Annotated in this window: 50 protein-coding genes, 1 tRNA gene and 5 pseudogenes (2 of these 56 only partly in view); 29 read left to right on the top strand and 27 right to left on the bottom strand. The window is 68.1% G+C overall.

Going from position 1 to position 55596, the window contains the following annotated elements; genetic code table 11:
- Positions 1 to 30 carry the 5' portion of a VOC family protein gene (locus tag TSH58p_RS24135; protein ID WP_109469506.1) on the bottom strand. 363 nt of this gene lie to the left of the window's left edge, so the window shows 30 of its 393 coding nt (coding positions 1–30); the start codon lies at positions 28 to 30; its stop codon lies off the left edge, out of view.
- Positions 31 to 248: 218 nt separating this feature from the next.
- Between TSH58p_RS24135 and TSH58p_RS33355 the strand changes: the two genes are divergently transcribed.
- A complete protein-coding gene (locus TSH58p_RS33355; protein ID WP_158282675.1) occupies positions 249 to 410 on the top strand; it encodes a hypothetical protein in 162 nt (53 codons plus the stop codon).
- 73 nt (positions 411 to 483) lie between these two features.
- Here the strand turns inward: TSH58p_RS33355 and TSH58p_RS24130 are convergent, their stop codons facing one another.
- The 7 genes and pseudogenes from TSH58p_RS24130 to TSH58p_RS24100 form a co-directional block, all read right to left on the bottom strand.
- A complete protein-coding gene (locus TSH58p_RS24130; protein WP_109469505.1) occupies positions 484 to 1827 on the bottom strand; it encodes a globin-coupled sensor protein in 1344 nt (447 codons plus the stop codon).
- Positions 1828 to 2277: 450 nt separating this feature from the next.
- Positions 2278 to 2747, bottom strand: a pseudogene (locus tag TSH58p_RS24125) (transposase); the annotation flags it as partial.
- A gap of 273 nt (positions 2748 to 3020) precedes the next feature.
- Positions 3021 to 3095 (bottom strand) — tRNA-Gln (locus TSH58p_RS24120).
- A gap of 79 nt (positions 3096 to 3174) precedes the next feature.
- Positions 3175 to 5274, bottom strand: coding sequence for a glutamine amidotransferase (locus TSH58p_RS24115; RefSeq protein WP_109469503.1), 2100 nt, complete (start codon positions 5272 to 5274; stop codon positions 3175 to 3177).
- A complete protein-coding gene (locus tag TSH58p_RS24110; RefSeq protein WP_109469502.1) occupies positions 5271 to 8051 on the bottom strand; it encodes a DUF4159 domain-containing protein in 2781 nt (926 codons plus the stop codon). The genes TSH58p_RS24115 and TSH58p_RS24110 overlap by 4 nt, the downstream gene beginning before the upstream one ends.
- Positions 8052 to 8213: 162 nt before the next feature.
- A complete protein-coding gene (locus TSH58p_RS24105) occupies positions 8214 to 9113 on the bottom strand; it encodes a DUF58 domain-containing protein (RefSeq protein WP_109469501.1) in 900 nt (299 codons plus the stop codon).
- 10 nt (positions 9114 to 9123) lie between these two features.
- The gene (locus TSH58p_RS24100) at positions 9124 to 10089 is read right to left on the bottom strand and encodes a MoxR family ATPase (protein WP_109469612.1); all 966 of its coding nucleotides are present in this window, start codon (positions 10087 to 10089) and stop codon (positions 9124 to 9126) included.
- A gap of 282 nt (positions 10090 to 10371) precedes the next feature.
- On the opposite strand from TSH58p_RS24100, the gene TSH58p_RS24095 reads away from it, so the two are divergent.
- From TSH58p_RS24095 to TSH58p_RS24080, 4 genes are read left to right on the top strand one after another with little or no spacing between them, the layout of a single operon-like run.
- Complete coding sequence (locus TSH58p_RS24095; RefSeq protein ID WP_109469500.1) at positions 10372 to 10968, top strand: DUF1285 domain-containing protein; 597 nt, start codon at positions 10372 to 10374, stop codon at positions 10966 to 10968.
- Positions 10965 to 11651 (top strand): CoA pyrophosphatase, encoded by a 687-nt coding sequence (locus TSH58p_RS24090; protein WP_247874338.1) that lies wholly within the window; start codon positions 10965 to 10967, stop codon positions 11649 to 11651. Before TSH58p_RS24095 ends, TSH58p_RS24090 begins: the two co-directional genes overlap by 4 nt.
- Before the next feature lie 12 nt (positions 11652 to 11663).
- Positions 11664 to 11999, top strand: a complete 336-nt coding sequence (locus tag TSH58p_RS24085) for a DUF6111 family protein (RefSeq protein WP_109469498.1) — start codon at positions 11664 to 11666, stop codon at positions 11997 to 11999.
- Positions 12000 to 12024: 25 nt separating this feature from the next.
- On the top strand, positions 12025 to 13278 hold the full coding sequence (locus TSH58p_RS24080) for a CCA tRNA nucleotidyltransferase (RefSeq protein ID WP_109469497.1): 1254 nt from the start codon (positions 12025 to 12027) through the stop codon (positions 13276 to 13278).
- Positions 13279 to 13288: 10 nt separating this feature from the next.
- On the opposite strand, the gene hemF is transcribed toward TSH58p_RS24080, so the two are convergent.
- Both hemF and TSH58p_RS24070 read right to left on the bottom strand, forming a co-directional pair.
- The gene (gene hemF / locus TSH58p_RS24075; protein WP_247874337.1) at positions 13289 to 14176 is read right to left on the bottom strand and encodes an oxygen-dependent coproporphyrinogen oxidase; all 888 of its coding nucleotides are present in this window, start codon (positions 14174 to 14176) and stop codon (positions 13289 to 13291) included.
- A 20-nt stretch (positions 14177 to 14196) separates the two neighbouring features.
- Positions 14197 to 14670, bottom strand: a complete 474-nt coding sequence (locus TSH58p_RS24070) for a tRNA (cytidine(34)-2'-O)-methyltransferase (RefSeq protein WP_109469496.1) — start codon at positions 14668 to 14670, stop codon at positions 14197 to 14199.
- 256 nt (positions 14671 to 14926) lie between these two features.
- Here TSH58p_RS24070 and petA point away from each other — a divergent pair, with 256 nt between their 5' ends.
- The 4 genes from petA to TSH58p_RS24050 all read left to right on the top strand — a co-directional run bounded on the left by petA (position 14927) and on the right by TSH58p_RS24050 (position 18243).
- On the top strand, positions 14927 to 15496 hold the full coding sequence (gene petA, locus TSH58p_RS24065; protein WP_109469495.1) for a ubiquinol-cytochrome c reductase iron-sulfur subunit: 570 nt from the start codon (positions 14927 to 14929) through the stop codon (positions 15494 to 15496).
- A gap of 29 nt (positions 15497 to 15525) precedes the next feature.
- A complete protein-coding gene (locus TSH58p_RS24060; protein ID WP_109469494.1) occupies positions 15526 to 16794 on the top strand; it encodes a cytochrome b/b6 in 1269 nt (422 codons plus the stop codon).
- Entirely contained in the window at positions 16794 to 17558 is a 765-nt protein-coding gene (locus TSH58p_RS24055; RefSeq protein WP_109469493.1) for a cytochrome c1, read from the top strand. Before TSH58p_RS24060 ends, TSH58p_RS24055 begins: the two co-directional genes overlap by 1 nt.
- A 133-nt stretch (positions 17559 to 17691) precedes the next feature.
- Positions 17692 to 18243, top strand: coding sequence for a DUF924 family protein (locus TSH58p_RS24050; RefSeq protein WP_109469492.1), 552 nt, complete (start codon positions 17692 to 17694; stop codon positions 18241 to 18243).
- On the opposite strand, the gene TSH58p_RS24045 is transcribed toward TSH58p_RS24050, so the two are convergent.
- On the bottom strand, positions 18218 to 18688 hold the full coding sequence (locus TSH58p_RS24045; protein ID WP_109469491.1) for a response regulator: 471 nt from the start codon (positions 18686 to 18688) through the stop codon (positions 18218 to 18220). The genes TSH58p_RS24050 and TSH58p_RS24045 overlap by 26 nt on opposite strands.
- 268 nt (positions 18689 to 18956) lie before the next feature.
- On the opposite strand from TSH58p_RS24045, the gene TSH58p_RS24040 reads away from it, so the two are divergent.
- The gene (locus tag TSH58p_RS24040; protein WP_109469490.1) at positions 18957 to 19361 is read left to right on the top strand and encodes a DUF423 domain-containing protein; all 405 of its coding nucleotides are present in this window, start codon (positions 18957 to 18959) and stop codon (positions 19359 to 19361) included.
- A gap of 20 nt (positions 19362 to 19381) precedes the next feature.
- Here the strand turns inward: TSH58p_RS24040 and TSH58p_RS24035 are convergent, their stop codons facing one another.
- Complete coding sequence (locus tag TSH58p_RS24035; protein WP_109469489.1) at positions 19382 to 19741, bottom strand: helix-turn-helix transcriptional regulator; 360 nt, start codon at positions 19739 to 19741, stop codon at positions 19382 to 19384.
- 257 nt (positions 19742 to 19998) lie between these two features.
- Here TSH58p_RS24035 and TSH58p_RS24025 point away from each other — a divergent pair, with 257 nt between their 5' ends.
- The 7 genes from TSH58p_RS24025 (at position 19999) to TSH58p_RS23995 (ending at position 26551) form a co-directional block, all read left to right on the top strand.
- Positions 19999 to 20226, top strand: a complete 228-nt coding sequence (locus TSH58p_RS24025; RefSeq protein WP_109469487.1) for a sulfurtransferase TusA family protein — start codon at positions 19999 to 20001, stop codon at positions 20224 to 20226.
- Positions 20227 to 20394: 168 nt separating this feature from the next.
- The gene (locus TSH58p_RS24020) at positions 20395 to 21324 is read left to right on the top strand and encodes a histone deacetylase family protein (RefSeq protein ID WP_109469486.1); all 930 of its coding nucleotides are present in this window, start codon (positions 20395 to 20397) and stop codon (positions 21322 to 21324) included.
- A gap of 156 nt (positions 21325 to 21480) precedes the next feature.
- On the top strand, positions 21481 to 21735 hold the full coding sequence (locus tag TSH58p_RS24015; RefSeq protein ID WP_035676881.1) for an exodeoxyribonuclease VII small subunit: 255 nt from the start codon (positions 21481 to 21483) through the stop codon (positions 21733 to 21735).
- Between the two features lie 25 nt (positions 21736 to 21760).
- The gene (locus TSH58p_RS24010; RefSeq protein WP_109469610.1) at positions 21761 to 22627 is read left to right on the top strand and encodes a polyprenyl synthetase family protein; all 867 of its coding nucleotides are present in this window, start codon (positions 21761 to 21763) and stop codon (positions 22625 to 22627) included.
- Positions 22628 to 22645: 18 nt separating this feature from the next.
- Positions 22646 to 24562: a 1-deoxy-D-xylulose-5-phosphate synthase gene (gene dxs / locus TSH58p_RS24005; RefSeq protein ID WP_109469485.1), complete on the top strand. Its 1917-nt coding sequence runs from the start codon at positions 22646 to 22648 to the stop codon at positions 24560 to 24562.
- A 250-nt stretch (positions 24563 to 24812) separates the two neighbouring features.
- Positions 24813 to 25721 (top strand): histidine kinase dimerization/phosphoacceptor domain -containing protein, encoded by a 909-nt coding sequence (locus tag TSH58p_RS24000; protein WP_109469484.1) that lies wholly within the window; start codon positions 24813 to 24815, stop codon positions 25719 to 25721.
- A gap of 89 nt (positions 25722 to 25810) precedes the next feature.
- Positions 25811 to 26551, top strand: coding sequence for a TlyA family RNA methyltransferase (locus TSH58p_RS23995; protein WP_109469483.1), 741 nt, complete (start codon positions 25811 to 25813; stop codon positions 26549 to 26551).
- Between the two features lie 257 nt (positions 26552 to 26808).
- Here the strand turns inward: TSH58p_RS23995 and TSH58p_RS23990 are convergent, their stop codons facing one another.
- The 4 genes and pseudogenes from TSH58p_RS23990 to TSH58p_RS23980 all read right to left on the bottom strand — a co-directional run bounded on the left by TSH58p_RS23990 (position 26809) and on the right by TSH58p_RS23980 (position 28747).
- Positions 26809 to 27015 carry a transposase gene (locus tag TSH58p_RS23990; RefSeq protein WP_371732455.1) on the bottom strand — a complete coding sequence of 69 codons (207 nt, stop codon included), beginning with the start codon at positions 27013 to 27015 and terminating at the stop codon, positions 26809 to 26811.
- 64 nt (positions 27016 to 27079) lie between these two features.
- Positions 27080 to 27888 (bottom strand): annotated as a pseudogene (locus tag TSH58p_RS23985) (IS5 family transposase).
- 50 nt (positions 27889 to 27938) lie between these two features.
- Entirely contained in the window at positions 27939 to 28172 is a 234-nt protein-coding gene (locus TSH58p_RS34735) for a hypothetical protein (protein ID WP_371732454.1), read from the bottom strand.
- A gap of 62 nt (positions 28173 to 28234) precedes the next feature.
- Complete coding sequence (locus tag TSH58p_RS23980) at positions 28235 to 28747, bottom strand: winged helix-turn-helix domain-containing protein (protein ID WP_109469481.1); 513 nt, start codon at positions 28745 to 28747, stop codon at positions 28235 to 28237.
- 245 nt (positions 28748 to 28992) lie between these two features.
- Here TSH58p_RS23980 and TSH58p_RS23975 point away from each other — a divergent pair, with 245 nt between their 5' ends.
- Positions 28993 to 29313, top strand: coding sequence for a carboxymuconolactone decarboxylase family protein (locus TSH58p_RS23975; protein ID WP_109469480.1), 321 nt, complete (start codon positions 28993 to 28995; stop codon positions 29311 to 29313).
- 83 nt (positions 29314 to 29396) lie between these two features.
- Here the strand turns inward: TSH58p_RS23975 and TSH58p_RS23970 are convergent.
- Both TSH58p_RS23970 and TSH58p_RS23965 read right to left on the bottom strand, forming a co-directional pair.
- Positions 29397 to 30535 (bottom strand): IS3 family transposase gene (locus TSH58p_RS23970; protein ID WP_109469479.1). Its coding sequence is split into 2 segments (ribosomal slippage): positions 29397 to 29995 and positions 29995 to 30535, totalling 1140 coding nucleotides; the frame shifts between segments, so codons are not numbered across the junction.
- 357 nt (positions 30536 to 30892) lie between these two features.
- Positions 30893 to 32518, bottom strand: a complete 1626-nt coding sequence (locus tag TSH58p_RS23965) for a winged helix-turn-helix domain-containing protein (RefSeq protein ID WP_109469609.1) — start codon at positions 32516 to 32518, stop codon at positions 30893 to 30895.
- Between the two features lie 260 nt (positions 32519 to 32778).
- On the opposite strand from TSH58p_RS23965, the gene TSH58p_RS23960 reads away from it, so the two are divergent.
- The 5 genes and pseudogenes from TSH58p_RS23960 to TSH58p_RS23940 all read left to right on the top strand — a co-directional run.
- A complete protein-coding gene (locus TSH58p_RS23960; RefSeq protein WP_109469478.1) occupies positions 32779 to 33531 on the top strand; it encodes an SDR family oxidoreductase in 753 nt (250 codons plus the stop codon).
- Between the two features lie 82 nt (positions 33532 to 33613).
- Entirely contained in the window at positions 33614 to 34060 is a 447-nt protein-coding gene (locus tag TSH58p_RS34730; RefSeq protein WP_109469477.1) for a carboxymuconolactone decarboxylase family protein, read from the top strand.
- A 63-nt stretch (positions 34061 to 34123) separates the two neighbouring features.
- A complete protein-coding gene (locus TSH58p_RS23950) occupies positions 34124 to 35236 on the top strand; it encodes an HlyD family secretion protein (RefSeq protein ID WP_109469476.1) in 1113 nt (370 codons plus the stop codon).
- Complete coding sequence (locus TSH58p_RS23945) at positions 35233 to 36837, top strand: MFS transporter (protein ID WP_109469475.1); 1605 nt, start codon at positions 35233 to 35235, stop codon at positions 36835 to 36837. The genes TSH58p_RS23950 and TSH58p_RS23945 overlap by 4 nt, the downstream gene beginning before the upstream one ends.
- 319 nt (positions 36838 to 37156) lie before the next feature.
- Positions 37157 to 37765 (top strand): annotated as a pseudogene (locus TSH58p_RS23940) (transposase); the annotation flags it as partial.
- Between the two features lie 23 nt (positions 37766 to 37788).
- On the opposite strand, the pseudogene TSH58p_RS23935 reads toward TSH58p_RS23940, so the two are convergent.
- The 3 genes and pseudogenes from TSH58p_RS23935 to TSH58p_RS34255 form a co-directional block, all read right to left on the bottom strand.
- Positions 37789 to 39364: pseudogene (locus TSH58p_RS23935) on the bottom strand (IS66 family transposase).
- A gap of 18 nt (positions 39365 to 39382) precedes the next feature.
- A complete protein-coding gene (gene tnpB / locus TSH58p_RS23930; RefSeq protein WP_204165729.1) occupies positions 39383 to 39787 on the bottom strand; it encodes an IS66 family insertion sequence element accessory protein TnpB in 405 nt (134 codons plus the stop codon).
- A 197-nt stretch (positions 39788 to 39984) separates the two neighbouring features.
- Positions 39985 to 40125: pseudogene (locus TSH58p_RS34255) on the bottom strand (transposase); the annotation flags it as partial.
- Positions 40126 to 40400: 275 nt separating this feature from the next.
- On the opposite strand from TSH58p_RS34255, the gene TSH58p_RS23915 reads away from it, so the two are divergent.
- Positions 40401 to 41078, top strand: a complete 678-nt coding sequence (locus tag TSH58p_RS23915) for a transposase (protein WP_109469471.1) — start codon at positions 40401 to 40403, stop codon at positions 41076 to 41078.
- 367 nt (positions 41079 to 41445) lie between these two features.
- On the opposite strand, the gene istB is transcribed toward TSH58p_RS23915, so the two are convergent.
- The 3 genes from istB to TSH58p_RS23900 form a co-directional block, all read right to left on the bottom strand.
- Positions 41446 to 42177, bottom strand: a complete 732-nt coding sequence (gene istB / locus TSH58p_RS23910; RefSeq protein WP_109469470.1) for an IS21-like element helper ATPase IstB — start codon at positions 42175 to 42177, stop codon at positions 41446 to 41448.
- Positions 42164 to 43687 (bottom strand): IS21 family transposase, encoded by a 1524-nt coding sequence (istA, locus tag TSH58p_RS23905; protein ID WP_109469469.1) that lies wholly within the window; start codon positions 43685 to 43687, stop codon positions 42164 to 42166. The genes istB and istA overlap by 14 nt, the downstream gene beginning before the upstream one ends.
- 62 nt (positions 43688 to 43749) lie before the next feature.
- The gene (locus TSH58p_RS23900; protein WP_109469468.1) at positions 43750 to 44775 is read right to left on the bottom strand and encodes an IS110 family transposase; all 1026 of its coding nucleotides are present in this window, start codon (positions 44773 to 44775) and stop codon (positions 43750 to 43752) included.
- Positions 44776 to 45067: 292 nt separating this feature from the next.
- On the opposite strand from TSH58p_RS23900, the gene TSH58p_RS23895 reads away from it, so the two are divergent.
- The 4 genes from TSH58p_RS23895 to TSH58p_RS23880 all read left to right on the top strand — a co-directional run bounded on the left by TSH58p_RS23895 (position 45068) and on the right by TSH58p_RS23880 (position 48885).
- Entirely contained in the window at positions 45068 to 45322 is a 255-nt protein-coding gene (locus TSH58p_RS23895) for a DUF4167 domain-containing protein (protein ID WP_109469467.1), read from the top strand.
- Between the two features lie 127 nt (positions 45323 to 45449).
- Entirely contained in the window at positions 45450 to 46217 is a 768-nt protein-coding gene (locus TSH58p_RS23890) for a bifunctional 2-polyprenyl-6-hydroxyphenol methylase/3-demethylubiquinol 3-O-methyltransferase UbiG (protein ID WP_109069097.1), read from the top strand.
- Positions 46218 to 46569: 352 nt separating this feature from the next.
- Entirely contained in the window at positions 46570 to 46824 is a 255-nt protein-coding gene (locus tag TSH58p_RS34725; RefSeq protein ID WP_109069096.1) for a transposase, read from the top strand.
- 384 nt (positions 46825 to 47208) lie between these two features.
- Complete coding sequence (locus TSH58p_RS23880) at positions 47209 to 48885, top strand: Hint domain-containing protein (protein ID WP_146205840.1); 1677 nt, start codon at positions 47209 to 47211, stop codon at positions 48883 to 48885.
- Between the two features lie 22 nt (positions 48886 to 48907).
- On the opposite strand, the gene TSH58p_RS23875 is transcribed toward TSH58p_RS23880, so the two are convergent.
- From TSH58p_RS23875 to TSH58p_RS23865, 3 genes are all read right to left on the bottom strand, one after another.
- Positions 48908 to 50083, bottom strand: a complete 1176-nt coding sequence (locus tag TSH58p_RS23875) for a tryptophan 7-halogenase (RefSeq protein ID WP_162600084.1) — start codon at positions 50081 to 50083, stop codon at positions 48908 to 48910.
- A 34-nt stretch (positions 50084 to 50117) separates the two neighbouring features.
- Entirely contained in the window at positions 50118 to 51971 is a 1854-nt protein-coding gene (locus TSH58p_RS23870) for a LodA/GoxA family CTQ-dependent oxidase (RefSeq protein ID WP_109069093.1), read from the bottom strand.
- Positions 51972 to 52032: 61 nt separating this feature from the next.
- Positions 52033 to 53343 carry a ferritin-like domain-containing protein gene (locus TSH58p_RS23865; RefSeq protein ID WP_109069092.1) on the bottom strand — a complete coding sequence of 437 codons (1311 nt, stop codon included), beginning with the start codon at positions 53341 to 53343 and terminating at the stop codon, positions 52033 to 52035.
- 365 nt (positions 53344 to 53708) lie between these two features.
- On the opposite strand from TSH58p_RS23865, the gene TSH58p_RS23860 reads away from it, so the two are divergent.
- Positions 53709 to 55596, top strand: the 5' portion of a protein-coding gene (locus TSH58p_RS23860; RefSeq protein WP_109069091.1) for a di-heme oxidoredictase family protein. It continues 26 nt past the right edge of the window; 1888 of the gene's 1914 nt are visible here — the first part of the coding sequence; its start codon is at positions 53709 to 53711; the stop codon falls past the right edge of the window.

Here is a 55596-nt window from a genome sequence, read left to right as displayed (position 1 = left end):
AACGATGTGGTCGATGCGAAGAGTCTTCATTCGATGCGCCGTTCCTGTTTCTGCACCACTGCGCAGAGATCGTCTTGGCAGCGTGCTGAGCCGAGGCTCCCCCGCCACCCAACGTCCGAAACGTCTTCGCGGACTGCCCAGAGCCTACATCACCGAGGTTTCACCCACCAGCCGCCCGGCATGCCGCTCGGCGGCTTTTCCTCTCCCGGAGTCCCAGCGACCGAGATCCCTCGACCTTCAGCCCCCCGGTGAACCACACCCTGCGGCTCGCGCCGAACAGCGGGCAGACCGCGCAGGTCCGCCACGACCTCATCCGCTCGGGCCGAATCGAGGTCTGCGGCAACAGCCCGAACGCGCTCGCCGGCCTGATGATGGACCTGCCGGACATCCCGGCGGACGAGCTGGATTGACTGCATTAGCGCCAGTCCAGCCCGCCGTTCCTATCGACCATGCGCGGTGCTGATCTTTGCCGGTTTGCCGAGATCACGCGGCGCGGATGCGCTCCAGAAACGTGTCGACCCGCTGGGACATCGTGCCAGCTTGTTTATGCATGATGCCGGAGGCGGAGAGAATGCCGGCTGACAATGTGCCTGTATCCACCGAGGCTTGCGTCACCTCGCCGATGATGAGGCTGACGCTCTGCGTACCCTTCGACGCTTCCTGAATGTTGCGAGTGATCTCCAGCGTCGCCGCCGCCTGCTTTTCCACAGCAGCGGCGACCGCCGTCGCAATCCCGCTGATCCGGTTGATTGTGGCGCCGACGTCGGTGATCGCTGCCGCCGACCCGCGGGCCGCGGTCTGCATGGCGGTGATCTGGGCGACAATCTCTTCGGTGGCGCGGGCGGTCTGGTTGGCGAGGCCCTTCACCTCGTTGGCGACGACGGCGAAGCCCTTGCCGGCCTCGCCGGCGCGGGCGGCCTCGATGGTGGCGTTCAGCGCCAGCAGGTTGGTCTGCGAGGCGATATGGTGGATCAGGCCGACGACATCCCCGATACATTGCGCGGCGTCGATCAAGCCTTTGACGGTGCTGGTCGTGGCATCTGCTTGGGCCACAGCTTCCTGGGCGATCTGAGAGGAGATGCTGACCTGTCGGCTGATGTCGCCGATGGACGCGCTAACCTCCTCCGATGCGCTTGCCACCGTCTGGACATTGATCGAGGCCTGTCCAGCCGCGCTCGCGACGTCCAACGACCGTTGGGTGGTGCGGGAAGCAAGCTCCGCCATGCGCTCGGCCGCCGACTGCATTTCCAGCGACTTGGCGCCTGAATCCTGGGCGACGCCTTTGATCTCCTGCTCGAAGCTCAGAGCCAGTTCATTCAGCACTCCCAATCGGGTGCGCCGTTCCGCTTCAGCGTAGGTTTCAAGCAAAATCTCAAGACTCATCCAGGAAATCTTGTTCAGGGTGTTGCGGAGGTCCGCCTTGCGATCGGCTTCGGCGCCCCCAAAGAACCGTGACGGACTGACTTTTAATTTGAGTGTATCCGCAATTTCTTGAATGACGGTGTAGTGACAGATGGCGACTGCATAGCTTGGGACGCCGTTGTTATAGAACACCTCAGCCAGTCGCTGGGCTGATTCGGTGAAACCGTCATCGAACCGCCCAGCCGCCACCCGGACCCAGTGCGCCACCCGCAGCGTGTGGACCTCAGGCTTCATGAGGGTGGCGTGGATCTCTGGCCATTGTGCGAAGCGGTTATGCCAATCCTCCAAAAGGCGGGGCAAATCACGCTCTGCAAAAGCTTCATTGGAGCGAAGGCTATGGATGTCCGTATCGGAGATGCCAAAAGTCTTAAGGCGTCTATGCATGTCAACTTCGTTACTGCGCATTGTTCCCTCGGAATTTCTTATCTGAGCGGATCATGTATTGATCCGGCAATCGAGACTTATGCGTGATTCAGCAAGAATGATGCCGCTACCGGCGCTTGCGGATATCCAATAATACTTGATGAAAATTCGCGCGCAGTTTGTCATGTGAAGGGACGAAGCCAAGGCGTTTCGCATTTTGGGAGCCAGCCCCGCAAAGTGCGATTTGTTTAGAACAATCCCAATGAACGTGTTGCGGAAGTGAGGGGCGTCCAGACTCGAAGCGCTCGCTTCCCGCCTCAACAGGAAAGCCCGCCCCAGGATCTCTGAGGCGGGCTTCCGCAGAGCTTCGCTGGATTTCCTGGCGGGGGTCCAATCCGTCGCTGCAGGGGCAACTATATAAAATGCGTGATAAAATGCAATGCCTACTTATGATCCTGACACCTCGGTGAGGCGGCGGAATCGGCTGGTTCAGGCGAGCGTGCACTTGACCACCCAGCGGTGCCGACCGAGGCGCTTGCTGTCCTCGGCACAGCGTCGGGCGATGCGCGGAATGGCGCTGCGCTCGCGGCACTCGCGCCGGCAGCGCCGGTGGTCGTAGGCTTTGTTGGCGTGCAGTTTGGCCGGCCGCCGGCGGGGCCGCCCGCGTGGGTCTTGGAGCCGCGGTGCGGCATCCCGCATGGTTTCCACCATGATGGAATCGTGGCGGTTGGCGCCGGTCAGGCGAACGGCAAGCGGGGTGCCGTTGCGGTCGGTGAGGACATGGCGCTTGGTTCCCGGCCGCTCACGATCCGTCGGGTTCGCCCCTGTTCCCTCGCCCCCCTTTTCGCCGGCATGCTGGCGCTGTCCAGCGCGGCCCGGCTTCAGTCGATCTGCTTGGCCCAGGTCAACTCCTACAAGAACATCCGCAGCAGCCGATCCCAGACCTCGGCGGCCAGCCACTCAGCCACAGCCCACTCAACGGCCATCAATCCTTCTTTTCAGGCGCGCAAAGCTGGTGTGGACGGATGTTTTTCGAGTCCCCAGATGCCGCCGGAAGGGCGGCGTCTGGCTAAATTCGGGCTCATCGGTGTGCACATGGTGTGCACCGGAAACTCTCGTATAAAATTATAAAGTGAGTACTCTCAAGGGGTTCGATTGCCGTGTGTGCACAGCCTGATGCACACGAAAAGAAACCCCAACCAACCCGAAAAGAGAGCAAAATCAGTGGGTTAGGTTGGCTGGGGCGCCAGGATTCGAACCTGGGAATGGCGGTACCAAAAACCGCTGCCTTACCGCTTGGCGACGCCCCAACCGAACGGCGCGATCAGCGCCGGAAGGGTCGGGACCATAATCGGAAACCCGGCCCGATTGCAACAGCTTCGTTGACCCTTACCGACCCTCGCGACGCCAAGCCATCAACAGCGCGCCCAGCGCCAGGGCCAGCACCGCGCCCACCGGCAGCAACGGCACCTCCGACACCCCCGTCACTGTGAAATCGCCGTTGGCGCGCAGGCTGATCCAGTCGTCTCCGGTCTGCGTCCGGTCGGGGCGGGTGCGGCGCACGTCGATGCCGGGGCGCACGCCCCCCTCCGTGTCGGAAATCCAATGCACCCCACCGCCGGTCTCGTTGGCGACGCCCGACAGGCGGTCGCCAGTGGAGCGCACGTCGGCCAGTTCCGGCGGGTTGACGGCGCCCACCACGGCCAGAGCCGTGCGCTCACCATCGGTGATGCGGTAGATGCCCGGCTCGCCCGCAACCACCGTGGCGCTGGCGCGGCCCGTGCGGTCCTCGGTCATTTCCAACGTGCGGGTCTCGTCGGAGGGGGTGGTAAGGGTGACGCCGCGCGGGTCGGGCTCGAGGGAGCGGCGCTCCACCGTGATGCGGTTGCCGTCCACATGGGCGCGCAGGTCGTTCTCCTCCAGCTCCGGTTCCTTCATCAGCCAATGGGCGAGGCGGCGCAGAAGCTCGGCCTGGGGGCCGCCGCCCTCGAAGCCACGGCTCCACAGCCACATCTGGTCCGAGGCCAACTGCGCCACCCGGCCCTTGCCGACACGGTCGAGGATCAGCAGCGGCCGGTCGTCGGCCCCGTTCATCACCACCGCGCCATTGCCCGGCACGACCTCCACCTGATGGAACCAGCGGCCCCAGCTCGGCTCGCCGTCCGGACGGTCGCCGGGCAGGCCGGCGGTCACCGGGTGGCGGCGGCCGACCTCCGTCACGGTCGGCTTGAAGGGGCGGTCGATGGCCTGCCCGGTCGGCTCCGCCGGCATCACCTGGCCCAGCGGCGTGCGGAACAGCGACAGCGGCGTGGCGTAGCCCTGGCCGGAGGCCTCCAGCAGGGCGCCGCCCTTCTGCACGTACTCGGCGATGTTCTCCAGATACATCTGCGGCAGCACGCCGCGCCGCCGGTAGCGGTCGAAGATGATCAGGTCGAACTCGTCCAGCTTGATCTCGAACAGCTCGCGGATCGGGAAGGCGATCAGCGACAGCTCGCGGATCGGCGTGCCGTCCTGCTTCTCCGGCGGGCGCAGGATGGTGAAATGCACGAGATCGACGGACGGATCGGCCTTCAGCAGGTTGCGCCACGTCCGCTCGCCGGCGTGCGGTTCGCCGGAGACCAGCAGCACGCGCAGGCGGTCGCGCACCCCGTTCACCACCACGGCGGTGCGGTTGTTGGCCAGCGTCAGCTCCTGCCGCGCCGCCTCGACCTCCATCTCCAGCACGTTCTGGCCGCCGTGGTTGACCGGCAGTTCCAGGTGGAAATCCTGGCCCACCGGCACGCGGATGGTGAGCGGCGGCCCGCCGTCCTGGCGCAGCGTCACCGCCGCGTCGGCCGACTGGCGGCGCGGCATGTCGTCCACCCGGATGGTCAGTTCCACCGGCTTGCCGACGAGGCCGTAGGCCGGCGCCTGGACGATGGCCAGACGGCGGTCGCCCTCGTCGCGGTTGCCGGTCAGCAGCGTGTGCACCGGGCCGATCTCGGCCAGCCGGGCGAGGTTTTCCGGAACGTCGTGGACCTGCCCGTCGGTGATCAGCACCGCCCCGGCCATGCGGCGGCGCGGCACGTCGGCCATGGCGCGGTTCAGCGCGTCGAACAGGTGCGTCTCGTTGATGGCGGAGGCGCCGGATTCCGCATCCCCGGCGCGGACCACCCGCAGTTCCAGGTCGTCGAAGGCCTTCAAACGCTCGGTCAGGCGCTCCAGTTCGGCCTCGGCGCGGGCGCGGCGGTCGCCGATGTTCTGGCTGGGCGAGGCGTCGAGCACGACGACGGCCACGTCCTTGATCGGTTCCCGCTTCTCCTGCACCAGCGACGGGTTGATCAGCGCCAGCGCGAGCACCGCCACCGCCAGAGCGCGCAGCCAGACGCCGCGCGCGCGGCGGAAGACGGCCAGAGCCAGGATCGCCAGCGCCACCACGAACAGCGGCACCAGGAAGACCCAGGGCAGCAGCGGCGCCAGAGCGATGGAGGTTCCGTCAAGCAGGGTCACTGGCCGAGCCTCTCGAGGATCGCGGGCACATGGACCTGATCGGCCTTGTAGTTGCCGGTCAGCGCGTACATGACGAGGTTGACGCCGAAGCGGTAGGCCATCTCCCGCTGCCGCTCCCCGCCGGGGACGACGGCGTAGAGGGGCTGGCCGTTGCGGTTCGCCGCCCAGGCGGCGGCCCAGTCGTTGCCGCCGATCAGCACGGGGGAGACGCCGTCGTTGGCGCGGCCTTCGCGCGCCTCGATCCACAGATTGCCGCCGTTGTAGCGGCCGGGGAAATCGTTCAGCAGGTAGAAGGACTTGGTCAGCACATGGTCGGGCGGGACCAGAGCCAGCGGCGGGATGTCCAGCCCCTGCACCATGCCCTGGAGCGCCTGGTTGCCGCCGACCGCGCCCGCCGACTGGTCGCGCGTGTCGAACAGGATGGTGCCGCCGTTGCGCATGTACTCGTTCAGCCGGGCGCGGGCGTGATCGCTCAGCGCGCGCTGGCCGCCGGACACCGGCCAGTAGAGCAGGGGATAGAAGGCCAGCTCGTCGGTTTCCGGATCGACGCCCACCGCCCCGGCGGCCTCCACCGCCGTGCGGCGGGTCAGCACGTCCACGAGGCTTTCCAGACCGGCGCGCGAGGTGTCGTCCACCGCCCCGTTCCCGGTGCGCACATAGGCGAGGTAGGTCTCCGCCGTCACTTTGGTCGACTGAGCGTCGTCGGCGCGGGCGGGGTTCCAGGGCGCCGCGGCCATGGGGAGGGCTGCGCCCAGCGTCAGCAGGACCGCGGCGGCGGCCCCGGCGCGGTGGCGCTTGCCGCCAAACCCCTTGCCGCCAAACCCCTTGCCGCCCCCCCCTTTGCCGCCGAACCGCCAGCCGCCGAGCAGGCCGCGCAGCGCCAGGGCGATCAGCAGGTCGATCATGGCGAGCGACAGCGCGATGCCGAGCAGCGCCGGCTTCAGCGCCACCTCGCCCCGCGTGCCGTAGGGGCCGCGGGCGACCCCGCCGGGCATGGCGCCCAGCGGCTCGATCCGCGTCAGCGTGGCGGTCAGGTTGAGGGCGCGGCGGGCCTCCTCCGTGCCGTAGAAGCCCGGCGGGTGGCGCGGGCCGAGCACGTCGGCCCCGGCGTCCCCGGCGATGGAGAAGGCGGCGGCCGGCGGCGGCACCAGCCGGCCGAAGCCGTCCAGCACCTCCAGCGGCTCCAGCGTGCCGCCATGGGCGCCCCCGGCGACGCCGCCGCTCAGCGTCACCAGGCGGCGCAGCATGTCGACGAACAGACCGGACATCGGCAGGTTCGACCATTCCGGGCTGGCGGTGGTGTGGACGAGCACGATGTAGCCGTCTCCGCGCTTTTCCGAGGTGACCAGGGGCGTGCCGTCCTGAAGCCGCGCCCAGGTGCGGTCGGCGAGGTCCAGCGCCGGCTCGGCCAGCACCTGCCGCGAGACGGCGACGTCGTCGGGAATGTGCAGGCCGGCGAAGGGGCTGCGTCCGTCGAAGGGCTGGAGCTTCGCCGGCTCCGACCAGGACAGCGCGCCGCCCAGCGCGCGGTCGCCCAGGCGCAGCCGCACCGGCACCAGACGGTCGGGATTCTGGGCCAGCCGCGGCCCGGCGAAGCGCAGCAGCACGCCGCCCTTGCGCACCCAATCCTCGATGGTCTGGGCCTCCTGCCCGGTCAGGGCGCCGATGTCCGACAGGACCAGCACCGCGAGATCGCGCTTGAGAAGCTCGTCCGGCTCGCCGCGGCGCACCTCGTTGTAGGGGGCCAGCGCCCGTTCCAGATAGTGCAGGTCGGAAAGCAGCGGCTGGTTCTCGCCGCTCGCGCGGCCCGAGGCCAGCCCGACCGGGCGGCGGCGCCAGCGCTCGTCGAGCAGGACGGTGGCCCCGGCGGTGGTGTCGTTCTCCACGCGCAGGCTGGCGGCGTCGTTGCGCAACTCCGCCGGCACCTCGAAGCGCACCTCGCGGGTGAGCTGCCCGGCGTCGAAGGCGACTGGCTGGCGGGTCAGCAGCCGACCGTCGGCGCCGGACAGGCGCACGGTGACGCTTTCCGGACGGGAAGCGTCGGCGCGCACCACGCGGGCGGACAGGCCGGCGCCCTCCGACGACGGGGGTAGCAGCAGGTGGGGCGGCTTCTCCGCGGAATCGTCCAGGATCTCAAGGGAGCCCATGCGCTGCAGCGTCTCGGCGAGGCCGCGGGCGGTGCGGTCGCCGATGCCGTCCGACAGCCAGACGGTGTGGGCGGAGCCCCGCGCGGCAAGGCCGCGCACCGCCTCCAGCGCGCCGGCGCGGTCGGTCGGCCAGGGGTGCGGCTCCAGCGCCTGGATCAGGCGGCGGGCTTCCGAGGCGGGCAGGGGCGGGCTGGCCTTCACCGCCTCGCCCCCGGCGGGCCGGGCGGTCGGCAGCAGGACGACCGGGCGGTTCTGCCGCTCCGCCTGCGACACCAGCTCCTCCATGGCGGCGCGGCGGCTCGTCCAGTCGCGGCCCGACGCCCAGCCGTTGTCGACCAGCAGCAGCAGCGGCCCGCTGCCCGGCAGGGCGGCGCGCGGGTTCAGCAGCGGCCCGGCCAGCGCCAGGATCAGCAGCGCGGCGACGATCAGGCGCAGGATCAGCAGCCACAGCGGGGTGCGGGCGGGAGTCTCCTCCCGCGCCGTCAGGTCGCGCAGCAGCCGGATGGCGGGAAAGCGCACCACCCGCGGGGCCGGCGGCGTGACGCGCAGCAGCCACCACAGCACCGGCAGGACGGCCAGGGCGGCCAGCACCCACGGGACGGCAAAGGCGATCGGTCCGAAACCCAGCATCGGCGTCTACGCTGTTGGAGGGTGAGGAGTGGAGGGCGAGGCGATTGCCCCCACCCCGGCCCTCCCCCGCTTCGCAGGGGAGGGAGATTTGGCCCTCCCCTGCGTGAGCGGGGGAGGGAGGGACCCGCGAAGCGGGAGGGTGGGGGCAACGCGCCGCCCCACCTAAACCGCCTCCCGCGCCAGGGCGCCCCACAGCCCGAGCAGGGCGGTCTGGGGCGGCCGGTCGGTGCGGTGGACGGCGTAGGTCCAGCCGGCGGTGCGGGCGAGCGCGTCCAAACCGTCCTGGTGGGCGCGCAGGCGCTCCAGGTAGGTCTCGCGCACCGCTTCCACCCGCGGCACCAGCAGTTCCTCCTCACCCTCGAAGCCTTCGAACTCGACGCGGCCTTCGTAGGGCAGGGTCTCCTCCGCCGGGTCGAGGATCTGCAGCAGATGGCCGCGCACGCCCCGCCCGGTGAGCGCCGACACGGTGGCGTGGATCTCCGGCAGCGGCGACAGCAGATCGCCCACCAGGACCACCTGGGCGTGGCGGGGCAGCGGTTCGGGCTGCGGCAGGGCGTCGGGGGAATGGGCGTTGCGCGGGTCGGTCATCTGCCCGGCCATGCGGTTCAGGGCGAACTTGCCATGGTCCGGGCGCTGGCCGGAGTTGAGCAGGCCGACCCGCTCGCCGCCGCGCACCAGCAGCACCGCGGTGGCGAGGGTCAGCAGGTCGGCGCGCTCCCGCTTGGTCGGCAGGCTGTTGGCGGAGCGGTAATCCATGGAGGGCGAACGGTCGCGCCACAGCCAGACGGTCTGGGCGGCCTCCCACTCGTTCTCGCGCACATAGACGGGCTGGGTCTTGCCGGACTGCCGCCAGTCGATCATCTGCGGCGAGTCGCCGGGCTGATAGCGGCGGAACTGCCAGAAGGTCTCGCCCAGCCCGACGCGGCGCCGCCCGTGCACGCCCTGCGCCACCGTGGAGGCGACGCGCTCCGCCGCGACCAACAGCGGCGGCAGGGTGGCGGCCAGCCCCTCCGCGCGCTGCTGCGCCCGCAGGGTGGTGGCGCCGAGGGTTGGAGAGGCCATCAGCGGGTCCTTACGACAGCGGTGCGCAGAGGCGGTTGATGATGTCGTCCAGCGTGATCCCGTCCGCCCGCGCCGCGAAGTTCAGCGCCATGCGGTGGCGCAGCACGGGCTTCGCCAGGGCCACGACGTCGTCCAGCGACGGCGCCAGCCGCCCGTCCAGCACGGCGCGGGCGCGGGCGGCGAGCATCAGCGCCTGGCTGGCGCGCGGGCCGGGACCCCAGGCGACGTGGCGCTGCACCTCGGGCAGGTCGGTCGCCTCCGGGCGGCCCCGCCGCACGAGGTCGAGGATGCCGTCCACCACGCCCTCGCCGACCGGCACGCGGCGGACCAGACGTTGGGCGGCCTGGAGGTCGGCGGGGGAGAGCACCGTCACCGCCTGCTCGTCCAGTGAGCCAGTGGTGGCGATCATCATCCGCCGCTCGGCGTCGCGGTCGGGGTAATCGACGTCGATCTGCATCAGGAAGCGGTCGAGCTGGGCTTCCGGCAGCGGGTAGGTGCCTTCCTGCTCCAGCGGGTTCTGGGTGGCCAGCACGTGGAAGGGCTGGGGCAGGGCGTGGTAGTGGCCGGCGACCGACACGCGCCGTTCCTGCATCGCCTGGAGCAGGGCGGACTGGGTGCGCGGGCTGGCGCGGTTGATCTCGTCCGCCATCAGGAGCTGGCTGAACACCGGCCCGGGAATGAAGCGGAAGGAGCGGCGGCCCTGCTCGTTCTCCTCCAGCACCTCCGACCCCAGGATGTCGGCGGGCATCAGGTCGGGCGTGCACTGGATGCGCTTCTCGGCGAGGCCCAGCACGGTGCCCAGCGTCTCGACCAGCCGCGTCTTGGCGAGGCCGGGGACACCGATCAGCAGCACGTGGCCGCCGGCCAGGAGCGTGATCAGCGTGAGGTCGATGACCTCCTGCTGGCCGAAGATGATCCGCCCGATGCGGTCGCGCACATGGGTCAGCCGGCCGCCCAGCGCCTCGATCTCCGCCATGAGCTGGTGCGGGTTCTCGCCGGCGGGAAAGCCCTGGCCTGGATTGGTGCCCGGATTGACGGCGTCGGTTGCGCTCACGTCTCTGCTCCCGTTTAAGACCATGCACTCGGTGGGCAATCATGACCGCCCAATCATGACCGCCCAATCATGACCGCTGGGGGTCGAAACGGCCATCGTGGCAAATCCGCCAGTCCGGACCTATGTGACGAGTATGGCGAAATTACGTTGCGCGGCCAGTTCCCTCTGTGCCCCTCATGCCAGAAAAAGACGAGAAGGCTAGCGATGAAAGTCGGCAATGAACCGGCGAATGACAAGCGCCCAAATGAAACGCGCCCAGGTGGGATGACCGGTGGGGAGAGCGGCGAAAGCCCGCCCCCCGCTCTGCCGCTGACCGCGCGGGAGCAGCGGTTCGACATCCGCATCGCCCGCGACGGCACCTGGTTCCACGAAGGCGACCCGATCCGGCGGATCGAGCTGGTCAAGCTGTTCGCCACCGTCCTGCGGCGCGACGGGGCGGGCGACTTCTGGCTGGTCACCCCGGTCGAGCGCGGGCGGATCGTGGTCGAGGACACGCCGTTCGTCGCCGTGGAAATGGCGGCAAGCGGAGATGGCGACGAACAGGTGGTGTCATTCCGTACAAATTTAGACGAATGGGTCGAATGCGGGCCGGATCATCCGATCAGAGTTGTCCACAATCCTGAAAATGGCGAACCGACGCCCTATATCCTCATAAGAAACGGGCTCGAAGCGCGAATTCTTCGTTCGGTCTACTACGAATTGGTGGACCGGGCCGACACGCGCGGCCATGATGGTGAGGCTGAGGTGGGGGTATGGAGCAAGAAGGTCTTCTTCGTGCTGGGCAGGCTGCCTGGCGGGTGAGTCTCGACGAGATCCGCAAGCGCTTTCCGGGAAGCGCCGCCGCTGGCCTGCGCCCGGTCAAGGTGCGCGGCGACCATGATCTGAATCCCGGTTTCGAGCCTTCCCAGGCCAAGCTGCGGGAGGCTGCCGTCCTGGTGCCGCTGGTCGACCGTCCGGAGGAGCTGACGGTCATCTTCACCCAGCGCACCGCCAACCTGACCGCCCACGCCGGGCAGATCAGCTTCCCCGGCGGGCGGATGGAGAGCGACGACCGCGATCCGGAGGACACCGCCCTGCGCGAGACCGAGGAGGAGATCGGGCTGGCGCGCGACCGCATCGAGGTGCTGGGGCGGCTCGACACCTACGTGACGCGGACCGGCTTCCGGGTGACTCCGGTGGTCGGGCTGGTGCGCCCGCCCTTCCAGGTGACACCCGACCCGACCGAGGTGGCGGAGGTCTTCGAGGTGCCGCTGGCCGCCATCCTCGACCCGACCAACCCGCAGCGCCACAGCCGCGAGTTCCAGGGCGCGCAGCGCTACTTCTACGCCTTCCCCTACCAGCAGCGCTTCATCTGGGGCGCGACGGCGGGGATGCTGGTGAATCTCTGCGATGTTCTGCGCGCCGAGGGGCTGGGCGAAGGGCTGGGGTGCGACGGCCTGGGGGCCGACCGCCTGGGCGACCGGCCCGCCGGCGGACCATCGTAAGGCGGGCGGCGCGTGCTGCGGATCTTCCTGACGGTCATCCTGCCCCTGGTCCTGCCCACGGCGGGTTATGTCCTGTACGTGTTCGTCGTCGAGCGGCGCCGCCGCGAGGCGGAGGAGGCGCACCGCCCGGCCCCCTGGTGGGCGACGGCGCCCTGGCCCTGGCTGGTCTTCGCCGGGGTGGCGGCGATGGCGGTGACGCTGGGAGCCGTTGCCATGACCAGCGGGGTGGCGCCGCACACGCCCTACACACCGGCCCATCTCGAAGACGGGCGGGTGATCGGCGGCGGCCCATCCGGCAATGGGCCATCCGGCAGCGGGCCATCCGGCAGCGGGCCATCTGGCAATTGAGCGTTCCGCGGGCTAGCCTGCCGCCATGACCGTCAACGCCCGCATCGCCCCCCAGCCCTGGATGACCGCTCCCGAAACGCGCGCCGTGTTCGACGCCCTGGCCGCCGGAGGGGCCGACGCGCGCTTCGTCGGCGGTTGCGTGCGCGACGCCTGGCTGGGCCGCAAGGTGAAGGACATCGACATCGCCACCCACGCTCCGCCGGAGCGGGTGATGGCGTTGCTGAAGGCCGCGGGCATCGGCGCCATCCCCACCGGGATCGAGCACGGCACCATCACCGCCGTGGTCGGGAAGGCGCATTACGAGATCACCACGCTGCGCCGCGACGTGGAGAGCTTCGGGCGTCACGCCCGCGTGGAGTTCACCGACGACTGGCGGGAGGACGCAGCCCGGCGCGACCTGACGATGAACGCGCTGAGCTGCACGCTGGACGGCTGCGTCTACGACCCCTTCGGGGGGCTGGCGGACATGGCCGCCGGGCGGGTGCGCTTCGTCGGCGACCCGCGCCAGCGCATCGAGGAGGATGTGCTGCGCCTGCTGCGCTTCTTCCGCTTCCACGCCCATTACGGGCGCGGCGCCCCGGACGCGGCGGCGCTGGCCGCCTGCGCCGAGATGGCCCCCCGCCTGCCCACCCTGTCCGGCGAGCGGGTGCGGGGCGAGCTGTCCCGCCTGTTGGCGGCGCTTGACCCGGCGTCGGTCTGGGAGCTGATGATCGGGCTCGGCGTGATGGCCCATCTGTTGCCGGACGCGGTGCGCACCGCCCGGCTGGATGGGCTGGTCCGGCTGGAGCACGATCTGGCCGAGCCGGCCGACGCGGTGCGCCGCTTCGCCGCCGTGCTGGACACCGACCGGGCGGGGGCGCTGGCCGTGGCCCAGACGCTGCGCCTGTCCAACGCCGACCGCGACCGGCTCGCCGCCCTGACCGAGCCGCCGATGGCAATACCATTGATGGCTGTGGCTCCCTCCGACGGGCCGGTGAAGCGGCGTCAGGCGCTCTACCGGCTGGGCGACGCCGGGCTGTACCGCGACCTCGTGCTGCTGGCGGCGGTGGACGCCCCCGGACCGGTGGCGCTCGACGCGGTGAAGGCGGCGCTGGCGACCGCCGAGGACCTGCCGTCCCTGGTCCTTCCCATCGCCGGGCGCGACCTGCTGGCCATGGGGATGCCGCGCGGCCCGGCGGTGGGCGCGCTGCTGAAGCAGGTCGAGGCGTGGTGGATCGCCGAGGACTTCCGGCCCGGCCGGGAGGCGTGCCTGGCGGAGGCGGCGAGGCGCTTGGGGTGAGGAGGGGCCGTTACGGCCACTTCACCTCGGGCGGCATGCTCATCAGGATGGCCTCGGTGTTGCCGCCGGTCTTCAGGCCGAAGGTCGTCCCGCGGTCGTAGAGCAGGTTGAACTCGACGTAGCGGCCGCGGCGGATCAGCTGGTGTTCGCGCTGCTCCGGTGTCCAGGGCCGGTTCATGTGGCGGCGGACCAGGGTGGGGAAGACCTCCAGGAAGGCCAAGCCCACATCGCGGGTGAAGGCGAAGTCGGCCTCCCAGTTCCCGGAGTCCAGATTGTCGTAGAAGATGCCGCCGACGCCGCGCGCCTCGCCCCGGTGCGGCAGGAAGAAGTAGCGGTCGCACCATTCCTTGTAGCGCGCGTAGCAGGTCGGGTCGTGGCGGTCGCAGGCGCCGCGGAAGGCGGCGTGGAAGTCGGCGGTGTCCTGCTCGTCGGGCACCATCGGGGTGAGGTCGGCGCCGCCGCCGAACCAGCCGAGGCTGGTCACGATGTGACGCGTGTTCATATGCGTGGCCGGCACCAGCGGCGAGCGCATGTGCGCGACGAGGCTGATGCCCGACGCCCAGAACCGCCCGTCCTCCGCGGCGCCGGGAATGTTGGCGCGGAACTCCGGGCTGAAGGTGCCGTGCACCGTGGAGACGTTGACCCCCACCTTCTCGAACACGCGGCCCCGCATCACCGACATCACGCCGCCGCCGCCCTCGCCGCCGCCATGGTCGGGGCGCTGCCAGGGCTTGCGCTCGAAGCGGCCCGGCGGCAGGTCGGAATGGGTGCCGGTCAGCTCGTCCTCGATCCGCTCGAACTCGGCGCAGATGCGGTCGCGCAGTTCGGCGAACCAGGCGCTGGCCTGAGCCTGACGGGCGGCTTTGATGTCCATGGCGTCGGTGGGGGAGGTGGTCATGGGCGGGCGTCCGGCGTCGGTCAGGGCAAAGGATGGGGCGATGGGCTCGGCAATGCGGCCGTCTGCCGCAGGGCTTCACCCAACACCATCGCGGCACTCAGCGCAACATTCAGCGACCGGGCGGGCGGCTTCAACGGAATGACCAGCCGGACGTCGGCGGCCTCGTGCACCTCGTCGGGCACCCCGGCGCTCTCGCGCCCGACCATGATCCGGTCGTCCGGCGCGAAGGCGAAATCGGTGTAGGGAACGGCGCCGCGGGTGGTCAGCAGCACCAGCCGCCCGGCCTGCGGCAGCGCCCGGTAGGCCGCCCAGGAGCTGTGCCGGACCAATGAGAGCTGGTCGATGTAGTCCATCCCGGCCCGCCGCAGCTTGCGGTCGTCCAGAACGAAGCCGCAGGGTTCGATCAGGTCCAGCGGCACCCCGAGTCCCGCCGCCAGACGCATCAGAGTCCCGGCGTTCTGGGGAATGTCCGGTTCGAAGAGAACGAGGCGCATGAAATTCCCTTTTGGTTCAGCGAAGTCTAATGGTGCACCGCAAAGCGCGACAAGTTGTCCCGATGACAAAACCTTTTCAAGGCGTTGCCGCGACTGTATACCGCACCCCGGATACCCGGGAGATACAACCCCGGTCGACGCGGCGCGCACCCACCCACCCAGTGAGCGGACATGCCCGTCAAGTCGTGATAAACACTGGTCCACGTGTCATAGGGCGCTTCGGCGCGCCGCGTATGCCTTGAGGAGATTAACGCTTATGGCTCAGACCACGCATCCGCCCGGGACGGGTGGCCACGCGGCCCCCGGCGGCGAGGGGGCTTCCCGCCGTGATTTTCTCTACCTCGCCACCGGGGCCGTGGGTGCCGTTGGTGTCGCATCCGCCGTCTGGCCGTTCATCGACAGCATGAACCCGGCCGCCGACACCCTCGCGCTGGCTTCGATCGACGTGGATCTGGCCCCGGTCCAGGAAGGCCAGGCGATCACCGTCACCTGGCGCGGCAAGCCGGTCTTCGTCCGCCACCGCACGGCGAAGGAGATCGAGGAGGCCCGCACCGTCAACCTCGGCGACCTGCGCGACCCGGCCGCCGACGACGCCCGCGTCAAGAAGCCGGAATGGCTGATCGTCGTCGGCATCTGTACGCACTTGGGCTGCGTGCCCCTGGGGCAGAAGCCGACCGATCCGCGCGGCGACTACGACGGCTGGTTCTGCCCGTGCCACGGCTCGCACTACGACACCGCAGGGCGCATCCGCAAGGGTCCCGCCCCGGCCAACCTCGTCGTTCCGCAGTACGCTTTCACGAGCGACACCGCGGTCCGGCTCGGCTAAGCGGCCCTTAAGGTTCTGGAGACCCCAAGATGGCTCAGGCTCACGCCCCCCAGTTCAAGAATCCCGTCGTGAAGTGGATCGACAGCCGCCTGCCGATCTTCACGATGCTGGACCATGAGTACAACCAGTATCCGATGCCCCGGAACGTCAACTATCTGTGGGCGTTCGGTGCCATCGCCGGCATCATGCTGGTCATCATGATCGCCACCGGCCTCGTGCTGGCGATGCAGTATGCGGCCAACACGCACATCGCCTTCGAGTCGGTGGAGCGCATCATGCGCGACGTCAACTACGGCTGGCTGCTGCGCTACGTCCACGCCAACGGCGCGTCGATGTTCTTCATCGCCGTCTACATCCACATGTTCCGCGGTCTCTACTACGGCTCCTACAAGGCGCCGCGCGAGATCCTGTGGATCCTCGGCGTGCTGATCCTGCTGGCCATGATGGCGACCGCCTTCATGGGCTACGTGCTGCCGTGGGGCCAGATGAGCTTCTGGGGCGCCACCGTCATCACGAACCTGTTCTCGGCCTTCCCGCTGGTCGGCGACCCGATCGTGACCTGGCTGTGGGGCGGCTTCTCGGTCGACAACCCGACGCTGAACCGCTTCTTCGCGCTGCACTTCCTGCTGCCGTTCGTGCTGCTGGGCCTGGTGATCCTCCACACCGCCGCCCTGCACGTCTCCGGCTCCAACAACCCGCTGGGCATCGACGCCAAGGGCCCGCAGGACACCGTGCCGTTCAACCCGTACGTCACGGTCAAGGACGGCTTCGCGGTCGTCGTGTTCCTGATCTTCTACGCGGCCTTCGTCTTCTTCGCCCCGAACTACCTCGGCCACCCGGACAACTACATCCCGGCCAACCCGCTGGTCACGCCGGCGCACATCGTTCCGGAATGGTACTTCCTGCCGTTCTACGCGATCCTGCGCGCGATCCCGGACAAGCTGGGCGGCGTGCTCGCCATGTTCGGCGCCATCGCGGTGCTGGCGGCCCTGCCGTGGCTCGACACCTCCAAGGTGCGCAGCTGCAAGTTCCGTCCGATCTACCGCCAGTTCTTCTGGATCCTCGCCATCGACGCCCTGGTCCTGGGCTACGCCGGCGCGATGCCCGCGGAAGGCGTGTGGCTGCTGGTCGCCCGCATCGGCACGGCCTACTACTTCTTCCACTTCCTGATCCTGCTGCCGCTGCTGGGCAAGCTGGAGCGTCCGCTGCCGCTTCCCGCCAGCATCTGCGAACCGGTTCTGAAGGGCGGTGGCCGCGTTGCCGCCGGCGCCCATGCCAAGCCCATGGAGAAGGCATAATGCGCTCTCTGAAGTCTGCCATCCTCTCCGCGGCCGTCGCCCTGGGCCTGGCCGGCGCCGCGCAGGCGTCGGAAGCGGTGCACATTCCCAAGCAGGAGTGGGCGCACAGCGGCGTGTTCGGCACCATCGACAAGGCCTCGGCGCAGCGCGGCTTCCAGATCTACAAGGAAGTCTGCTCGACCTGCCACTCGGCCAAGCTGGTCCCGATCCGCACGCTCGCCGGCATCGGCTTCAACGAGGACGAGCTGAAGGCGATCGCCGCCGGTTATGAGGTCCAGGCCGGTCCGAACGACGCGGGCGAGATGTTCATGCGTCCGGGCATCCCGGCCGACCGCTTCCCGGCGCCGTTCCCCAACGACAACGCCGCCCGCGCCGCCAACAACGGCGCCCTGCCGCCGGACCTGTCGCTGATCGCGAAGGCCCGCGTCGGCGGCGAGGACTACCTCTACGCCTTCCTGACCGGCTTCGAGGAGAACCCGCCGGAAGGCGTGACCCTGATGCCGGGCATGAACTACAACAAGTACTTCCCGGGCCATCAGGTGGGCATGCCCAACATCCTGATGCCGGACGGCGTGACCTACGCCGACGGCACCCCGGCGACGGTGCAGCAGCAGGCCCACGACATCAGCACCTTCCTGACCTTCATCGCCGAGCCGCACATGGATGCGCGCAAGCAGATGGGCGTGAAGGTGATCCTGTTCCTGATCGTGCTGGCCGGCCTGATGTACGCCACCAAGCGCAAGCTGTGGAGCACCCTGCACTGAGCCGCATCGTCGGCCCGGTGTGGATGACGTGAGACTGGACGGGGCGCCTTCGGGCGCCCTGTTCTTTTATGGCCCCTGCTCTTTGACCGACTTCATGGATCGACGACCCCATTCCCAGGCGAAGGTGGTGCAGATGACCGACAGGCTGATCGACGAGATCGTGGATTTCTGGTTCGACGAGGCGATGAAGCCCTACTGGTTCCGCCAGTCCGACAGTTTCGACCGGACGGTGCGCGACACGCTGCTTCCCCACCACGAGGCGGCGGCGGAGGGCCGGTACGATCACTGGCTGGAGGATGTGGACGGCTGTCTGGCGCTCTGCGTCCTGCTCGATCAGGTGCCGCGCAACGTCTTCCGCGGTTCGCCGCGGGCCTTCGCGACCGACGGCAAGGCGCTGGCGGTGGCCCGCCATGTCGTGGAGCAGGGCTACGACCTGGAATGCACCGAGGACGAACGGATCTTCCTCTACCTGCCGTTCGAGCATCAGGAGGACATGGACTGCCAGAATCTGTCCTGCACCCTGTTCCGGGAACGGGTCAGCGATCCGGTGGTCGTGGATTACGCCGAGCGCCACCGCGCGGTCATCGCGCGCTTTGGCCGCTTCCCCCACCGCAACGCGGTCCTCGGCCGCGAGACGACGGCGGAAGAGGCGGCGTTCCTCAAGGAGCCGGGCTCGTCCTTTTGACGGTCCCGCCCTCCGAGGCCCCGGGCTCCAGCCAGCGCCTCAGGGCGGCCAGCAGCTCGGGACGGCGGACCGGTTTGGGCACGTAATCGTTCATGCCGGCGAACACGCATCGGTCGCGGTCCTCGGCGAAGCCGTGGGCGGTGACCGCGATGATCGGCACCGCGGCGCGGGGGCCGGTCATCGCCCGGATGGACCGGGTCGCGGCGATCCCGTCCACCTCCGGCATGGCGACGTCCATCAGGACGGCGTCGTAGGGCGCCTCCGCCATGGCGACGGAGGAGATGGCCTCCGCCCCGCCGTCCGCCGTGTCCACGGTGAAGCCGACCTTGCGCATCAGCGCTGCGGTCAGCAGCCGGTTGGTCGGGCTGTCGTCCACCACCAGAAGACGCCCGCCACGCGCCTGGGCCCAGGCGATCAGCCGGTCTTCCTCCGGCGACAGGGCCATGGTCGAGGATCCCGGAGCGGCGCGCGGCACGGGCTCGGGGTGGGGAGTGTCTTGCGGCTGTCGATGCAGAATGGTGTGGTTCACGACGAGCCTTTGGCATTTTGCAAATCAATTTGCGCCGAACCGCCGCAGACACCCGGTTTCCCGAGGGGGTAAGATGGCCGGCCGATCCCTGCAAAGCAAAGGGTGGGCCAGTTGGTTACGAGATCGAACTTTTCCCGTCGCCCGCAATGGGCGGAACGCGGGAACGCCAGCGTGGAGAGGACCTATGGGATTGGTTGATCGGCTGTGGGTGGCCTTCGCGGCCCTGAACGGTGCGGTTGCGGTGGGGGCCGGGGCCTATGCCAGCCACGGGCTTGCCGGAGACCCGCGCGGGCAGGAGCTGTTCCGGCTGGCCGGGCAATACCAGATGTGGCACGCGCTGGCCCTGGTCGCCCTGGTCGCCCTGCTGCGCACCGCCGACGGCCCGGCGCGTCTGGCGCTGCGCCTGTCGGGATGGCTGTTCGTGGCCGGGATCCTGCTTTTCAGCGGAACGCTCTACGCGACCGCCACCAGCGGCCCGCTGCCCTTCGCCATGACGGCGCCGACCGGCGGCAGCGCCTTCATCCTGGGCTGGCTGGTCCTGGCCGTTGCGGTCCTTCTGTTCGGGCGGCGCTTCCTCGGAAGAGCCTGAGCCGAGAGACGAGCCGGCGTTCAGGCCGGGGCGTTGCTCGGCTCCTCGGCGGAGGCCGGCGACCCCTCGTCCTTCTTGCGGGCGACGGGCGTGCAGAACAGCTCATGGAGGGTCGTCATGATGGTCTGCGCCTCGTGCCCGTTCAGCGAGTAATAGATGTTCTGGGCGGCGCGCCGCGTCCGCACCAGCTTGTCGCGGCGCAGGCGGGCCAGATGCTGGGACAGGGCCGACTGGCTGAGGTCGACCAGTTCCTCCAACTCGCCGACCGACTTCTCGCCCTCGGTCAGGTAGCACAGGATGAGCAGGCGGCGCTCGTTGCTCATGGCTTTGAGCAGCGTGCTGGCCCGCCGTGCGTTGCTCTGCAGATCGGCAATGTTCATGAAACGACCGTTTCTGTCGGCGCCAAGCAACAGCGAACCGTTGCGCCCAACCCTTGCGCCGCAGCACCGCCGTTTATCGTTCGTGTTCAATCATATGGAAGAGTGTACCGCGCTGTCTACCCGTGGATGTCCCGTAGTCGAAAGAATGTTCCCCGGCTGATGAAACCACCGTTCAACGGGTTGAGGGGCGCGCGTCGCCGTTCTAGACTCGCCGCCTCGAATTCGTTGCGGCGGTGCCCGAAGGAGTGCAAGGAACGATGGCCGACCAGACGCTCGACGCCAAGGGGCTGCAATGCCCGCTGCCGGTGCTGCGCGCGCGCAAGGCGCTGAAGACGGTGCCGCCCGGATCGACGCTGACCGTCGAGGCGACCGACCCCAGCGCGCCCAAGGACTTCGCCGCCTTCTGCGACGCCACCGGCAACCGGCTGGCCTCCAGCGTGGAGGAGGGCGGCGTCTACCGTTTCGTGATCGAACGCTGCGCCTGACGGCGCCGCAAAACGCGATGGCTTGCACGTTCGCCGCGCAAAAGGGGTGGGGGCGGCGGTTGGGGGATGTGACGATAAGCCCCGCAATCAGCCTGTACTTTCATTAGCGATCCGGGAAGAATGGATGCAGGGAAATGCCTCGAACACGAACGAAAAAGACAGAAAAGCATGTTCACCACCCTGTTCACCCACGCCGCCTGCCTGGACCACGACACAGGGCTGGGCCATCCGGAATGCGCCGACCGGCTTCGCGCGGTGCTGGCGGCTCTTGAGACCGAAGAATTCTACATGCTCGAACGGCAGGAGGCGCCGCTCGCCACCCTCGAGCAGCTCTGCCGCGCGCACCCGCGGGAGCATGTCGAGCGCATCCTGGCCCTGGTGCCGGAGCAGGAGCACGCCGGCATCGACGCCGACACGGTGATGTCCCCCGGTTCGGGCGAGGCCGCGCTGCGCGCCGCCGGTGCGGTGGTCGCGGCGGTGGACGCGGTGGCGTCGGGCCATTCGCGCAACGCCTTCTGCGCCGTGCGCCCGCCGGGGCACCATGCCGAGCATGACAAGGCCATGGGCTTCTGCCTGTTCAACAACGCCGCGGTCGGCGCCTACCACGCGCGGGCGGCGCACGGGCTGCAGCGGGTGGCGGTGATGGATTTCGACGTCCACCACGGCAACGGCACGCAGGACATCTTCCAGCGCGACCCGGACCTTCTCTATTGCTCCACCCACCAGTCGCCGCTCTATCCCGGCACGGGCGACGCGGGGGAGAAGGGCGAGTACGGCAACTGCGTCAACGCGCCGCTCGCCGCCATGTCCGGCTCGCCGGAGTTCCGGCACGCGATGACCCACATCATCCTGCCGGCCATCGACCATTTCAAACCGGACCTGCTGATCATCTCCGCCGGCTTCGACGCCCATTCGCGCGATCCGCTGGCCGGTCTGCACCTGACCGACGACGACTTCGCCTGGGCCACCCGCAAGCTGGGCGATCTGGCCCGCACCCATTGCGGGGCGCGCATCGTGTCGGTGCTGGAGGGCGGCTACAATCTGCGCGCCCTGGCGTCGGCCACCGCGGCGCATGTGCGCGAATTGATGTATTGCTGAGCTTTCCGATTCTTCCGGCCGATTCTTCCGGCTAGGCCCGTGGTGGGAGCGTGATACGCCCGCCGCGGGCCTTGCGCATTTGGGGGCTGAGCCATAATTTCGGTTTTCGGTCCCATCGCGGGCACCCCATCGTATGGATCATTGGCCGGATGGATCATGGCTGACCTCGCTAACATTCCCCCCGACATCGCCGCCCTCAGCTTCGAGGACGCGCTGGCCGAGCTTGAGCGCATCGTGCGTCAGCTCGAAGACGGGCGCGGCAAGCTCGACGACGCGATCTCCTCCTACGAGCGCGGCACCGCGCTGAAGCGGCATTGCGAGGCGAAGCTGCGGGAGGCCCAGGCCAAGATCGACCGCATCACCGTTGCCGCCGACGGCACCCTCGGCACCGAACCCGCCCGGATCGACTGACGTGCAGACCGACCTCAAGACAGCCATGGCCGACATGGCGGCGGATGTGGAGCGTGCGATCCTGCACCTCCTGCCGACCACCGACCTCCCCGAATCGCGTGTGCTGGAGGCGATGCGCTACGGCTGCCTGAACGGCGGCAAGCGGCTGCGTCCCTTCCTGGTCTGCCAGTCGGCGGCGCTGTTCGGCGTCAACCCGGACTGCGCGCTGCGCGTCGCCGTGGCCGTGGAGTTCGTCCACAGCTATTCGCTGGTCCACGACGACCTGCCGGCGATGGACGACGGCGACCTGCGCCGCGGCCAGCCGACCGTGCACCGCAAGTTCGACGAGGCGACCGCCATCCTGGCCGGCGACGGGTTGCTGACCTACGCCTTCGAGGTGCTGGCCGACCCGGCGACCCACGAGGACCCGAACGTGCGCTGCCAGCTCGTGGCGGCGCTGGCCAAGGCGGCCGGGCCGCACGGCATGGTCGGCGGCCAGATGCTCGACCTGATCGCCGAGCATGAGACCTTCGACCTCGGCACCACGACGCGGCTCCAGCGCATGAAGACCGGCGACATGATCGCCTTCTCCTGCGAGGCCGGCGGCATCCTGGGCAAGGCCCCGCCGCCGCAGCGCCACGCGCTGCGCGCCTACGCCCACGACCTCGGGCTGGCCTTCCAGATCGTCGACGACCTGCTGGACGTGGAAGGCACGGAGGCGGAGACCGGCAAATCGGTCGGGCGCGACGCCGAGGCCGGGAAATCGACCTTCGTGTCCATCCTCGGGCGGGACCGCGCCCGCTCGCAGGCCGCGATGCTGGCCGTCCAGGCCAAGGCGCACCTGGAGATCTTCGATGGGCGCGCCGATATCCTCAAAGCGGTCGCCGACTTCGTCGTCGCGCGGCGGACCTGAACGGAGGACGTTTCGAACGTGACCCCCAACGACAAGACGCCGCTTCTCGACCTCGTCCGCACCCCCGCCGATCTGCGGACGCTCAAGCCCGAACAGCTCCGGCAGGTGGCCGACGAGCTGCGGACGGAAACCATCAGCGCGGTGTCGGTGACCGGCGGGCATCTGGGCGCCGGGCTGGGGGTGGTCGAACTGACCGTCGCCCTGCATTACGTGTTCCAGACCCCGGCCGACCGGCTGATCTGGGACGTCGGGCACCAGTGCTACCCGCACAAGATCCTGACCGGCCGCCGCGACCGCATCCGCACCCTGCGCACCGGCGGCGGGCTGTCGGGCTTCACCAACCGGTCGGAGAGCGAGTACGACCCGTTCGGCGCCGGCCACAGCTCCACCTCCATCTCGGCGGGGCTGGGCATGGCGGTGGCGCGCGACCAGCTGGGCCGCGACAACCATGTGATCGCCGTGATCGGCGACGGCGCGATGAGCGCCGGCATGGCCTATGAGGCGATGAACAACGCGGGCTCGGCGAACAGCAAGCTGATCGTCATCCTGAACGACAACGACATGTCCATCGCTCCGCCGGTCGGCGCGATGAGCGCGTACCTGTCGCGGCTGATCTCGTCGAAGCCCTATCTCAGCCTGCGCCATCTGGCCAAGGACATCGCGGAGCAGTTGCCGCGGCCGCTGCGCACGGCGGCGCGCCGGGCGGAGGAATACGCCCGCGGCATGGTCACCGGCGGCACGCTGTTCGAAGAGATGGGCTTCTACTACATCGGCCCGATCGACGGGCACAATCTCGACCATCTGCTGCCGGTCCTGCAGAATGTCCGCGACGCCGAGGACGACAAGCCCGTCCTGATCCACGTCGTCACGAAGAAGGGCAAGGGCTACGGCCCCGCCGAGGCGTCGGCCGACAAGCTGCACGCGGTGGCCAAGTTCGACGTCGTCACCGGCGCCCAGTCCAAGCCCAAGTCCAACGCTCCGACCTACACCCGCGTCTTCGCCAACGCCCTGATCGCCGAGGCCGAGCGCGACCCCAGCGTCCTCGGCATCACCGCGGCCATGCCGTCGGGCACCGGGCTGGACCTGTTCGGCCAGCGTTTCCCCGACCGCTGCTTCGACGTCGGCATCGCCGAGCAGCACGCCGTGACCTTCGCCGCCGGGCTGGCGACGGAGGGCTTCAAGCCCTTCTGCGCGATCTACTCGACCTTCCTGCAGCGCGCCTACGACCAGGTGGTGCACGACGTGGTGCTGCAGCGCCTGCCGGTGCGCTTCGCGCTCGACCGCGCCGGTCTGGTCGGGGCGGACGGGGCGACCCACGCCGGTGCCTTCGACGTCGCCTATCTCGGCTGCCTGCCCGACATCGTGCTGATGGCGGCGGCGGACGAGCTGGAGCTGATGAACATGGTGGCGACCAGCGCCACCATCGACGACCGCGCCTCGGCGCTGCGCTACCCGCGCGGCGAGGGTGTCGGGCTGGAACTGCCGGAGCGCGGCGAGGTGCTGCCCATCGGCAAGGGCCGCATCCTTCAGGAAGGCACCAAGGTGGCGATCCTCAGCTACGGCACGCGCCTGGCCGAGGCGCGCAAGGCGGCGGCGGAACTGGGCGCGCGCGGCCTGTCGACGACGGTGGCCGACGCCCGCTTCGCCAAGCCGCTGGACGAGGAGCTGGTGCGGCGTCTGGCGCTGGAGCACGAGGTGCTGATCACCATCGAGGAGGGGGCGGTCGGCGGGTTCGGCAGCTTCGTGCTGCAGCACCTCGCGATGACCGGTCTGCTGGACGGCGGCTTGAAGATCCGCCCGATGGTCCTGCCCGACCGCTTCCTCGACCATGACAGCCCGGCCAAGCAGTATGAGGAGGCCGGTCTCGCCGCCCGCCACATCGTCGCCACCGCCTTGCAGGCGCTGGGAATCGAGGCGGCGGCGGTGCGGGCCTGACTCCGGACGGAAAGCGCCGCCCGTTGACCCCGGATGGCAAACCCTGGACGAAGGGGCTAATGCCATTAGCCTAAGGTTAGGCGGGGCGCTTTCTCTGGTGCGGCTGGGACCACTGTCTTACAATTCGAAAACAATAGATAATTAACGTATCCGGCGGGACTGGGTGTTGTCGAACATGCCTCAGGTGTTTGCAGCGGGTGCAGGGCGCGCATCCGACGAAAACGGCGCTTCGGCTCAGGATGGTCCGGGGATGTTCCGGTCCATCGTTGAGTTGTCTCCGACGCCCACCGCGGTGGTCGACGGGGCGTCCTTTCGTTGTCTTTACGCCAACGCGACCATGCGCGCCCTGGGCTTCGAAACGGGGCATTCCCTCACGGACCGTTTCCCGGAGGCCTCCGCCGAGCGCGTCGCCGAGGCGCTGGGCAACGGTGAGGGCGCGCGTCTGCGGGTCACCGGTCCGGACGAGGTGTCCTGGGACCTGGGTCTGGCCGCGCTCGATGGCGGTCCATCGCTGCTGGTCACGCTGCGCCCCGCCGAATCCGAATCGACCGAGACCGCCCACCACCATGCGCGGGAGGTCAGCCACCGGGTCAAGAACACGCTCCAGCTGGTGTCCAGCCTGCTGACGCTCCAGACGCTGTCGGCCAAGGACCCGGACATGCGCCGCGCCTTCCAGGAGGCGTGCAGCCGCATCGGCACGGTGACCCAGGCGCACCAGCGGGTCCACGCCGCCTCCCGCGGCAGCCTCGTCGATTTCGGAGCCTATCTGAGCGACGCCTGTCGGGAAATGGAAAGCCACTTCGCGGTGGGGGGGCCGGAACGGCGCATCGCCGTGACGGTGGAACAGGCGATGCTGCCAGTGGATTCGGTGATTCCGCTGGCGCTCATCGTGAATGAGCTGGTCGGCAACGCGACCAAATACGCCTACGCGGCGGGCAGCCCGGGGGACATCGAGGTCAGCCTCGTGCCGCGCGACGAGGGTGGCCGCCGCCTGACCGTCGCCGACCATGGGCGCGGCCTGCCGCCGGGCTTCGAGGTCGCGCGCGCCGACTCGCTGGGCATGAAGGTGGCGCGGGCCTTCGCCGGCCAATTGAAGGGGAAGCTGCGCGCGGAGTCGAACGGTCCCGGCGCGCGCTTCGTTCTCGACCTTCCTTTCTGACGTTCCGTCGTCGGTGACGCGTCATCGCCTCTTGCCGAACGCCGCGTCCTGGGCCATGCATCCACCCTCGTCGACGGGGGAGGTCTGAGATGGCGCGGGTGCGTGCGGATGTGGCGCTGGTGGAGCGCGGACTGGCCGAAAGCCGGGCCAAGGCGCAGGCGCTGATCCTGGCCGGGCTGGTCTATTCCAACACCAAGCGCATCGACAAGGCCGGCGATGCGATCGCCGAGGACGCCCCGCTGTCGGTGAAGGGGCAGGACCATCCCTGGGTGTCGCGCGGCGGGCTGAAGCTGGTCAAGGGGCTGGACGTTTTCGGCATCGATCCCACCGGATTGACCGCCGTCGATGTCGGCGCCTCGACCGGCGGCTTCACCGACGTGCTGCTGACCCGCGGCGCCGCCAAGGTCTACGCGGTGGACGTCGGGCACGGCCAATTGGCCTGGAAGCTGCGCAACGACCCGCGCGTCGTGGTTCTGGAAAAGACCAACGCCCGTCACCTGACCAGCGCCGAGATTCCCGATCCCGTGGACATCGTGGTGTGCGACGCCAGCTTCATCGGGCTGGAGGTCGTGCTTCCCGCCGCCCTCGCCCTGACCGTGCCGGGCGGACGGCTCGTCGCCCTCATCAAGCCGCAGTTCGAGGTCGGCAAGGGCCGCGTCGGCAAGGGCGGGGTGGTGCGCGAGCCGGAACTGCACCAGGAGGTTTGCGACCGCATCCGCGGGTGGCTCGATGCCTTGCCGGGGTGGCGCGTGCTGGACATCACCGAAAGCCCGATCACCGGCCCCGAAGGGAACAAGGAGTTCCTGATCGGAGCGGTGAAGGATCTCTGAATGGAACCGTAAAGTGTTACGAGAGCACCCATAAACCGCACTCCGCGGAACCATAAATTGGTCCGCCACAACCGCGCGCCAAGATCACCGACCAGGATGCTGGGCGGCTGTAAAACAGCATCCAATGAACAACTTTCCTTGTGAAATATGATGCGCCTTCTGCGTGTTGTGGCTGCTTGGCCAACGCTCGCTTTTGGATGGCTTTCATGGACAGGAAGGGTAGGTTTCGTGACGGTTGAGGACTAATACCGCCGAGCTTAAGCATTGACACATGGGAGCCACGGATAGCTGGTGAGGGAGCGTAGGCACTCCGGTGTGGCAGTGAGGGCGTTCCAGGCGTCACAGCAGGCCTGGACGACGGCGTCGTAGTCGTCCAGGAGCCGGTGGGATAGAAAGCGCTCGCGCAGGTACAGCCAGACGCGCTCGACGGGGTTTAACTCCGGACTGTAGGGCGGCAGCGGCACCAGCGTGATGTTGTCTGGCACGACCAGCGTCCGCGATCCATGCCAGCCGGCCTAGGTCCTGTTCTCAAACCCTGAGCCATAGTCGGATAGCCCCGATGTGGACCATGGCGAGGTAGTTGGCGGCGAGTTTCTCGTATCGGGTGGCGATGCGACGGAACTGTTTGAGGCGGTTGATCAGGCGCTCGATGGCGTTGCGGGAGCGATAGGCGGCCCAATCCACCAGAGCACAGGGCTTCTGGCTGGAGGGCTGTGGGATCACCGCCCCGATCCCGCGCCGACGCAGGTAGCGGCGGATGGCTTGGCTGGAGTAGGCGCGGTCAGCGACCACGCGCTCGGGTCTTTCCCGCGGTCGTCCACCTGCCACTCGGCGCACTGCGACCGCCTCCATCAGCACCGTCAACGCGCTCTGGTCGGCGGCTTGACCGGGGCTCAGCACGAAAGCGAGCGGTTGGCCGTGGCGGTCGGCGCGCAGGTGGATCTTGGTTGAGAAGCCGCCGCGCGAGCGGCCAAGCGCTTGGTTCAACTGCCCCCTTTTGCGCCGGCGGCGTGCTGGTGGGCGCGGACCACTGTGCTGTCGACTTGGTGCAGGCTCCAGTCCAACTTGCCGGCCTCATCCGCCTCGGCCTGAACCAGTTCCAACACGCGCTCCCATACCCCGGCCTTGCGCCAGCGGTAGAAGCGGTTGGCCGCCGTCTGCCAGGGACCGTACTCGGCCGGAAGATCGCGCCAGGGCGAGCCGGTGCGGTTCACCCACAGGATCGCCCGCACGGTGCGCTCCAGGTCCCGCGCCGGCCGGCCCGTCCACGGGCGTTCCGGCGGAAGCAACTCCAGCAAATGCTGAAGCTGCTCATCGCTCAGTTCAGATCGTGCCATCCCCCTTCAACAGGGCACAGCCAAACCCTCACAGCCTTTGAGAACAGAACCTAGTCGAGCACGAGCACCGCCTGGACGTCCGGTTCCAGGCTTCGGGAGAAGCCGTCCAGGAACAGGCTCATGGCGGTGGTGGAGACGGTCGGCATGACCAGCGCGAAGTCGGCGCCGCTGGCCGGGCAGACGGCGGCGTAGAGGTAGGCCGAGGTGAAGCGCTTGTCGCACAGCCCGACCGGACGCTGCCCGCGCTCCCACCAGCGCTGCGCGGTGCGGCCCTTCTGGCCAATGCGGGCTTCATCCTGAAACCAGAGCTGGAGGCGACGCTCCGGATGCGCGGCGGCCGCGGCCTTCAGCGCTTCGCGCAGCCCCTTTTTTGGAAGGCGGCCTGGGCCTTGGCGTCGGACTGCGGATGGCGGGGCCGCGTCTTCTGCTTCGACAGGTTCAGCCGACGCACGATGCGCGATAGACTGGCCGGATGCAGCGTCTTGGCGAAGCGTTCGGCGATCACCTCGCACAGGATCGGCAGGGTCCATTCCACGCAGCCGTGCCGTCTCGGATCGGGGCCGGCCAGGATGATGGCCTTGAGCGTCGCCTGTTCGCCCTCGCTCAGCCATTCCGGCCGGCCGGGCAGCGGACGATCATAGAGCCCGGCGACGCCTTCGGCGTTGTAACGCACTACCGCATCGCGCAGGGCTTGGCGGTCCATGCCGGCCAGCCGCGCCGCTTCCGCCCGGCTCACCCCGTCGAGCGCATGGGCGATGGCGAACATGCGTGCTGCCACCCGCCCTTTGCCCTCCCGCCGCGCCAGAGCACGCAATTCGCTGGCGCTCACGTCTTCCCGGATCGGCAACGCCGCTGGCATTCGCTCCTCCCCATCGCGATGGGGAATCGAATCACGGATTGCCGGCCTTGGGAATCCCTCTCAGTGAGTCCGTGGCTCCGCTCGCCGGTATCACATCCCGGACAATTTGCACACTTTCGTGTAGTGATCCCAGGGTGTCATGATATGCAAGTGAACATCCAGGTATGAATTATCCAGATAATTACGTTGCAGGCACCGACCGGCGGGAACCTCGAAGGAGCCTACGACCAGAGCGGAATGAGCCGATGACCGACACGCCACAAGTGAGCAATGCCTTCCAAACGTTCATGAAAGAAGCACCGGCCTACCAGCAGGCGTGGCTCGAAGCGGTGAAAAAGCTGGGAGTAGCCTCCGCCCTGGACGCCAAAACCGCTGAACTCGTCTACATCGGAATTTTGGCCGCTACCCGTCTCGAGAGCGGTCTGCCTTTCCATGTCGCCGACGCCAAGCGTTTGGGCGCCACGCGCGATGAGGTCGTCAGTGCCGTGCTGGCGGGTCTTCCCGCGGTCGGCAACGCCGTGATTCAGGCTCTGCCGGTAGCGCTAGCAGCTTACGACCGCAGCTAAGGAGACCCGTTGCGGATGGGACTGAGATGGCCCCCGTTTCCCGGACAGATTTGCGGCTGAAATAAGCTTGGTTCAGGCTCGTGTCATGCCGCCAATCTGATCCGGTCCGATGTGCCTTGATAGGCCTCGTCCGGGGTTTTGCCGCCGAGCGCCGAGTGCGGGCGGTCGGCGTTGTAGTAATCGATCCAGCGGCCGATCCCGGCCCTGGCCTCGCTGCCGGTTTCGAAGGCGTGGAGGTAGACGCACTCGTATTTCATCGATCGCCATAGCCGCTCGATGAAGACGTTGTCCATCCACCGGCCGCGCCCGTCCATCGACACCCGAATGCCGGCCGCGGTCAAGAGCCCGGTGAAGCGTGGGCTGGTGAACTGGCTGCCCTGATCGGTGTTGAAGATGTCCGGCCGGCCGTGCCGCGCCATCGCCTCCTCCACGGCCTCGATGCAGAACTCCACGTCCATGGTGTTCGACAGCCGCCACGCCAGCACCCGGCGTGATGCCCAGTCCATTACAGCGACCAGGTACAGGAAGCCGCGGCGCATGGGGAGGTACGTGATATCGCTGCACCACACCTGGTCGGGGCGGTCGATGGACAGGTCGCGCAGCAGGTACGGCCAGATCTTGTGCTCCGGATGCCGCATCGTCGTCTTCGGACGCTGGTAGACCGCCTGCAAGCCCATCCGCGCATCAGGCGGCGAACCCGCTTGCGGTTGATCTCATGGCCGTGCCGGCGCAGATGCCGGGTCATCTGCCGGCTGCCGTACCAGGGCGTTTCCAGGAACTGCTCGTCGATCAACCGCATCAGCTCCAGGTTCGCGGCCGGTTCGCCCTTGGCTGGCCCGTAGTAGCTGGAGCGGCTGATCGAAACCAGCTCGCACTGCCGGGTGATCGACAGCTGCGGATGCTCCGGCTCGATCAACTCCCGCCTCCGGTCGACGCTCATCGACCGGAGGCCTTGCGCAAAAAAATCGCGTTCCACGACCAACTGGCCGATCATCGCGTGCAGCTTTTCCACCTCGCCCTGATGGCTGGCTTCGGCGACTTCCGCCTTGTCGGAGAACACCCCGGCCATCCCCTCGATGGCCTGCTTCTTCCAGGCGTTGATCAGCGTCTGGTGCACCCCGTGCTTCGCGACAAGCTGCGAAACCGTCAGCTCGCCCCGGATCGCCTCCAGCGCCACCTTCGCCTTGAACTCCGCCGAATACCGTTTCCGTTTTCCCGTCATCGGGTCCGTCCTTCTTCCTGGGCGAACCAAGCTTATCCGACTGTCCGGGAAACGGGGACCATCTCAGTCGAATGGACGCAAAGGGCGCCGGGACGGTGGCGCGCGGTGTACGGCGAGTGGACGCTTCAAGTCGCCAAGGCCGACGACGTCGGTTTCATTTGGGAGGCGGCCGGCGGCGATTTTTATTTCGACGGCGGGGCGGACACTTGGGACGGCGCTTGTCGGGCGGCGACCAAGGCCGCCGGCTTGGTATCGTGAAAGGGCGGGGCATGGTCATCCGCCCAAGTCGTTGAAAAACCTTGTGATAGTTTTTCCCTGACCTGTCGTGAAAGGGCGCGCATCAGACAAGGGCTGAGTTCACTCGGGCAACCCAGCCAGTCTCAGTCCCTCCGCAAACCGCGTGAGATCCTCGGGACGGTGGATCGGCAGCCACTCCCTGAGAGTGGAGACACGCAAGGACGGGTCGAGCGCGCGCAATTGTTGCATCGTCTGCCGCGCGTCCTCGGTCCGCCCGGCGAGCGCGTGACTCGCCGCCGTCAGGGCGATGGCGACCAGGAGGCTGGGCAGGTTCCCCAACGCCTTGTCCGCGCAGGCCACGGCGCAATCGTAGCGCCCGGCGAAGAAATGCGCGAGCGCCGTCCCCGCCTGCATTCGGAACATCTCCGGGTCCAGCGGGCTCAGGCGGGCGGCATGGGCGAAATGCTCGCTCGCGCTTTCCGTTTCACCGCGGAAGGCGCGCAGGTAGCCGCCGAGGAACCAGGCGGGGGCGAAATTGGGGTTGAGCAGCACGGCCCGGTCGATGAGCGCGATGCCGCCATCGAGATCGCCGACGAAGTGACCAAGCGCGTGCCCGGCTCTCGTCAGCGCCACCGCGTCGTCGCGGCCGAACTCCACCGCCAGCCGCGCCAGCCGTACTCCTTCAGCGATCTCCCGGGGGCGGTCGGTCATCCAGCCGTTCACCTTGCGCCAGAGATGGCACCAGGCCGCCCCGCCATAGGCCGATGCGAATTCCGGGTCGAGGTCCGTCGCCTTGTGGAACAGGGGCAGCGCCGCGTCGATCGCCTCGCGGGTTCCGCTGTGCAGCTTCGCCATGCCGCGGAGATAGTAATCGTAGGCGTCCAGGCTTTCCGTCGGCTTGCGCTTGGCGCGCTCGATCTCCGCCCGCTCGAGCTGCGGCGCAATCGCGCCGACGACGCTTTCGGCGATCCGGTCCTGCAGCTCGAAAAGGTCGTCGAGCATGCCTTCGAAGCGCTCGGCCCAGAGATGCGTCCCGCTCGTCGCGTCGATGAGCTGCCCGGTGATGCGCACCCTGTTCCCGGCCTTGCGGACGCTGCCTTCGAGCACGTAGCGGACGCCCAACTCGCGGCCGATGTCCGTCACATCCACCGCCCGGCCCTTGTAGGCAAAGCTCGAGTTGCGCGCGATGACGAACAGCCAGCGGATGCGCGACAGGGCGGCGATGATGTCCTCCACCACGCCGTCGGCGAAATAGTCCTGCTCCGGGTCGCCGCTCAGGTTCTGGAATGGCAGCACGGTGATCGAGGGCTTGCCCGGCAGGACCGGCCCGGACGGCGTCTCCTTGCCTTCGCTGGAGGCGCGGCTGGCGATACCTGACCCGCCGGGCTGCGGCGTCTCCCTGATCGCGCCGACCTCGGTCGCCCCGACGTCAATCGCGCCGACCTCGATCACGCCGACGAAGCGGAATCCTTTGCGGGGGACCGTGCGGACCAAGCGCTGCTCCCCGCCGCTGTCGCCGATGGCCTTGCGAACCGCGTTGATGTGGCTGGTGATGGTCGATTCCGAGACGATCCGTCCGTTCCACACCGCCTCCAGCAAGTCGTCCTTGCTGACGACGCGGTCATGGTTGCGGACGAGATGCAGCAGCAGGTCGAAGACCTGCGGGCCAACGCCCACGACCTGTCCGCGCAGGGTCAGTTCCCGACGCTCCTGATCGAGCACACACTCTCCGAAACGGAACTGCAAGGCCTGCACCTCCCTGGACCGAGCGTCCTCGCCTCCCTGTCCGGGGCGACGGGCGAACGATGTGCGCCCTTGATAGCACGGCGGCGCGTTGCCGGCTGCACCGTTCGCCTCGAGGCACGGCGCGCCGTATGGCTTCCTTGGACGGAAATCCAAGCGTCCTTGGAGGGCAATTCAATCCCGCCGCAAGGACTTCCCCGGCGTGCGCGGGCACTCTCCCTTCCATCGACGGCGCTGGTTTCCGTCGAGAAGCGGAGAGCCCCATGAAGATCGTCGTCATCGGAGGCACCGGCCTCATCGGATCGAAGCTGGTGCAGACCCTCCGCGAGCGCGGCCACGATGCGCTCGCAGCCTCGCCAAAGACGGGCGTGAACACCATTACCCGCGAGGGCCTGGCCCAGGCGATCGACGGAGCCGCTGTCGTCGTTGACGTGACGAACGCGCCGGTCTGGGAGGACAAGGCCGTCCTCGATTTCTTTGAGACCTCGGGCCGCAACCTGCTCGCCGCCGAAGCGGCCGCCGGTGTCCGCCACCACGTCGCCCTCTCGATCGTCGGCAGCGAACGGCTTCCCGACAACGGCTACTTCCGGGCGAAGGTCGCCCAGGAATGCCTCATCAAGGCGTCCGGCATTCCCCACACCATCCTGCGCGCCACGCAGTTCTTCGAATTCGTCGGCGGGATCGCGCAGTCGGCCACGGTCGGCGGGGAAATCCGCCTGTCGCCGGCGCTGATCCAGCCGATCGCCTCCGACGACGTGGTGGCGGCCCTCGCCGAGGTCGCGCTCGCGTCGCCGGTCAACGGCACACTCGAAGTCGCCGGTCCAGAGGCGATCCCACTCGACGAGCTGGTCCGGCGCTTCCTGCAGGCGACGAAAGACACGCGCAAGGTCGTGCCGGACATCCACGCGCGCTACTTCGGCGACGTTCTCAACGATCAATCGCTGACCCCCGGCCGGAATCCCCGCCTCGGCGCCATCCGGTTCGAGGACTGGCTCGGCCGGCAAACCGCGCGCTGAGGGGCTTCGAAGACACCCGGCGGCGGCTATGGGCCGGCGACGCGGGAACCGCAATCAGATGTTGTCAGGAAAGGCAAAGAACATGGCACGCTTGGCTTGGTACGAGGTTGCGCCCGACGGCGCGAAGGCTCTCTTCGGCGTCCATCATTACGTCACGAAGAGCACCAACCTGCCCGAGGAACTCATCCACCTCGTGTTCCTCAGGGTCTCGCAGATCAACGGCTGCGCTCACTGCATCGATCTGCACAGCCGCGATCTCCGGAAGACCATGTCGATCGACAAAGTCACGCTGGTGCCGGTGTGGGAGGAGGTCCCGCACCTGTTCTCCGACACGGAGCGCGCGGCCCTGGCCTGGGCCGAGGAGGTGACCCGCGTCAGCGAAACCCACGCGTCCGACGCCGCCTATGCGGCGGCATCGGCGGCGTTCGAGCCGAAGGATCTGGTCGATCTCACCATCGCCATCGCTGCGATGAACGCCTTCAACCGGCTGGGTGCCCCCTTCCGTCTCCCGGTGGCCGCCAAGGCCTGAGATGGGAGCGGTGGCGTGGCGATTAGCGGCGTCGCTGGGAAACCCCCAACAGGGAACGAGGGAATGGACACGCTCGAGAACAGGGGGGCCGTCGTCGCCGGCACGAACGTCATCGGCGAACGCTCCGCGGTCGGCGCCGCCGCGGCGCCCCCCAGCAAAAGAAGGGCGGTCGGCGTGCTGCTGTGCCTCGGCGCCGTCGTGGTCGCGGCGGGTGGGTGGAACTGGGCCCGTTCAAACGGCGGGACGGCGACCGACAATGCCTATGTCCGCGGCGACGTGACCTCGCTCGCCCCGAAGGTCGCCGGCTATGTCACGGCCGTCGAGGTCGAGGACAACCAAACCGTCGGAGCCGGCGACGTCCTGTTCCGGATCGACGACCGTGATTACCGCGCGCGGCTGGCCCAAGCGGTGGCCAATGTCGAGGCGGCCCAGGCCCGGCTTACGAACGTCGATGCGGAGACCCGGCTACAGCACGTCCTGATCCGGCAGGCCGAAGCCCAGAGACGGTCGGCCGTGGCCGAGATGACTCTCGCGGCCAAGGCCTACGACCGCCGCCGTGAACTGATCCGCGGCAACGCCGTCAGCCAATCCCACCTCGATGAAAGCGACGCGGCGCGTTTGAAAGCGGAGGCGGGCCTGTCGGCCGCCTCCGCGACGGTCGAGGCCCAACAGCAACGCATCGCCATCCTTGCCGCGCAACGCGACGCGGCCGTTGCCGCCCTGGCGCAGGCCCAGGCCGCGCGCGACCTCGCCCAGATCGATCTCGAGAGCACCGTGGTGCGCGCGCCGGTCGGCGGCGCCGTCGGCAACCGCCAGGTCCGCGTCGGCCGCTTCGTCGCGCCGGGCGCCTCACTGCTCGACATCGTTCCGGTCAACGATGTGTGGGTGGTGGCGAACTACAAGGAAACCCAGCTCGAACACATCCGGCCCGGCCAACGCGCCCGCGTCACCGTCGATGGTTATCCGGACGGGACGCTTGACGGCGTGGTCGACAGCCTTGCACCCGGCAGCGGGTCCGCCTTCAGTCTACTGCCCGCGGACAACGCGACCGGGAACTTCGTTCGCGTCGTCCAGCGCGTACCGGTGAAGATCCGGCTTGTCGACAACCCGTTGCCCGGCCGCCTCGTGCCCGGCCTGTCGGCGCGTGTCGAGATCGTCCAGCGAGGCGACCAATGACCACCGCCCCTACCGCCACGCCGGGCCGCAACGGGGCTGCGGCCGAAATCCTCCTCGTCGCCGGCATCCTGCTCGCCACACTGACGGAGGCGGTCGCCGGCACTGTCCTGTCGCTCGGGCGCGGCGACATCATGGGCGACACCCACGCGACCCCCGACGAGTTCGCTTGGCTGGACATCGCATACACCACGCTCAAGCTCATCGGCTTCATGGCCGCCCCCTGGCTGATGACCCGCATCCCTCCGCGCCGCGTGGTCGTCGGCTCGACCCTGGCCATGGGCATGGCGTGCGGCATGGCCGCCGTGACGGATCAACTGGCCCTGCTGGTCGCCCTTCGCACCGTCCAGGGCTTCGCCGGCGGCACCCTGCTTGTGGGTGGGCAGGCAATCCTTTTTCTCGCTTGTCCACAGCCCCGTCAGCCGGTCCTTCAATCCCTGTTCGCCATGGGGGCCGTGGTCGCTCCCGCGACCATCGCCCCTGCCTTTCAGGGGTGGCTGCTCGACAGCCAATCCTGGGCTTGGATCTTCTTCAGCGTCGTTCCACTGGCCTTGGCAGCCGCAGGGCTTCTGCTGATCGCCGACGGACCGATGCCCGCCGCAACCGCGCCTCGTCCTTTTGACGGGCTCGGCTTCGCCCTGATCGCCGTCACGTTCTTCTGCATCACCTGCGTCCTCAGCCAGGGCAGCCGGTGGGACTGGTTCGAGGAGCCCCGCGTCGTGTGGCTGACCGTGACCGGCGCAGCCGCTCTGCTGGTCTTTCTCGGCCAACAGGCGTTGACGAAGGGCCAGGGCCTGCTTGACGTCTCCCCGTTCGAATCGGACGCCTTTTCCTTCGCCTTCATCGTCAGCTTCGTCGCCGGCGCCGCTCTGTTCGGAAGCGCGTTCCTGATTCCGTCGTTCGCCCTGTCCGTCCTCGCCTTCACGCCCACCGAGGCCGGCCTGCTGCTGTTGCCGAGCGGCGCGCTTTTCATCGGCTCGCTCCTGATGGCCGCCTTTCTGATTCAGGTGCGCCGCGTCCCTCCGTTCGCCACGGTGCCCTTCGGCATCCTGACCATAACGGGCGCCATGTGGATGCTGTCCGGCTCGACCGCCGAGAGTGGTGCTGACGACATGATGGCGGCGATCCTGCTGCGCGGTCTGGGCCTCGGCTTGCTGTTCCTGTCGATCACCCTGATCGCTTTCGGCACCCTCGACCGCCGGAGTCTGGCGGCCGGGATCGGCCTCTTCAACACCGGTCGCCAGCTTGGCGGCCTGATGGGTGTCGCGGCGCTCCAGACTCTGATCGACCATGACATCCCCGCCAACGCCGCGGTCCTCGGCGCCAACGTCACCGCGGGAGGCCCCATGCCCATCGAGCGGCTGATGACCACCGCAGCCACGCTGACGGCGAAGGGGCTGGAGGCGGTGGCCGCGAGCCGGGTCGCGACGAGCCTTCTGGGCCGGACCGTGATGGGTCAGTCCACGGTGATCGCCTTCGACACGGCGTTCACCGCCGTCGCCCTGCTCTTCGTCATTGCCGCTCCCGTGCTGGTCGGCATCAAGATCGGCCTCTCTCGCCGCACGATGGCGCGCTCTCGGCGCAGTTCACGAGGCGCATCATAGAAATGCGCCATCAGCTGCTTTTCAATGTTGATCGCCGCTCGTCGACACAGTGCTGGCAGCTTGGCCGACCGCTTTCGAGGTCGGCCGAGCGCCCGGGGCGGAAGCGAAGCACGCGTTCCAGATGGTGATGGGCATGACCAAAATTGACGTCGCCGCGATCGAGGCGGTTCGCGGCCCTATGTCGGCCCATCAAAGGCTATCCCGGATAATTCACCGGAGCTGAAGCTGGGGCGGCGGGCGCGAGATTAAGCCACTGAACTCGTGTATGATTCTGGTGCTGAAACAGTCTCACCACGGATCAACGGAGTTCACGCCCGCCATGGCCGAGAGTACCGGGGTTCTGCCCGGCTTGTCACCGGTTGCCGGCAAGCCGGTTCACGCCGCCTTCGATGGCGGCCGCCTCACCTCCGACGCCGGCATCCTGCTGCTGGCGGAGATCGACCGGCGGCTCGGGATCTGCGAGCGCTTGGCGGACTGCATCGAGGATACACGCGCTCCCGAGCGCATCCAGCACACGCTGGCCGAGATGATCCGATTCCGCGCGCTTCTGATCGCCGCCGGCTATCCGGATGCCAACGACTGCGATGCCCTGCGCAGCGATTCCGCTTTCAAAATGGCGGTCAGCCGGCTGCCCGAAAGCGGCGCCGATCTGTGCTCCCAACCCACGATCAGCCGGCTGGAGAACCTGCCCGGCCGGCTGGCGCTCAAGCGCATGATGGCGGCCATGGTGGAGCTGTTCTGCGACAGCTTCGCCACGGTGCCGCGGCGCCTCGTGCTTGACATCGACGACACCGAGGACCGCGTCCACGGCGCCCAGCAACTGTCCCTCTTCCACGCCCATTACGACGGGCGCTGCTTCCTGCCGATGCACATCTACGAGGCGACCACCGGCAAGCCGGTGGCGGTCATCCTGCGCCCCGGCAAGAGTAAGCGGAGCGTGATTGCACCGGATCAGGCGTTGACGGCGGGCCTCCAGTTCCAGGGGAGGAGATCGGCGAGGCGGCTGGCGGGATAGCCGTTCACCATGCGCTCCAGGACGTCGCGCAGGTAGGCGAACGGTTCGACAGCGTTGAGCTTGCAGGTCTCAACCAGCGAGGCGATCACCGCCCAGCGATGGCCACCACCCTCGGAGCCGGCGAAGAGGCTATTCTTCCGGCCGAGGGCTACCGGCCTGATGCAGCGCTCCACTGTGTTGGTATCCATCTCCACCCGGCCGTCGCCCAGGTAGACGCACAGCGCCTTCCAGCGACCGAGCGCATAGCGGATCGCCTCGGCCAGCTTGGAGCGGCCCGGCAGGCGGGGAAGTTCGTGCTCCAGCCACGCCTTCAGCTCCGCCACCTGGGAAGCGGCCTCGGCTTGCCAAAGTTGTCGGCGCTCATCGGCCGTGCGGCCGCGGATGCGCTCTTCGATCGCGTAGAGCCGGGCGATGCGGCGCAACGCCTCGGCGGCGATCGGCGAGCCGTTTTCGGCCAAGTCGTAGAAGCGTCGACGCGCATGGCTCCAGCACGCCGCCAGCACGACCCGGTTGCCGGCAGCCAGCCGTTCGAACCCGGCGTAACCGTCCACCTGCAGCACCCCGCGGAACTCCCGCAGGTGGGCGGCTGGGCGTTCGCCTTTGCGATCGCTGGTGTAGGCGTAAATCACCGCTGGCGGGTCCAGCCCCTGCCAGGGCCGGTCATCGCGGGCATAGGCCCACAGCCGTCCGGTCTTCACCCGGCCGGTTCCCGGCGCCAGCGTCGGCATCGGCGTGTCGTAGCTTCGCTGGCCCTGCGGGCTCGGCGAACAGCTTGGCCGAGGCGAACAGGGCCTTGCCCAGTTCCTCATGCAGCGCCTCCAGCCACCAGCACGCCTGTCCCGCCCAGCCCGCCAGAACCGAGCGATCAACGGGGAAGCCGTTGCGGGCCAGGATCTGCGCCTGGCGGTAGAAGGGCAGATGATCGCAGTAGCGGCTGGTGATGACGTGCGCCAGCATCGCCGGCGTCGCCATGCCCTTGGCGATCGGCTTCTCCGGGGCCGGCGCCTGATGCAGCGTGCCGTAGCCGCGGCAGGCGTATTTGGGCCGGCGGATGCGCAGCACCCGCACCTGGGCCGGCACGTAGTCGATCATCCGGGCCACCGTCTCGCCGGCCTCATGCAAAGCCCCGCCGCCGCAGGGGCAAACCCCGGCGCCGGACTCCAGCCCGGGCGGCTCGAGCGTGAGATCGTGATGCGGCAGATCATCGGGCAACTCGCGGCCACGGCTGGGTGGTTCCGCAGGGGCCGACGGTTCCGGTTCAGGGTCAGCGAGTTTGGCCTCGACCCGGGCGATGTCGGCCTCCAACTCCTCCAACCCGAGATCGAGCTGATCGGGATCGAGCCGTTCGGAGCGGCGCCCGAAGACGGTGCGCTGCATCTGCCGGAGCTGCTGACGCAGAGCCTCCAACTCCGCCAGATCGGCTTTCTGGCGCTCCACGACCTCGGCCAAATCGCGCACCATCTGCTGCAGCAGGGCCGGATCAGCGGGCAGGTTGTCGAGGTCGAAGCGCATGGCCGATTGTACCGCAGATCACGGCCCCAAGCCAGCCAAGCCCGCGGTTTTCCTCACCTTTTCCCCCATACATCCCGCTACGGCCGGCCTGGATGCCGACACGGTGTGACGCCAGTCCAGTCCCTCCAGAAGCAGGGACAGTTCCGCCGGCGTCAGCACCACCGTGCCGCCCGGCGTCCGTGTCGTTGGCCAGACAAATCGCCCCTTTTCCAGCCTTTTGGCGAACAGGCACTGGCCGTTCTGATCGGCGTAGAGAATTTTCACGCGCCCGGCACCTTTCCCTCGGAAGATGTAAAGGTGGCCGCAGAACGGGTCCTTGCCGAGGGCCTGCTGCACCAGCAGGGCCAGTCCGTCGAAGCCGCGGCGCATGTCGCAGGGCTCCAGCGCCAGGCAAATGCGCACACCGGCCGGGATCGACAGCATCATGGCCGCTCCAGCACGCTGATCACCCGGCGCAATGCTTCGGCATCGACATCCCGCCCGACCCGCAGCCGCCGTCCGCCGGCCAACTCGATCTCGATCAGGCCGGCACCGCATGGAGCTGGCGGCGTGAGGGGAAGAGCCGGCGTGGCGTCCGCCACCTCCACCGGCGCGAAGATGGGCGTCGGCTCGGCCGGAGTGAGCATCTGGCGGCGCCAGCGGAACAACAGGCTGGGATCGACCCCGCGCCGGCGGGCGACCAGCGACACGCTCACGCCCGGCTCGCAGGTTTCCGCCACCAGCTGCTCTTTCTCCGCCTGCGACCAATACCGCCGGCGGGGGGCCGCCTCGACGATCTCCATCACCAAGGGAGCGCTCGCCGTCATAGGGACAGCACCAGGACTATCCCTATGACGGCGAGTGCTCACCTCCTCCGCAGCGGCAAAGCGGCGCGACCACCGCCCCAGAGCCCACCGTCCAATGCCATGGGCTTCAGCGTAGGCTTTCAGCGTCAGCCCGCTGCCCTTCCAGGCCTCGACATGACCACGCCAATAGCTCTCCAGATCCTGACCCGACATCCTCTTACCCCGCTGAACTGCGACCAGCGGAATATTTCATGAACCCCGATCACGTCGGATGTGTCGTCACCCAACGCTTACATTACGGCCGCCATGAGGCGATGAGCTGGTGTGAGCGCAACCGCGTCGGCTACGTCTTCGGCCTGGGCGGCAACACAGTCCTGCTCGGGCGCGTCACCGACCTGGCCGAGGACGCCGCCATGGGCCGGCTCGCCGGCGAGGCGGACAAGGTCCGGCGCTTCGGCGAGTTCCGCTACGCCGCCCGCACCTGGAAGGTCGAGCGCCGGGTCATCGCCCGGATCGAGGCGGCGGCCCAGGGCACCGATAGCCGGTTCATCGTCACCAATTTGGCGGGCACGCCCAAGGCGCTGTACGAGACCATCTACTGCGCCCGCGGCCAGATGGAGAACCGGATCAAGGCGCATAAATTGCATCTCGCCTCCGACCGGACGTCGTGCAGCAAGGCAACCGCCAACCAGTTCCGGCTGCTCATCCACACCGCCGCCTACTGGCTGCTGCACACCTTGCGCGGCTTGGCGCCGAAGGCGTCGTTCTGGCGAGAGGCGCAGTTCGACACGCTGCGCCTCGGCCTCATCAAGGTGGCGGCGCGGGTCACCGAGATGAAGACCCGCATCAAGGTGTCTCTGCCGACCAGCTTCCCCTACCAGGAAAGCCTCGCGATGCTGGCTGCCCGCACCGTCAAGCTGCCGCCGTGACCGCCGGGGTGACGTGCCCCCGAGCGAACCTGTCCCCGCAACCCTCCAGCCCCGTCATGCCGCGCCGTTGGCGTCACCCATCAACGCGCCCTCGGACAGCCGTTCCAAAACGCTGATGAATGATCCAGGCTAAGGTCGTCGAAGAAACCATGTGTGGACGGCCCCTCTGGCGCAAGAGGGAAATCCGCACTGTCAATCGGCTTCGAATTTCCAGCCGGCATCGGCGTCGAATTTCCAGCCACGCTTACGGTTGCAGAGCCCGTTGTCCAGGGAGTCCACGGGAGGGACCCGCGCGCGCCGCGGAGTGCCCGCATGGCTGACGCAGCGGCGCGCGTGGGAGGGACCTGTGGGCCCCCCTGGACAACGCTCAGGAACGGTTCTTGAAGCGCCAGCTCTCGTTGCCGGTCTCCAGGATGTCGCAGTGATGCGTGAGCTGGTCGAGCAGGGCGGTGGTCATCTTGGCGTCGCCGGCGAACACCGTCGGCCATTCAGCGAAGCTCAAGTTCGTGGTGATCAACAGCGAGGTCCGCGAGTACAACTGGCTGAGCGCGTGGAACAGCAGTTGGCCGCCACTCTGGGAGAACGGCAGGTAGCCGAGTTCGTCCAGCACCACGAGATCAACGCGGGTCAGCTGGGCGGCGAGCTTGCCCGCCTGCCCGGCCCGGGCTTCCGCCTCCAACCGGTTCACCAAGTCGATGACGTTGAAGAACCGGGCACGGGCGCCGCGGCGCACGCAGTTAGCCGTGATGGCGATGCACACGTGCGTCTTGCCGGTGCCGGTTCCCCCGATGAACACGGCGTTGCGCTGGGTTTCCAGAAAGCCGCCGTCGTGCAGGTCGCGCACCAGCCCCTCGTTCAGGGGACCGGCAGCGAAGTCGAATTCGGCCAGCGTCTTGGCCAGGGGCAGCTTGGCGGCGCCGAGCTGGTAGCGGATCGAGCGCGCCTGCTTCTCCGCCCGCTCCGCCGCCAGCAGATCGCCCAGGATCTGCTGGACGGTGCGCTGCCGCTTCAGCCCGTCGCTCATCACCTCGTCGTAGGCGGCGCGCATGCCGGCCAGGCTGAGCTCGGCCATCAGCGCCATCAGCTCATGCCGTTCCATGGCAGCCCTCCCGCACCGCGCGCAAACGGTCGTAGCGCCCGCAGTCGGCGGCCGGCTCGATGGACAGCGTCAGCGCCGCCGGCACCGCCATGGCCGGCGCCGGTGTGACGTCGTGGTGCCGGGCCAGGATGTTCAGGATCACGTCCCGGCTGTGCGTGCCGCTCGCCAGCGCCTCGCGGCAGACGGCTTCCACCGCGTCCAAGCCGTCGGTGAGGATGGCGGCGAGCACGCCAACGAACTGCCGGTCGGCGGCATCGCCGCGACCCAGGCGGGTCCGCACCTTCGCCAAGGCTGGCGGCAACTCCCAGTCCCGGAACGGCGCCCCGTTGCGCAGCGCCCCCGGCTTGCGGGCGAGAACCGGCAGGTAGTGCAGCGGATTGTAGCGCGTGTGGCCGTGCCCGAAGGCCCGCGGGTGCTCGGCGACGATCGCGCCGTTGAACCACGCCACGATCCGTGTCGCGTAGGCCCGCACTTGCACCGGCTTGCCGGCCGCCGCCGCCGCGGCCACGCTGTAGCGATTGCGGTCAAAGTGGATCAGGCAGGTCTTCGACGCGCTGAGCGTGGTCTCGTGGAAGCCGTCGAAGGGATCGCTCACGGTAAGCAGCGCCGGCTGCTCCGCCTGGAACACCTCCCACACCGTCCGGCTCTTATCCTCGGGATGCAGCGTCTGTTGGGCCCAGGTGATCACCTGATCGCGCAGGTGGTCGTTCACCTGCTCCAGCGTCTTGGCGCGCAGGCGCGGCGTGAACAGCCGCTGGCGCAAGGTGCCGACCTGATTCTCGACTTGGCCCTTCTCCCAGCCCGAAGCCGGGGTGCAGGCCACCGGCTCGACCAGATAGTGCGAGCACATCTGGGCGAAGCGGCGGTTGAAGCGGCGCTCCTTGCCGACGAACAGGGCGTCCACCGCCGTCTTCATGTTGTCATAGATGCCGCGCTCGCACAGGCCGCCGTAGAACGCCGCGGCGCGGGCATGGGCGTCGAACACCATCTCCTGGCTCTGGCGCGGGTAGGCCGCCACGAACGGCATGCGGCTGTGGCACAGCCGGACATGGGCCACCTGCACCTTGGTCGTCACCCCGTCCAGGATGATCCACTCCTCCGCCCAGTCGAACTGGTACGCCTCGGCGGGAGCAAAGGTGAGCGGCACGTAGGCGTCCACCGGCCCGCACGGCGGCTGGCGCTGCTTGAAGCGCTTGATGTAGCGCCGCACCGCGTCGTACCCGCCCTGGAACCCGGCATCCTTCAGCCGCCCGAAGATCCCCAGGTAGTCGAGCCGATCGCGGGCGGGCTGGCGTTCATTCTCGATGATCAGCCGTTCCAGCTCCTCCTGGAACGCCGCCAACTTTGGGAGCGGCTGGTGCTGGCGCTCGTAGCGCGGCGCCGTCTCGCCCGAGCGCAGGTATTTCGTCACCGTCTCCCGCGACACCTTCAGCGACCGGGCAATGGCCCGGATGCTCTTCCCCTTCGCGTGCTCGCGCCGTATCCGTGCAATCGTCTCCACCGTCAGCATCCCTGTCCGCCACCCCGTCGTCCGAACCCAGGGTGGTAGTCTGCCAGATCAGGAGTGGCTGGTTATTGGACGCCGATCACCCCTGAAACTGGCCCAGTGTTGCAGGCCGATGCACACCACGCGATGCGCGCGGTCTTGTTGGCCAGAGCCACGGCGGCCAGCTTCGCCGGTTTGCGCTCCAGCAGCTTCGTCGCCCAACTGCGGCTGGCGTTGTCCTTGCGGGCCAGCCGCATGACCGCCGTGGCGCCGACGACGAGCAAGCGCCGAAGGTAGCCGTCGCCCTGCTTGCTGATGCCGACGTGGCGTTCCTTGCCGCCGCTGCTGTGGGCTTTCGGTGTCAGACCGAGCCATGCGGCGAACTGCCGGCCGGAACGGAACAGCGTGCCGTCCGGTACGGCCGCCGCGATGGTGCTTGCGGTGATCGGTCCAATGCCGGGAATGGTCGCCAAGCGCCGGCTGACCTCGCTGGCCCGATGCCAAGCGAGGATGCGCTTCTCCAGCCGGTCGATTTCGGCCTCAAGCTGCCGAAGTTGATCGACGATGCCGTGCAGCGCCAAGCGCGCCAGTTCAGGCAGACGATCCTGTGCTTCATGGAGGGCTGCGGTCACCACCTTCACGCCTTCTGGCCCTTTGGCCGCGATGATTCCGAATTCCGCCAAGTGCCCGCGCAACCCGTTGATCAGCATCGTTCGCTGCCGCACCAGCAGGTCGCGGGTCTTGTGCAGCATCAGCGCGGCTTGCTGGTCCACCGTCTTGATGGCGACGAAACGCATGGTCGGGCGGGTGACCGCTTCGCAGATGGCCTCGGCATCGGCGGCGTCGGTCTTGCCCCGCTTCACGTAGGGTTTGACATAGGCGGGCGGCATCAGCTTCACCGTATGCCCCAGGGCCGCGATTTCCCGCGTCCGGTAATGCGCTGTGCCGCAGGCCTCCAATCCGACCAGACACGGCGGAACGTTCTGGAAGAACTTCAAAACCTCGCTTCGACGCAGTTGCCGACAGACCAGAACCTTTCCATCCGCGGCAATCCCATGGACTTGGAAAACGTTCTTCGCCAAGTCCAGACCGATCGTCACCACCTCTACCATGGACGGCCCCTCTGAGCTGGTTTCTTCGACGACCTCAGCTTGCCACCGTTTCAAGAAGGTGGAAGGGCCGTCCACCACATCAGCTCACTTTGTCGCGTCCCCTTCCTCGCCCCACGCCGATCAACGACGGTCCGCTCGCCGGCCGTATTGCGTTCTTCCCGCAGGATATGAATGATGTGGCTGACGCTCTTCGAGCGTTTTCCGACGTGACGAAAGGAAGCCGGGATTAAAGCGTTTGGAAATCAGCCTTCGCTCCTGATCGCGGTCCACCGCTCCCCGAGGAACAACGTTCATGCCTTTCGACAATCCGGCGGGTGATCGATCCCGTCGGCAGCCACGGTTCGGTAAAGCGGTCCAACGGCACGCCGCGCAGGGGACCCCGGCGCCCTCGCAACCCAAGGTGAACGGTTCCGCCCAGCAGAAGCACGCCCAGTGGCTTGCCCGCGCCAGCGACGCCGAACGGTCCGGCGATGCCGTCGAAGCCGAGACCTGTCGCCAACATGCGGAGCATTGGTTCCGTGTCGCCCACGACCGCAACGATCTCTGAGGCTCCGCTGATCCACCTTGAGCGGTGCCCTCGGGCCGTGGCGACGTGACTGAGGCCAAATGGCCTCCGGAAAACCCGGCGCGGTTCAGGCCCTCGACTGGCGAGACTATGAGGAGATGGGAGTGAGATGATAAATCGGTACGGAAAACTTGCCTCCTGGGTCTATCATCTCGACAAGCCAATAGGCCGCTCATTTGGGGATCAGGAGTACTATCGGCAGCGTCTTGAACAGTGCCGTCGTGGCCCCATTCTGGAGCCTGCCGTCGGCAATGGCCGCCTTCTCGTGCCCCTTATCGAAGCCGGGTTTTCAGTCGAGGGCTTCGATGCATCCGCCGAGATGCTCGAATATTGCCAAGACGAGTGCCGAAAGCGAAAGCTCACCGTCAGCCTGACGCAGCAGACATTCGAGACTTTTGCCTATGACAAGCACTTTGCTGCTATCATCATGCCAGCAGGGTCGTTTCAGTTGATTGCGAACACACTCTCGGCCGGCGCGGTGTTGAAGCGCTTTTATGATCATTTGCTTCCCGACGGGAGCTTGATCGTCGACCTCGATCCAATCGGGAGTTTTCTGGGTCCTTCGGGTTCTGTCCGTTCGTGGACCACCGATGATGGTGACCTGCTGACGCTGACCGACCATCGAGTTGAAACCAACTATGTCGCGCAAACTACATTGTCCCACCTTCGCTATGAGCACTGGCAAGGCGGAAACCTAACAACGACCGAGCTCGACTTGTTCAAACTGCGTTGGTGGGGCGTCAATGAATTTGTACTCGCTCTGAATGCTGCCGGGTTTGTGGACGTGGTCGTGTCCGGTAACTACCAGCATGGACAAGCACCGCAGAAAGACGACGACATCATCAGCTTTGAAGCGCGCCGGCCTACGGGGAGGTGAGATACCAAATAGCGTGCTGCTGCGCGACGGGCGGGGTCGCAGGCGGGGAAGGACGGACTTTCCTGGCTCGGCGAGACCTTGTTGCAGTGAGGCGGCCGGTTGTGAAAATCAGGGCGTCGCGGATGTAGGCCTCCCCTTTTCTGCCGTTCCGGTCTGATCATGCCGTTCAAAGTCAACGCGTCCCGTCGCCATCACATCCTGAAGCGCCGCCATCGACTTCGCAACTGGGCGGACTATGATGCGGGGCTTCGGGCGTGGGGCAGCCTGAGGGTTTGGTTCACGGCCGAGACAGTGGTCCGCTGGCGGGCGGAAACACGCTCCACCCCCCGGCGGCCAGCGGACCTATTCGGATCTGGCAATCACGGCCGCCCTGGTTTTACGCGCCGTGTTCCGGCTGCCGCTGCACCAGATCAAAAGTCTGGTCGGCTCCCTCGTCCAGCGGCTCGGTGTTGAGCGCGCCGTTCCGGACCATTCCACCCTCAGCCGAAGCGTTCGGAGCTTGCGCCTGCCGCCGGAGCCAGTCTCCTCGGGAGCTGCTGTGGAGTTGCTCGTCGACAGCACCGGCGTGAAGCTGTGCGGTCCCGGCGAGAGGTTGGTTGAAATGTGAATCGGCGTGGGATTCTGACGCCGATCGGCACGGAAACGCGTTGACAATAATGGAAACTGTGGGGTCCCGACCGCGCGCTGTTTCACAGTCAGGGAGGCTGTTTCAGCGCAACTGTCATGGTGGCTGCCGTACGCGGGAAAGCTGCATGCACGGATCTGTGCGGGGGGCGTCCGGCAACAAGCGTCCCTGCCGCAATCAGCGCGCCCTCCATGGTTGAACGCTAAACCAAAGTATAGTCAAATATAAATCCTGAGCTTTCAAAAATCATACATGGGTAATCATCGCGAAATTTCTGGATTTTATGCCGCGCGATACCTTTGAATCCTAAGTAATGATTTTTGTTTGCTCACGAATCAACGAATCATTGATTGGAGAGATTGACTTATGAGCGTTGCATTGACCCAACCCCAGAACGACCGGCTGGTTCACATCCTGGAGGGATTGAAGGCCGGGAACGTCCCGTCGGCGGGCGATCCGGCGCACACGGCGTTCCTGCAGGACAACGCCGAACGCAGCGGGCTGACCCCCGCGCGCTACCCAGGGCTGTTCAAGGCCATCGGTAGCGGAGGCGCGGCGACGGACAGAGCGGCCGAGAGCAGCGGCGTTACCGACGGCCAGTATGTCGAGTTCATTTCGACCAGTCAGAGCAACAAGGCGGTCACCGCCCGCGCCGTCCTGAGCCGGATCCGGCCGGTAGCCCAGGCCATCGTCTGGCTGAACGTCGTCAACGAGAACGGCGGCACCAAGACCTCGCTGGCCTCCGGTGTCGCGGTCAGCTTCGCCACCCAGACGATCTTCGTGGAGACCAACCCGGAAACCGCCCTGCCGCCGCTGCCGACGGGCACGATGACCGGCATCATTTCCTTCGCGATCACCTACCAGGACGGCACGGTCGAGGTGTCCTCGACGGCGGCTCCCTGGGCCTCCCAGGCGTCGCGCGACCCGGTCGTCTTCGATCCCGCCATCCGCAGCGACCGCAAGACCGGCGACCTGAACGACATCGTCATCGGTCTGGCGCGCGGCTACGATGGGTACCCGAACGATGGGAAAAGGAAGCCCGTAAGGAACATTTCCGACGTCGATTATTGGTATTGGCAACAGATGCAGAATCTTGGCACGAATCCTCTGCTTGTTCCCCTGCACGGGAGCATGAAGTTCGATTACAAGCTGGCTCCGCTCGACATCTACCCCCCGTTCTTGGAGTTCTACCTGGCTCACAAGGAGGGCGGCATCTCCGAACTGAACGGCGGCGACGCTTCGCGCTACCTGCCGCACTTCCGAATCGACGATGCCGACCCCGAAGGGCGGACGCTGACGTTCCTGCTGAGGCCGCCCTACAACGATGCGGGCGACGCCATCGAGTTCCCTTCCAAAAATTGGACTTCGGACACACAGTCCTTCTTCAGCGCCCGTGTGACCGTGACTTTCGAGGACTATGAAAGGCACGGATCGGGCTGGTCGAGCATCGTCAGCTCGCTGTCGCCGGACACCGATTCGAAGGACGGCGTCGCCTTCATCAAGCCCATCGTCTTTGTCTGGCACTGCCTGGTCGCCGGCACCCAGATCACGCTCGCCGACGGCACGATCAAGGCGGTGGAGGACTTCACGTCCGAGGACGTCGTCGTCAGCGGCGACGGAACCCGGCCGGTGCAAGCGACCCTGGCGCAGCCGCACAGCGGGCCGATCACCGTGCTGGAGTTCGCCAACGGCGCCACCCTCGCCGGATCGGCCACCCACCCGGTGGTGACGCCGGCCGGCACGGTCCAGGCGGGGGCGCTGGCGGTCGGCGACACGGTGCTGACCCGCGACGGCACGACGACGGTGACCGCCACCCGCCAGGAGACCCAGACCAACGGCGGCCTGTTCAACCTGTGGCTCGTTCCCGAGGGGGAAGGGCCGACGACCATGATCGCCAACGGCATCGTGGTCGGCGACTACCAGATCCAGGTCCAGCTTCTGCGGGACGCCGCCCAGGACGACCGCGCCGTCCGGGCCAAGCTGCCGGAAAGCCTGCATGTGGATTTCGACAGCTGGGTGGCCGACCGGGTGGCGTCGGCCTGATCCAGGCTCACCGCATCCACGCTCACCGCGCGGCCCGGCGGCTCCAGAAGGGGGCGTCGGGCCAGCGGCCCCCGGCGGTGTAATGGCGGGTCCGCTCGGCCAGATAGCGGCGCAGCGTGTCCTCGGCGCGCCGGGCGTAGCCGATCGCGGCGTCGCGCGCCGCGGTGCCGTCGCCGGAGAACCAGCGCAGGATGGTGTCGGCGGCGGCCAGCGCGTCGTCGAGCGCCCCGGCGATGCCGGAGGAGGTCAGCGGGTCGAAGCCGATCAGCGCATCGCCGACGGCGATCCAGCCGGCGCCGACCGCCCGGTCGACGTGCTGCGAGGCGGCCGAGAAGACCGCCGGGGCCGTTCCGGCGCCGGGGCCGTCTTCCGGCGGCGGAACCAGATCGCGCAGGCGCGCGGTGGCCGCCCAGGCGGAGCGGAAGGCGTCCGCGCCGGCCAGACCGCCGGCACGGGCGATGTCGTCGTCGGTCATCAGCGTGACGATGGCCCGCCCGCCCGGCAGCACCGCCGCGTACCACCAGCCGATCTCCGCCGCCTCCACGAAGGAGCGGCCGTGGAAGCCCCCGCCGGCGGGCCCGGCGGCCGGAGCGGCCTCGATCGCCAGGGCGATCAGGCGGTCGAGCCGCCGCCGCCGCGCGCCGAGCGCGGTCGCCAGCGGCGCCCGCCGGCCGCCGGCGTCCACCACCACACGGGCGGTCACGCTGCGCCGCCCGTCCGCGTCGCGCAGCCCGACGGTCCAGCCGCCCTCCGGCCGGCGCTCGACCCCGGCGAGGGTGGCGGGGGCCAGGAGGCGGGCGCCGCGCTCCACCGCCGCCTCGCGCATCCAACGGTCGAAGCGGGCGCGGTCGAGATGCCAGCCGTGCCCGCTGGCCCGCCGCAGGAAATCGTCGGCGGTCTCCCCGTCGCCGCTCCACAGGCTGAGATTGCCGTGGTAGGGGCGGTGGCCGAGGCGCCCAAGATCGTCCGGCAGGCCGAGCCGGGCCAGCAGCGGTCCGACGTTGGGCGTCGCCGATTCGCCGACCCGCAGCGCCGCCCGCTCCGGCGAACCGTGGGCGGCGCGGTCGACCAGGACCACGCGCGGCACGCCGGCCGCGCGCAGGGCGAGCGCGGTGGCGGAGCCGGCCGGCCCCGCCCCCACGATCAGGACGTCCGCCGCGTCCGTGCCCGGAGGCGCGCCCGGAAGCGGGTCGCGCAACGCCGCAGGGGACGACGCTTCAGGGGACGACGCTTCAGGGGACATCGGCCACCAGCGGCCGCGCCGGCTCGCCGATTCCCGCGGTGTCGCCCTGCGAACCGGGCGTGCGGGGAAGCCGGCGCGCCACCTCGACGAAATAGGGATCGCCGGCGCTGCCGATGTTGAAGACGAAGCCGAGCTGGTCCCACAGCTTTACCATGTCCAGGTCGTCGGCGAACTGGATGTAGTCGTCGGCCTTCTGGTTGTACTCGGTGCCGATCCACGACACCTGCGGCCCCAGGGCCGGGCTGGGCTCGGCCAGGAGGGCCTTGGGCTCGGGCGGCAGATAGACGAATTCCGGCCGCTGCGCCGGCCACCACCACAGGATCCGGCCCTCGATGGGCTGCGACGAGCATTCGTTGAAGTCGGCCTGCCAGGGGACGGCCATGTAGCGGCTGACGTCGCCCGGCTCCATGCCCGTCGCCGGATCGAAGCCGAGGCTGAGCGGGCCGGACACGTTCGGCCGCGCCTTGATGCGGAAGGCGCCGTCGTAGATGGCCGGGTTGCGGGAGATCCAGGTCATCTCGATGCCCGGCGAGAAGGCGCCGCCGACGCAGTTGGCCAGCACGCCGCGGGTGACCGGATCGCCGGCGGTCCCGGCCGGTTCGGCCCCCGGCTCGAACCAGCCGTCGGCCCATTGCTGGAGGAGGAAATACTGGGTGTCGGTCAGGCGCAGGTACTTCGAGGTCGCCACGGTGACGGTGCCGGGTTTCGAGGCGCCCAGCGCGTCGTCGCCGGCCAGATAGGGCATGGCGGTGGCGCCGGTGCTGGCGTTCACCAGGACGTTGTCCGCGCCGGGCGGGCGAATGATGTCGAGGATGTAGGCGCGGAACCCGTTGAGCTTGGGATCCGGATCGCCGAGCCTGGCGAAATCGAAGCTGTGCGGCTTCGGCGGGATCGCCGCGACCCAGGGGTAGCGGGCGACGCGCTCGAAGATCGGCTTGATGTCGGTCTCGAAGAAGGGCTTGTAGCCGGTCGGCCCGGTCTTCCACATCCCGTCCGCGAACAGGTCGGGGCGGAGCCCCTGCTTGCGCACCACGACGTCGAAGATGGTGTCGTACAGCGTCACCAGATTGGGGATCTGCGGCGCGTAGGAAGGCGGTCCGACCATCACCCAGGCGCCGCCGACCTCCAGGTCGGGGGGGCCGTCCTCCCCGTCCAGCAGGCTGATCTTCACCGACACCGGCCCGTCCGAGGTGTCGTCCCACCAGCCGTCGTTGTTGGCGTATTGCCCGATGTGGGGCGACGGCCTGTCCGATCCGGAATGCCCCAGCCCGCCCAGCACCAGAAGGCGGCCCTCTTCGTCGGTGCGCAGCTCGCCCAGCGTGTCGATGGGGTAGGGCTTCAGCCCCTCGGGCGGAAAGCTGCCAGCGTAGCCCGGCGGGATGGTGTCGCGCGAGAAGTGCTCGGCCGGGGCGTCGCTTCCCTCGATCGAGCGGGGGCCGGCGTCGATGATCAGGGCGCGCCGCTCCTCCGCGCTGGTCCGGTCGGCGTTGCGCAGCGGGTGGTTCGACGCGTAGCCGTCCTCGCCCTTCGAGGTCTGGAACTCGTACCAGCTCGCCTTCTTGTTGGCGAGGTGGACGTACCAGCGGATCGAGGCCACGCCCTTGCTTTTCAACGTGACCTCCTCGGGCGGTCCGCCGTCGACGCTGCGCATCAGGCGGAAGCGCGCCGCCTGCCGGCACAGCCGGCCTTCGTCGTCGCGGAAATCCCGCTCCCCGACGGTCCGGCCGTCGGGCAGGGTGGGCAGGCCGCCCTCCGTCTCGGGGCCGATGTAGAAGGCCGTCGGCGCGTTGCCGACGCGGGCGATGCCGATGGCGGGGACGATGGAATAGACGGTGTTGGACATGGTTTTCCCCTCGCTGTCCCGATCTGGCCGGGCTGGGTGGTGCCGTTTGGGCGGTGCCGGGTTACAGCCCGAGTCCGGTGGCGTCGGAGCGGCTCTTCAGCGTCCGGACGCCGTCGATCACCCCGTGCAGCGCCTCCCGGTGCCTGGGGGCCGGGCCCGGCGGGGCGGGCGGCGCCACCGGGGCGACGAGCAGCGGGGGCAGCCCCTGGCCGGCCAGCAGTTTGTCGAGGGCCTGCAGCGCCGCGAGGAAGCCATCGAAGCTGGCGTCCTCGACATACTCGAAGGTCGGGGCGGCGTTGGGCCCGACCGTTGGGTCGCCGTCGGGGAAGACGGGAAGCTGCATCACCAGATTGGCCAGGGTCGGCAGTTGGTTGTGCATCAGCGGCAGGGCCAGCGTGAAATAGGAGTCCGCCGCGCCGCCCGCCTTGGTGAAGGAGGCCTCCAGGCTCTGCAGCATCACGCTGTAGCCGATGTTGAACGCCTTGACCGCCTGGACGGCCGTGGCGTTGGTGAAGTCCGACACCCGCGGGTTGGAGACGATGGGAAGCGTGTCGGGGAAATCCGGCGCGTCGGCCACGCGCAGGAACTTGTAATAGTGCGACAGCTCGTAGGGCGTGCCGAGGATCGGCCCGTAGGTGCCATCGGTGCGGGCGCCGTAATGCTCGTAGGCGCCGTAGGGCTGCTGGGGGACCAGCGGGTGGGTCGGGTTCACCGCGCCCTCGCCCTGCTGGACGATCTGCTGGATGCCGAGTTGGGCGCTGTCCAGGTCGGTCACCTTCACGGCCTTGCCGCCGAACTTGCCGAGGTAGATGTCGGTGCGCTGCTCGGCCGCCGGATTCTCGGCGAAGACCTTGTCCGTGCCGTACTGGCCGGCACAATACCCGATACCGTCCCACAGGGCCTTGTAGAGCTGGCCGATGGTCTGGTAGTCGCTGCCCTGCGGCGGCGCGGTGAAGGGGGCGGGGGTCTCGATCGCCATGAAGACGTTGCGGAACACCGCCTGCGAGGCGCGGTACAGCCCGACATAGGGCGTGGCGGTGGTGCTGGCCGAGGGCAGATAGGCCGGGTAGACGGGCACCACGCTCCCGGTCAGCTTGGGTTGCCCGCCGATGCCGACCAGGATGTTGGCCGCCTGGTTGAGGTGGAACATCTCCTCCACCACGACGCTGCGCAGGGCCTGGTAGGCGGCCGAACCCTTGTCGGTGATCGAGTAGAGCGCCGTCAGATAGGCGGGCACCGTAGTGAATTCGACCTGGATCGCCAGTTGCGCGGCGGCGCGCAGGTCCGCGAGGGTCGAAATCGGCGTGTAGGCGACCGACAGTGGGGCCGCCGCCTTCGCCTGCGGCCGCTCCAGAAGACATTGCTCAGTCATGGTCCGCGTCCCTCCCGCTCGGTGATGCCGCTCGCGCGCCGCTGTTCCGGTGCGCGTTGATGCGTCGCGTTCGCCAACTATCGGGAAGAAATTTCAAAGAATCAACGAGTCAATATCCGGTATCAAATGCACATACAATGATATGATTTTTGCCAATTCGCACACTTCTCCAAATTTTATTTGAACGAGTACGAATAATTTCGGGATTTTCGGCATTGCAGATCACGAAAAATTAGATTTCTAAGTATATTGGCATGAATTATTTGGTTTGATTTTCGGGAATGCTCCGACAGTATCGGGCGATACGCAAAAATCGGGAGTTCATGCGCATGGCAAGCGTTCGCGTCGCGGCATGGCCAATCGTTATGATGGGCCTTTCCGCGTTCCTCACCTCCAAGGCGGGTGCCCAGCAGGCCAACATCACCGAAAGCGTGACGATCCAGCAGCAGGAGGTGATGAAGGGTGGCGTGCCTCTGCGGCGGATCCTGGAATCCGGCGCGCATTTCTTCAGCTATCCCTACTTCCCGCAGGACGGCTGGGGCGAGGGCGCGGACGGTCCGCGCGCGTGGCAGCGCAAGGCGCTCTACCCGAACTCCCCGTTCAGCCCCTACGCGACGGCGGATGGGACCGTGCCGCCGCCGATCCCCTTCCTGCGCCTGAACGGCATCGACAGCCAGAGCTGCTACGAGTGCCACACCTCGATCGGCGCCACCGTCCAGCCCGACCTCGCCGGCGCCAACCCGCCCGGACCGGCGACCCGCACCCAGCCGGCGATCGGCGGCGCCGCCGGCATCGCCAACAATGCTTTCATCAACAGCCAGTTCCCCAACCCCCTGACCCAGCTGCTCCGCAACCCGCCGCACGTATTCGGGACCGGCTACACCCAGGCGCTGGCCAACGAGATCACCGGGCAGCTGCTCGGGCAGCAGGCCCTTCTCGCCGACCACGCCCGCTACACGCCCGACAAGCCGGTGACCCTGCCGCTGGCGGCCAAGAACCTGTCCTTCGGCTGGCTCGGCGCCACCTACGACAGCAAGGCGCAGCGGATCGTCTATGATTACAGCCGGCTGACCGGGGTCTCCCCGGATCTGGTCGTGCGCCCGTTCCAGTGGAAGGGCATCGCCTCGTCGGTCCGCCACTTCGCGGCCTCCGCGACCCAGTTCCACTTCAGCATGGAAGGGGTCGAGATCGTCGGGGAGAACAACGACAACGACGCCGACGGGGTGATCAACGAACTGAGCTACGGCAACGTCGGGGCGCTGACGAGCTTCGTCGCGATGACCCGGCCGCCGGTGGTCGAGACGCCGGCCGATCCGGCCGCCAAGGCCAAGGTGGCCCGCGGCGCGGCGCTGTTCGCCGGCACGGCAACCGACGCCGGGCTTCCGGCCGGCAGCGCCATGTGCGCGTCCTGCCATCTTCCGGTGCAGACGCTCGACCGGCCGGTGGTGACGATCGAGTGGGGCACCGTGCTGGGGCATCCCGATCAAGCCGGCTCCGACGCCGGGATCGCGCTGCCCTCGCGGGTCCAGGGGCGCGCCGAGGAAACGCGCAGGCGGACCGTCGCCTCGCCGACCCTGGTCAACGCCCTGCCCAGCACCGACCATCTGCCGGTGGTGCGCGAGGCGCGGGCGCGGCTGGCCAAGGCGTCGGCGGATGCCGGCGCGGCCGTCCGCCAGGGCGCGCCGGACGCGGCGGTCGCCGCCCTCTACGCCAAGGCGGTCGCCGATGCCGACTCGGTCGCGGTCGGCGGTCTGGAGATCAACCTGAACACGCTGGCGAGCCGGGCGGACCCGTCGATGCCGTGGCGCAATCCGGACGGCGGGAAGGCCGAGGATCAGGCAGGGCCGCTGCCGGCCTACGCCCGCGACCGGCTGCCCTTCAAGACGCCGGACGCTCCCCTGGACGTGCCGCTGCTGAGCGACCTGCGCCTGCACGACATGGGCCCCTGCCTTGCCGACATCGCGCCACAGGGCACCGACGTGGCGGACATCGCCGTTCCCCCGCAGCAATTCCTGACCCGGCCCCTGTGGGGCGTTGCCGACAGCTGGCCTTACCTGCATGACGGACGCGCGCTGGATCTGGTCCAGGCGATCCGCTTCCATGGCGGTACCCGCCCGGACGGCATCGCAGCCGAGTTCCCCTACCAATGCGCCGGCAGCGAAGCGGACCCGGTGATCAACGCCTTCTACGCCTTGAACCCTGGCGACCAACAGGCGCTGATCGCTTATCTGGCGAGTTTGCGTCTGCCGCCCC

The sequence above is a fragment of the Azospirillum sp. TSH58 genome, assembly GCF_003119115.1.
Lineage (GTDB): Bacteria > Pseudomonadota > Alphaproteobacteria > Azospirillales > Azospirillaceae > Azospirillum.
Note: the sequence above shows the minus strand (reverse complement) of the source record. Positions and strands in the feature narration are given on the sequence as shown.

What these genes read in the sequence shown, in the direction of transcription:
- TSH58p_RS24130 (WP_109469505.1), bottom strand. Translation starts at nt 1,827, where the DNA reads ATGCGCAGTAACGAAGTTGACATGCATAGACGCCTTAAGACTTTTGGC.
- TSH58p_RS23900 (WP_109469468.1), bottom strand. Translation starts at nt 44,775, where the DNA reads ATGGTAGAGGTGGTGACGATCGGTCTGGACTTGGCGAAGAACGTTTTC.
- TSH58p_RS23890 (WP_109069097.1), top strand. Translation starts at nt 45,450, where the DNA reads ATGATAAATCGGTACGGAAAACTTGCCTCCTGGGTCTATCATCTCGAC.
- TSH58p_RS23975 (WP_109469480.1), top strand. Translation starts at nt 28,993, where the DNA reads ATGACCGACACGCCACAAGTGAGCAATGCCTTCCAAACGTTCATGAAA.
- TSH58p_RS23980 (WP_109469481.1), bottom strand. Translation starts at nt 28,747, where the DNA reads ATGCCAGCGGCGTTGCCGATCCGGGAAGACGTGAGCGCCAGCGAATTG.
- TSH58p_RS23950 (WP_109469476.1), top strand. Translation starts at nt 34,124, where the DNA reads ATGGACACGCTCGAGAACAGGGGGGCCGTCGTCGCCGGCACGAACGTC.
- TSH58p_RS24000 (WP_109469484.1), top strand. Translation starts at nt 24,813, where the DNA reads ATGTTCCGGTCCATCGTTGAGTTGTCTCCGACGCCCACCGCGGTGGTC.
- petA (WP_109469495.1), top strand. Translation starts at nt 14,927, where the DNA reads ATGGCTCAGACCACGCATCCGCCCGGGACGGGTGGCCACGCGGCCCCC.
- TSH58p_RS24055 (WP_109469493.1), top strand. Translation starts at nt 16,794, where the DNA reads ATGCGCTCTCTGAAGTCTGCCATCCTCTCCGCGGCCGTCGCCCTGGGC.
- TSH58p_RS23960 (WP_109469478.1), top strand. Translation starts at nt 32,779, where the DNA reads ATGAAGATCGTCGTCATCGGAGGCACCGGCCTCATCGGATCGAAGCTG.
- TSH58p_RS23865 (WP_109069092.1), bottom strand. Translation starts at nt 53,343, where the DNA reads ATGACTGAGCAATGTCTTCTGGAGCGGCCGCAGGCGAAGGCGGCGGCC.
- TSH58p_RS24110 (WP_109469502.1), bottom strand. Translation starts at nt 8,051, where the DNA reads ATGCTGGGTTTCGGACCGATCGCCTTTGCCGTCCCGTGGGTGCTGGCC.
- TSH58p_RS23995 (WP_109469483.1), top strand. Translation starts at nt 25,811, where the DNA reads ATGGCGCGGGTGCGTGCGGATGTGGCGCTGGTGGAGCGCGGACTGGCC.
- TSH58p_RS23880 (WP_146205840.1), top strand. Translation starts at nt 47,209, where the DNA reads ATGAGCGTTGCATTGACCCAACCCCAGAACGACCGGCTGGTTCACATC.
- TSH58p_RS24015 (WP_035676881.1), top strand. Translation starts at nt 21,481, where the DNA reads ATGGCTGACCTCGCTAACATTCCCCCCGACATCGCCGCCCTCAGCTTC.
- TSH58p_RS24060 (WP_109469494.1), top strand. Translation starts at nt 15,526, where the DNA reads ATGGCTCAGGCTCACGCCCCCCAGTTCAAGAATCCCGTCGTGAAGTGG.
- TSH58p_RS24100 (WP_109469612.1), bottom strand. Translation starts at nt 10,089, where the DNA reads ATGGCGGAGATCGAGGCGCTGGGCGGCCGGCTGACCCATGTGCGCGAC.
- TSH58p_RS23895 (WP_109469467.1), top strand. Translation starts at nt 45,068, where the DNA reads ATGCCTTTCGACAATCCGGCGGGTGATCGATCCCGTCGGCAGCCACGG.
- TSH58p_RS24050 (WP_109469492.1), top strand. Translation starts at nt 17,692, where the DNA reads ATGACCGACAGGCTGATCGACGAGATCGTGGATTTCTGGTTCGACGAG.
- istA (WP_109469469.1), bottom strand. Translation starts at nt 43,687, where the DNA reads ATGCTGACGGTGGAGACGATTGCACGGATACGGCGCGAGCACGCGAAG.
- TSH58p_RS23870 (WP_109069093.1), bottom strand. Translation starts at nt 51,971, where the DNA reads ATGTCCAACACCGTCTATTCCATCGTCCCCGCCATCGGCATCGCCCGC.
- TSH58p_RS24040 (WP_109469490.1), top strand. Translation starts at nt 18,957, where the DNA reads ATGGGATTGGTTGATCGGCTGTGGGTGGCCTTCGCGGCCCTGAACGGT.
- TSH58p_RS24045 (WP_109469491.1), bottom strand. Translation starts at nt 18,688, where the DNA reads ATGGCCCTGTCGCCGGAGGAAGACCGGCTGATCGCCTGGGCCCAGGCG.
- hemF (WP_247874337.1), bottom strand. Translation starts at nt 14,176, where the DNA reads ATGACCACCTCCCCCACCGACGCCATGGACATCAAAGCCGCCCGTCAG.
- tnpB (WP_204165729.1), bottom strand. Translation starts at nt 39,787, where the DNA reads ATGCTGTCGATCCCGGCCGGTGTGCGCATTTGCCTGGCGCTGGAGCCC.
- TSH58p_RS24020 (WP_109469486.1), top strand. Translation starts at nt 20,395, where the DNA reads ATGTTCACCACCCTGTTCACCCACGCCGCCTGCCTGGACCACGACACA.
- TSH58p_RS34730 (WP_109469477.1), top strand. Translation starts at nt 33,614, where the DNA reads ATGGCACGCTTGGCTTGGTACGAGGTTGCGCCCGACGGCGCGAAGGCT.
- TSH58p_RS24095 (WP_109469500.1), top strand. Translation starts at nt 10,372, where the DNA reads ATGAAAGTCGGCAATGAACCGGCGAATGACAAGCGCCCAAATGAAACG.
- TSH58p_RS24070 (WP_109469496.1), bottom strand. Translation starts at nt 14,670, where the DNA reads ATGCGCCTCGTTCTCTTCGAACCGGACATTCCCCAGAACGCCGGGACT.
- TSH58p_RS24010 (WP_109469610.1), top strand. Translation starts at nt 21,761, where the DNA reads ATGGCCGACATGGCGGCGGATGTGGAGCGTGCGATCCTGCACCTCCTG.
- istB (WP_109469470.1), bottom strand. Translation starts at nt 42,177, where the DNA reads ATGGAACGGCATGAGCTGATGGCGCTGATGGCCGAGCTCAGCCTGGCC.
- TSH58p_RS24035 (WP_109469489.1), bottom strand. Translation starts at nt 19,741, where the DNA reads ATGAACATTGCCGATCTGCAGAGCAACGCACGGCGGGCCAGCACGCTG.
- TSH58p_RS24080 (WP_109469497.1), top strand. Translation starts at nt 12,025, where the DNA reads ATGACCGTCAACGCCCGCATCGCCCCCCAGCCCTGGATGACCGCTCCC.
- TSH58p_RS24025 (WP_109469487.1), top strand. Translation starts at nt 19,999, where the DNA reads ATGGCCGACCAGACGCTCGACGCCAAGGGGCTGCAATGCCCGCTGCCG.
- TSH58p_RS24105 (WP_109469501.1), bottom strand. Translation starts at nt 9,113, where the DNA reads ATGGCCTCTCCAACCCTCGGCGCCACCACCCTGCGGGCGCAGCAGCGC.
- TSH58p_RS23945 (WP_109469475.1), top strand. Translation starts at nt 35,233, where the DNA reads ATGACCACCGCCCCTACCGCCACGCCGGGCCGCAACGGGGCTGCGGCC.
- TSH58p_RS23915 (WP_109469471.1), top strand. Translation starts at nt 40,401, where the DNA reads ATGAACCCCGATCACGTCGGATGTGTCGTCACCCAACGCTTACATTAC.